Raw genomic sequence first — 54,672 nt, forward strand, 5'->3', positions numbered from 1 at the left:
GCTACGGATCAATCCGCAATTTCTGCTGGCGATCAATCAGCTCAGTCATCTGGCCGACGTGATCTATACCGACGGCGGCATGGGATTGAGCTTCGAACTGCAAGGCAAACCGGTGCGTGATGTGGTGCAAACCACCTTCATCCTCAACGGCGCACGTCATCAGTATTTCAACCAAAAAGAGTTCTGGCAGCGCTTCAGTTGGCCGGGCCGCGGTGATTACCCGGGCGCCAGCCTGAGCTGGACCAGTGTGCATACCGGCGAGCGCCTGTTGGGTGATTACCAGGGCACCTGGGGCCTGATCCGCTTGCTGGAAAAAGCCCGCATCACCGTGCTGGACGACGGCGACAGCCGCTACCGCATGGAGCTCAAGGCCCCCGACGGGCTGAACCTGACCTGGAACCTGCGCACCGAACTGGGCGCGGGTCCGTTGGCGTTGCTCACGCTGCGAGGCTTCACGTTGCCGTCGCAGATCTTCCTCAATGAGGGCATAGCAAGTGCGCCCTATGCGCAGAGCGGGGGCGTTGAATGAGCCTGCATACCTTGATCACGCACTGCCTCGGCGACCGCGACGCTCTGGCTTTGGCACATAGTCAGGCTGGCCGCTGGCAACCGTGGCTGCAACCCATCAGCACAGCCTCGCCTGCAGGCGAAGACCCAGGCTATGACGACGACTTCCAGCGCATGCGCGAAGAGGTCAACAAGCTGTCCGGGGCGGATGCCGAGCGGGTCGTCCACCTGGCAGAAAAGCTGCTGATCCACACCTGCAAAGACTTGCGTGTGGCGACGTATTACCTGTGGGCCCGTTTGCAAAAGGATGGGGAAGCCGGGCTGGCTGATGGCCTCACCTTGCTTGCCGCATTGGTGGAGCGTTACGCCGCCCATGTGCTGCCGGCACGCCCCAATAGTCGCAAGATGGCGCTGGAATGGCTGGCCAGTGGCAAGGTACTGGACAGCCTGTCGCTGTACCCCGAAGTGGTGCGCAGTGAAGCCGAACGCACGGTGGCAGCGCTGGCCTGGCTGGAGCGTGGGCTGCAAGCCTGGCCGCAAGACCAGCGCCCGGCTTTGGGGGCGTTGTATGGCGCGTTGTCCGCGCGGTTGACGCAGTCCGGCGGGGTAGATGCGCTGGTACCGCAACACAGTGCCAGTCATGACTCAAGCACCCACGCCACGGCGCCTTCCGCCACGCCCGTCAAGTCCGGGCGCGATCTGTTGGACAACGGCAGGGCGCTGGCGGGTTATTTGCGCGAGCAGCCTCAAGGCTGGCTGGCGGCGCATCGGCTGATGAAGAGCTTGCGTTGGGACACGGTGCATCAGGCACCGCCTGAGGAAGCCCTCGGGAATACACGGCTTGCGGCGCCCCGTGCTGATTATCGGGCACAGCTCAAACGCCTGTACCTGCAACAAAGCTGGAGCGAACTGCTCGACCAGGTCGAGCGGGTGTACGCCGAAGGCGTGAACCACTTTTGGCTGGATTTGCAGTGGTACCTGTACCAGGCGCTGAACAAACAACCTGCGCCACAAGACAGCTGGGCCGACATCGTCAAGCGTGACTTGGGCATGTTCCTTGAGCGCTTGCCTGGCCTGGAGCTGTTGCACTGGAACGATGGAGCACCGTTCGCTGACGAGACCACCCGTGACTGGATTACCCAGCACGTCAGCGGCAATCGTGCGCAGCAATAGTTGCCTGCACCAAAGGCGGCGCTCACCACCGCAGACGCAGAAATCTTGTCGCTGGAGAGTGAAGCCCTGGCCCAGGCTGACAGCGATGGTGTGGAAACGGCGCTCGCCTGGCTGTCGACCCGACCCGACGTGCAGACCGGCCGCCAGCGCTGGCTGCTGCGCTTGTTGATGGCTCGCGTGGCCGAACAATACGGCAAGAGCGACTTGGCTGTTCATCTCCTGGGGGAGCTGGACGCTACCGCGCAGCACCATGCACTGGCGGTGTGGGAGCCGGAACTGAATTTTGAGGTCAAGGCGCGCCTGTTCAAGCTGCTACGTCTGAAAGCACAGCGCAACGATGCCGACAAACCCACCCTGGCCCGGCGTGCCGAGGCCTTGCTGGCCGCATTGGTAGCGATTGACCCGGTGCGCGCGGCGGTGCTCTGCGACTAACCCTCTTTCATCAGGAATTTATGTGTGAGCATGGACAATTTGACACTGCGCTACTTCGACGCCGAAATGCGTTACTTGCGCGAAGCTGGCAAGGAATTCGCCGAAGCCTTCCCGGATCGGGCAGCCCAGCTCAGCCTGGACAAACCCGGTGCGCAAGACCCGTATGTGGAGCGTCTATTCGAGGGCTTTGCGTTCTTGATGGGGCGCCTGCGAGAGAAGCTCGACGATGATTTGCCCGAGCTGACCGAAGGGCTGGTCAGCCTGCTATGGCCGCATTATTTACGCACCATTCCATCGCTTTCGGTTATCGAACTGGTGCCGGAGCTGGCACAGATGAAACGCAGCGAAGCCATCGGCAAGGGCTTTGAGGTGTTGTCCCAGCCTATCGGTTCGCAACGTACCCGTTGTCGTTACACCACCACTCAGGACGTGACGTTGCAACCGCTGGCCCTGGAGTCGGTGCGACTGGCTTATGAACCGGACGGCCGCTCTGTGCTGCGCCTGCGCTTTGCCTGCGGCGCGTTGACAGACTGGAGCGAGCTCGACCTGAGCCGCCTGCCGCTGTACCTGAATGCCGACGCACCGCTGGCCAGTGCCTTGCACCAGGCGCTGACGCTCAATACCCAGGCGCTGTATGTGCGTCTGTCGGGGCAACTGGAGCGTCATCCATTGGACGGCCATTTTGCGCCCAAGGGATTCGCCGATGAGGATGGCCTGTGGCCCAAGGGTGACAGCGCGTTCAGCGGTTATCAGTTGCTGCTGGAGTACTTCACCTTCCGCGAAAAGTTCATGTTCGTGACCCTCTGTGGCCTGGAGCAACTCAGCCTGAGCGCGCAAACGTCCTGGTTCGAATTGGACGTGGTGCTGCGTGAGGCATGGCCACGGGATTTCAATGTAAGCAATGAACACATTCGCCTGCATGCTGTACCGGTGATCAATCTGTTCGCGCTGGAGTCCGACCCCCTGACCCTGGCGCAGTTGCAAACGGATTATCTGTTGCGGCCCATGCGATTGCAGGACGGCCACACCGAGATTTATTCGGTCGACCAGGTGACCTCGTCAAAGAATGCCGTGCGCCACGACTATGTGCCATTCAGCAGCTTCCGCCACAAGGGCGGCATGCTGCGTGACGATGCCCCTGAGCGGTATTTCCATACCCGCTTGAAGCGCTCACCCAAGGGATTGCATGACACCTGGTTGATCCTGGGCGGTGATGGCTTCGAAAAAGATCAGTTGCACTCCGGCGAAAGCCTGTCATTGCGGTTGACCGGCACCAACGGCCTGTTACCCCGCAAAGCCCTGCAAAGCACCCTGCTCGACACCGTGGTGCAATCCACCAAGACCGGCCTGCGGGTGCGCAACCTGTGCGCCCCAAGCTTGCCGTGCTACCCACCCAATCGTGATCGTTTTCATTGGCGCGTACTCAGCCACTTGGGTTCGAATTTCCTGCCGATGCTCGACAGCGCAGAGGTGCTGCGCGGCACCCTGGCGTTGTACGACTGGGCGGGTGGCGAGCTGAACCGTCGCCGTCTGGAGGCGATTGTCGAGGTTCGCCATCACCTGGTTCAGCGCTTTGAAAAAGGCTTTTTACTGCGTGGGGTGGATATCGAAATCACCCTGGACGCGAATGGTTTTTCAGGGGAGGGCGACATCAGCCTCTTTGGCGAAATGCTCCATCGTTTCTTTGGCCTGTACGCCGATATTCATTTGTTCAACCAGCTTACGCTGATCCTGCAACCTACTGGAAAGTGCCTGCGATGGAACGAGAACCACAGTCAGCGTATTCCCGGCTGAAAGCCGCTGGATTACTCGAAGCGTTGGAAGGGCAGGTCGCCGAAGCCAATCTTTACCGATTCTGCCAGTTGCTGGAACAGGCGTTGCCTGGTCACCCGCCGCTGGGGAGTACCGCGCACCCGGCGGATGACCCGGTGCGCTTTCGGCCCGATCCCGGCATGGGCTTTCCCGCGGGGGAGCTGAAGGCCATCGAAATAGGCGAAGCACATCCTGATCGTCCTGCAACGGTACGTACGCGCTTGCTTGGGCTTTACGGCGTCGATTCGCCGATGCCCACCACCTTCCTGGACGACATCGCCCAGCGTCGCGAAGGACATGCAGCCCTGGCGGCGTTCCTGGATATTTTCAACCACAGGATCTTCACGCAGTTCTACCGCATTTGGCGCAAGTACTCCTACCCGGCGACGTTCGAGGCAGGTGGCCGTGATGCAACTTCACAATGCCTGCTGGGGCTGATCGGTCTGGGGATTCCCGGTACCGACAGGCAGATTACAACGCCGATATCACGTTTCCTGGCGTTGCTCAGTGTGATGCGTCTGCCTACCCGCAATGCCGAGGGCATCACCGCACTCGTCAAACTGCTAGCCCCCAACACTCAGGTGCGAGTAACGCGGCACTGGCCACAAAAAGTGCCCATGGCGCAGCCGGCCAGCCTGTCGATGAGTTGCCCGGTGAGTTTGTCCCAGGGCACGCCGTTAGGCAGCGTCGGGCGCGACGTCAACAGCCAGTTGCACCTCGGGCTGTTCACCGAGGACCTGGCTGAGGCGCGTGGCTGGTTGCCGGGCAACCCATTGCACAACGACTTGCTGGTATTGCTGCGGGTCTATCTGGGCTGGCGTTGCACCGCGAAATTGCAGCTGTCACTGCCGGTACACAGCCTGCCAAAGGCGATCCTGGGCGGTGCGCCGGTACTGCTGGGGATGACCGGCGTACTGGGGCTGGGCAGCGACGCCTGGCAGGTAACGGAGCAGCAAAAAATCACCATTAACCTGGGCCGATACCAGGGCCTGCACAGCAACCCGAAATTCAGAGAGGCGCAGCATGTCACGTACCGTTTTTAATCTAGTGAAGGTGGCCGTGTTCGGCGCACTCCTGAGTGGTTGTGGGTTGACCCAGACCGTGACCGACACCACCACGTCCACAGCCAAGGCGATCTTCTACAAACAAGTAAAGACTTTGCACTTGGACTTCACCGGGCGCCCCGCGACGAACGCAGACGTCATGGACATGCGTGGTTTAACGGTGCCCACGGTGGTACGCGTGTATCAGCTGCGCGACAACAAAGTGATGGAGAAGGCGACCTATGACAGTGTGCTGGGCGACGCTGACAATCTGTTGCGCAGCGACCTGTTGGGCCAGCAGGCACTGGTGATCAAGCCCGGTGAGGGCGCACAGCTTGATGTGCCGTTGGATAAGGATGCTCAGTTCGTCACGGTGGTGGCGTTGTTGCGCACACCCGATACCCAACTGAACACCTGGCGCCTGACCCTGACCCGTGATGATCTGGACCCGGATCGGGCGAGGGTGGTCGAGCTCTACAACAATCGGCTGGCCTTGCAACCGTTGGCCAAGGAGTAGGCCGTGAGCGAATTGAACCCATCGCTCTACGAAATGCTCCTGCAGAATTTCGACGGCGAACTGGACCTGTACCGCGTTCCGGAAGAGGACCAGCACACCTTGTCGGTACTGGACAACCTGCAACGCATCCTCAACAGCCGGGCGGGATCGCTCAGTCACCTGCCGGACTATGGCCTGCCGGACATGGGGCAGACCCTGCAAGGGCTGCCCGCATCGGCGCATGACCTGATCGGGACGCTGGTCAACACCTTGCTCAAGTACGAGCCGCGCCTGGCCGCCGTCAATATCGAACTGCTGCCCCAGACCCGGCCAGGTCATTTGGAATATGCCCTCGATGCGCAACTGAAAAACGGCGAGCGGGTGAGCTTCGGCACGACCCTGGCGGCTGAGGGGAAAGTCCTGGTGCGCCATTTAAGGCAGCAGAACTACCTGTCGAAACCGTAAACCTGTAACGGAAGGGAAGCTGGATGACAGCGTTATTTGAAATGCGTATTCGAGTCGGCGGTGACCCGCGCGGCCTCGGTGAATTTACGGTGCTACGTGACGAGCTGGCCAAACTGAGCCATCCGGCATGCCCGGCCGTCGACTGGGTCAAGGTCGAGCAGTTGTGCTTGACGTTATTTCAGAACAACGGCGCAGACCTGCAAACCGCGGCCTCTTTTGCGTTGGCGCGCAGCCATTGCTACGGCCTGGAAGGCATGGCGCAAGGGGTAACGTTGATTGAGGTGCTGTGCAGTGAATGGACAACGGTGTGGCCGCTGATGCACTCGATGCGCATGGGGATTCTCGCCTGGCTGTTTGCCCAATGGCAGCCATTGTTGCGCAGCCTTGAAGTTACCCAGCAGACGCTGTCCCAATTGGCGCGGCTGGGCGCTGAACTGGATCGGTTAGCCGCGCAGTTGGATCGTCGGGGGCAAGTGTCTCTCGTCAGCTTGCAGGCGCTGCGTCATCAGATAGCCAGCCTGATGCAACGCCTTCAACGTAACGTTGCTTCGGGTGAAATGCTGCCGGCGCTGCCAATGTTGATGAGAACGCCCGAGCCGGCTTTCGTGGTGCCGGTGATAGTCCTGCCAGCCCACCCGATGCCGGAGCTTCCGCCGGCCGCCAACAAAACCCACAAGCGCAGTATTGTCCTTTGGCTGTTTGCACTGCTCGCCTCAATCGCCCTCGGAGTTGGGTTTTGGTGGTGGAGCCAGGCCGCCTCGCCGCCGCAGCCGGTGCCCGATACGGTGCACCTGGATAGCCTGTCGCTGTTCGATGCCGGTAGCTCCGAGCTCAAGCCCGAGTCGACCAAGGTGCTGATCAATGCGCTGGTCAACATCAAGGCGCAGCCGGGCTGGTTGATCGTGATTGTGGGACATGCCGACACCACCGGCGATTCTGAGCAGAACCTTCAACTGTCCTACGCCCGCGCCTCGGCGGTACGCGACTGGATGCAGCGTATGGGCGATCTTGCGGATAACTGTTTTGCCGTCCAGGCCGCAGCAGGCAAGCAGCCGATCGCCAGTAATGACACAGCATCTGGCCGAGCAGCCAACCGTCGGGTGGATATACGTCTGATGCCACAGGCGCAGGCTTGTGCGCCGGCCTCTATTGATCAATAGCTTTGTTGGATAGCGGCAGAGTCAGGTCGCTGCGGGCCAGGCAAAGTGCGCCTCAGGCCAGTACCGCCACCGCCTTGATTTGCGCCCATAACGTCTGGCCGGGATGCAGTTGCAATTGGTCCCGTGAGTAACGCGTAATCCGCGCCAGCAGCGGCGTGCCGGCGGCATCCAGGCTTACCAGCACATGGGCTGCGTTGTCCGCCGGGATTTCCTGGGTCACCGTCACCGGCAGGCGATTGAGGATGCTGCTGTGTTCCTCGGCCTGCAGGCTCAAGCTGACGTCGCGCGCCTGGATCTTGAAACGCAACTGTTTGCCCAGCGCCAATGGTGCATGGGCCACGCGCATCTGCAATTGGCTCGCGGGCAATTGCAGGGTGAGCAACTGGTAATGTTCGTCGTAGGCGCAGACCGTGCCGTTGATCACCACGCCGGCGTCGTCGCCCAGGGCCAGGGGCAGGTCCAGCCGGGCCAGGGTTTCGCCGATGGGGCCGCTGGCCAGGGCCTTGCCGTCACTGAGCAACACGATGTGATCGGCCAGGCGCGCCACTTCGTCCTGGGCATGGCTGACGTACAACACCGGAATCTCCAGTTCGTCGTGCAGGCGTTCGAGGTACGGCAGGATCTCGCTTTTGCGTTTGCTGTCCAGCGCCGCCAACGGTTCGTCCATCAGCAACAGGCTCGGGCTGGTGAGCAGGGCGCGGGCGATGCCGATGCGCTGGCGTTCACCGCCGGAAAGGTGCTGCGGATGACGGTCCAGCAGGTGGCCGATGCCCAATAGTTCGGTGGCGTGGCTCATCTCCACCCGGCGTTGTTGGCGCGCGATACGCTTGAGGCCGAACTCCAGGTTGGCCAGCACCGACAAATGCGGGAACAGGCTGGCCTCTTGAAACACATAGCCCAACGCGCGTTTGTGCGGCGGCACGAACAGCCCTTTGCGGCTGTCTTGCCAGACTTCGTCGTTGATCTGCACGAAGCCCTCTTCGGCGCGTTCCAGCCCGGCGATGCAACGCAGGCAAGTGGTCTTGCCCGAGCCGGAGTGGCCGTACAACGCCGTCACCCCGCGACCGGGCAGTTGCAGGTCGACGTCCAGGGCGAACCCGGAGTACTTCAGTTGCAGGCGCACCTCGATCATCGACATCAGCTCCAGCCCGCTTTGGTTTTACGGCTGGAGTAGAGCGCCAGCAACACCAGGAAAGAAAATACCACCATGGAGCCGGCCAGCCAGTGGGCCTGGGCATATTCCATGGCTTCGACGTGGTCGTAGATCTGCACCGAGACCACCCGGGTCTTGTTCGGAATATTGCCGCCGATCATCAGCACCACGCCAAACTCACCGACCGTGTGCGCAAAACCGAGAATCGACGCCGTGATAAACCCCGGGCGTGCCAGGGGCAGGATCACGCTGAAGAAAGTGTCCCAGGGATTGGCCCGCAACGTGGCGGCCACTTCCAGTGGGCGAGTGCCGATGGCAGAAAAGGCGTTTTGCAGCGGCTGCACCACGAACGGCATGGAATAGATCACCGAGCCAATCACCAGCCCGGCAAAGCTGAAGGTCAGGGTTCCCAGGCCCAGCCATTGGGTGAACTGGCCGAAGTAGCCGTTGGGGCCCATGGTCAGCAGCAAGTAGAAGCCGATCACCGTGGGTGGCAACACCAGAGGCAAGGCCACCACCGCGCCGATGGGGCCGCGCCACCACGAACGGGTGCGCGACAGCCACAGGGCGATCGGAGTGCCGATAATCAACAGGATGACCGTGGTCAGTGACGCCAGCTGCAGGGTCAACCAGATCGCGGAAAAATCGGCACTCGACAGCGGCATTTACAGCTCGTAACCGTAGGACTTGATCACTGCGGCGGCTTTCGGACCTTTGAGGTATTCAACCAGGGCCTTGGCGGCTGCGCTGTCCTTGCCTTTGGTGAGGATCACCGCGTCTTGCTTGATCGGGTCATGCATCGACGACGGCACGATCCAGGCCGAGCCGCTGGTGACCTTGCCGTCCTTGTAGATTTGCGACAGCGCGACAAAACCCAATTCGGCGTTGCCGGTGGACACGAACTGATAGGCCTGGGCGATGTTCTGGCCTTCAACGAGCTTGTCCTTGACCTTTTCGGTCAAGCCTTCCTTCGCCAGCACTTGAGTGGCAGCGAGGCCATACGGCGCGGCTTTCGGGTTGGCGATGGACAGGTGCTTGAATTCATTTTTCTTCAGCACGTCGCCCTTGGCGTCCACGTAGCCTTCCTTCGCCGACCACAGCGCCAGGGTGCCTACCGCGTAGGTGAAACGCGAACCCTTGACGGTGTCGCCTTCGGCTTCAAGTTTCTGCGGGGTGGTGTCGTCGGCGCTGAGGAAGACTTCAAACGGCGCGCCGTTCTTGATCTGGGTATAGAACTGGCCGGTGGCACCGTAGGCCGCGACCAGCTTGTGGCCGGTGTCTTTTTCAAAGTCGGCGGCAATCGCCTGGATCGGGGCGGTGAAGTTGGCAGCCACGGCCACCTGGACTTCATCGGCGTTCGCCGAGGAGAAGGCAAACGCGGCGATCAGGGTGGCGAGGGCCGTGGGGGCCAGGCGTGAGGCGCGAATCATCATCAAGAAGCTCCTTGGGGTTTGCGGCTTGTTATAGGCAGAGGGGGTCTACCGCTATGTATGGGAATATATAGCGGTTGGCCACTGCCGGTACAGTGCAAAGTTGTCCCGGGAGTTCAGGTTCAGCGTCGGCCGAGTTTTTCCAGGGTCTGTGCGGCCAGCTCCAGCGTCAGGTCATAGGTTGAGATGTCTTTGCCCAGGCGCAGCGCCTGGCCCGACCACAAATTACTGAAGCCGGCTTCATCCTTGGCCTTGAGTGGCATCAACGCACCGCCGGACAACGGAAACGCCGGTGCCTTCGGATTGATCGCACCCAACTCACGCATCACCCGGTTGATGATGCCCCGCGCCGGGCGGCCTGTGAACAGGTTGGTCAACGCGGTTTCACTGGCCTGGGCATTGCGCAAGGCGTGGTGGTGCGACTTCGAGACGGTGGCCTCGGGGGTAAACAGGTACGCCGTGCCGATCTGCACTGCCGATGCGCCGAGGGCGAAGGCCGCGACAATGCCCCGCGCATCACCGATACCGCCCGCTGCGATCACCGGCACGCTCACGGCATCCACCACCTGCGGCACCAGGGCCATCGTACCAATCTGGCTATTCAGGTCGTCGCTGAGGAACATCCCGCGATGGCCGCCGGCTTCGGAACCCATGGCGATGACCGCGTCGCAGCTGTGTTGCTCCAGCCAGATAGCTTCTTCTACCGTGGTGGCCGACGACAGCACCTTTGCCCCGGTAGCCTTGACCCGGTCCAGCAGGGATTTTTCCGGCAGGCCGAAATGAAAACTCACGACTTCCGGACGGAATTCTTCCACCACTTCACAGGCGGCGTTATTGAACGGTGCGCGGTTGGAGACGGGCGTCGGGGCGTCAAAGTCAGCGCCCAGTTCACGGTAATAGGTTTCCAGCAGGTTCTTCCACTGAAGGTCGCGGTCGGCATCCGGCGCTGGCGGCTGATGGCAGAAGAAGTTCACGTTCAACGGCCGCGAACTGGCTTGACGAATAACCGTAAGTGCCTCGCGCAACTGCTCGATGCTCAACGCTGCCGCCGGCATCGAACCGAGGGCCCCGGCCTGGTTGACGGCAATCACCATCGCGGTACTCGTGGCATTCGCCATGGGCCCCTGAATGATTGGTAACTCAATGCCCAGCAGGTCAAGAATCCGGGTGTCTGGCCAGGTGCTCATGGTGCGCTTCTCCAACGGTGGGATGCTGTGCCGTCGTTTTAGCAGGGCCAGGTAGCACCAGGCCAGTCTGTATTATTCACTGGACGGGCCCAGTGTTTCATGCCGGGCCATCAGTCGATGGCGTGCCCGAGTACCTCGTGAATCCGCTGGGCGATATGCACGGCATGGGTTTCCAGGGCGAAGTGGCCGGTGTCGAGCAATTCCACCACCGCGTTGGCGTTGTTGCCTTTATAGGCATGGGCGCCTGGCGGGATGAAGAACGGGTCGTGTTGGCCCCAGATCACCAGCGTCGGCACTTGCGTGGCCTCGAAAAACGCCTGGAATGCCGGGTACAGCGTCAGGTTGTTGCGGTAGTCGAGGAACAGGTCCAACTGGATCTCGTCATTGCCGGGGCGCTGCATCAGGAGCACGTCGAGCATGTAGGACTCAGGCGCAACCAGCTCAGGTTGCGGGACGCCATGCAGGTACTGATAGCGCGTACCTTCCAGGCTGATGACGGCATTGCGAATCACCTCGCGATTGGCCTGGCTTGGCTCGGCCCAATACGCGCGGATCGGGTCCCAGGCGTCGCCCAGACCTTCCAGGTAGGCGTTACCGTTCTGCGATACCAGCGCGCTGACCCGTTCCGGGTGTGCCACGGCCAGGCGCAGGCCCACCGGCGCGCCATAGTCGAACACGTAGAGGGCATAGCGGCGCAGTTGCAGGGCGTCGACGAAATGCCCGACGGTGGTCGCCAGGTTGTCAAAACTGTAGTGGTAATTGCGCTCGGCGGGCACCTCGGTGAAGCCGAAGCCCGGAAGGTCCGGGGCAATGACCCGGTAGCGGGTGGCGAGCAGCGGGATCAAATCGCGGTACATGTGGGACGAACTTGGGAAACCGTGCAGCAGCAACAGCACGGGTGCGGACGGGTCGCCGGCTTCGCGGTAGAACACGCGCACGCCATCGGCATCAACGTGCTGGTAGCGAACCACTGGGGCTGAAATCGACATGATCGGGCTCCTTTGAGTAACTATATAAATTGGTTTATTGGGTTACAGATTTCAAAGGCTGCGCTCGAATAAGTAACCTGTCAAATAATATTTATAGGTTACTTTTTGGTGAGTTAAGTAACTACCCAAAGGCGTTGTAAGCGGTTACGATTGCACGGAATTGAAGAGGATTCACCATGACTGCCATTACCCCCTCCCCATTGGAACCTTACGTTCTGGCTGACCACCCTGTGTTGGACATGCTCAACACCCGGGCGAATGTCGACGGCGTGCCTTTTGAGTTCTGGCAAGGTGATGGTGATGTCGAACGTTGGCTGGTGCGTTTGAACTGGGTTGAGGAGGGCGCTGTGCCGGCTTTCGAGGAGGGCGCATTACTGGGCGCGGCGCGGGGGTTGCGCGAAGTGATCCGGTTGTTGCTGGAGCAGCGCAAGGCGGGCCTGCAGGGTGACCCCGCTGCACTGAATACGTTTTTGCGCAAGGCGGTCAGCCACCCGCAACTGGCTTGGCCTGCGCCTGGCGAGTTACGCCTGGAGCGCCAGCGCAAACAGCAAACCGCCGAGCAATTGCTGTCGCCGATTGCCGAAGCGGCCGCGATGTTGTTGGTGGACGGGGATTTCGGCCTGGTCCGTACCTGCGAACACCCCGAGTGTGTGCTGTGGTTCTACGATCGCACCAAGGGCCACAAGCGCCGTTGGTGCAGCATGGCGCTGTGTGGCAATCGGCATAAGGTGGCGGAGTTTCGCAAGCGCAAACTGTTGTAGCGGCGGTCAGGACTGCGCCGGGGTTTCGCGCTCCAGCAATTGCCGTTTGCGCTCAACGCCCCAGCGGTAGCCCGAAAGATTGCCGTCGGCACGCACCACGCGATGGCAGGGAATCGCCACGGCCAGGCAGTTGGCGCCACAGGCCTGGGCCACGGCGCGGTAGGCGGTAGGTGCGCCGATGCGTTGGGCGATCTCGGCGTAGCTTGCGGTGCTGCCCACCGGGATCTCCCGCAAGGCCTGCCACACCCGCTCTTGAAACGCGGTGCCGCGCAGATCCAGGGGCAAGTCCAGGCCCAGGGCCGGCACCTCGATGAAGCCCACCACCTGGGCAATCAGCTGTTCGAAGGCATGATCGGCGCCCAACAGATTGGCACGCGGAAACTGGTCTTGCAGGTCGCGCAGCAGTTTGTCCGGGTCATCCCCCAGCAAGATCGCGCACACACCGCGATTGCTCTGCGCCACCAGAATCGCACCCAATGAGCACTGGCCAACGGCGAAGCGAATATCCGTGTTGGTGCCGCCCGCTTTATAGTCGCCAGGCTTCATGCCGAGCAATTGGTCGGCGGTCTCGTAAAAGCGGCTGTTGGAATTGAAGCCAGCGTCGTACAGCGCGTCGGTCACCGAGTGCAGCTCCTTAAGGCCGTCGCGGACCTTGCGCGAGCGATGGGCGCTGGCGTAGCGCTTGGGCGTGAGCCCGGTGACCGCCTTGAACACCCGATGAAAATGGAACGGGCTCAAGCCGGCGAGGGCGGCCAGGGCTTCAAGGGATGGCAAGGCTTCAGCCTGTTCGATGTGCCGGCAGGCGCCCGCCACCAATTGCGCATGGCGTGCGGCCACTTGGGTCTGGTCCCCGGAGTAGCGTTTGTTGGGCCGGTAGCCCGCGGCTTCGGCTTGTTGCGGCGTGTCGAAGAATTCGACGTTCTGCGGGAGCGGACGCCGGGCGGAGCTGCTGGGGCGGCAGTACACGCCGGTGGTTTTCACGCCATAGACGAAGGTCAAGTCGGCCTTGGCGTCGCGGGCGACGATGGCGGCCCAGCGGGGGTCTTGCTCAGTGGCGTGACGCGCGGTCATGGTGGCGGCTCCTGGTTGAAGAATGCCAGGTTAACCCTGTGCGGCATTCGCATCACTCCGATGCTTGCGGTCAAATTCACCCGGCGGTTCGAAACGTCAGGTTGATCCGCTGCGGCCCCATGACCGGATGCGTGCCTGGCTTGATCGGCATCACGCCGTGAAAACGCAGGCGGTCTACGCCGCCCCATACCACGACATCACCATGGAACAGCGAGACTTTTTGCGTTTTGTCGCTGCGTGCATGGCCGCCAAAGAGAAAGATTGCTGGTAAACCCAAGGACACCGAGACCACCGGCGCGGCATAACGACGCTCGTTCTTGTCCTGGTGCAGGGACATTTTGGCGCCAGGCACATAGCGGTTGATCAGGCAGGCGTCTGGTTCGAAATCATCGAAGCCCGAGTCTGCCGCCGCCATCACGGCCAGTTGGCGCAACGTCGCAGGCAGCGCTGGCCAGGGCTGGTGGTTGTTGGGGTCAACCGGAGAGTAGCGATAGCCGCTGGGGTCGGTAGTCCAACCCAACTCACCGCAACTGCTCAACGCCGCCGACATTTTAAAGCCTCCCGGCGTGACCATTTGCCTGAACGGCGACTGCGCCAACACGCGCCTGAGTTCCGGCAGCAAACGCTCGACCCAAGGCAAGGCGTAGCCCCTGAGAACGTAGGACTGTTCACCGATTTGCTCGCGCCCCGGGGGCTGTTGCAAGGCCTCTTCGGCGAACAGGTCGGCGGTGGGCCCGGGATCGATCTTACTGTGCATCGTGAAAAATCACTCCCAAGGTATGTCGTGTACCACTGTGCAGAACACTGACCCCATGGCGCAAGGTGACCCGATGAAACCCCCTCACGCTGGGCATTGGCCGCTGATTGACCGCAAAAATCACTGCATCACCCTTGTTCAGTGGCACCACCTGGGCTCGGGATTGCATTCTCGGCCGCTGTTCCGTCAGTACCAGCTCGCCGCCACGGAAATCCTCTCCCGGCTGCGATAACAGGATGGCCACTTGTAGGGGAAATACATGCTCCCCGTACAGATCTTGATGCAAGCAGTTGTAGTCACCTGGGCCATAGTGCAGCAATAACGGGGTAGGGCGTTGCTGTCCCGCCGCGTGGCAGCGGGCAATGAAGTCGGCATGGTGCGCTGGATAGGTGATGGGCAGGTTCATCTGTTCGTTCCAGCGATTGGCCTGGGGAGCCAGGTACTGGTACAGCTGTTCACGCAGCTCGCTGACCCGTGAGGGCAGTGGGTAGCGGAAATACTTGTACTCGCCCCGGCCAAAGCCGTGCCTGGCCATCAGCACGTGGGAGCGAAACAATTCGTGTCGAGGATAGTGGCTGCTGAGTTCGGCGCATTCACTGTGATCCAGCAGGCCTGCAATCAACGAATTGCCCTGTTGATCGAGGTCTCGCTCGATCTCGTCCCAGTTCAGCCTGGCCAGACGTTCTTGCAGTGGAGTAGAAGGCATCGACGCGTTCCTGTGGCAGCGGATAAAGGCTGCCAGTCTAGGAAGTCGTCAGCGGCGTGACACTCCGATGCTTGCGCTCGAATTACAGGGCCTTGCTCACATTAATGTCGGTGATTTTATCGCTGGCATCGTGGATTTTTGCCAGGGCTTGCATGGCTTCCTCGATGCTGCCGGCCTGCAATTGGGCGAATTCGAAGCGGCGCTCACCGTTGAGTTTGTACTTGATTACATATTTGGTGGTAGTCACGGGCATTCCTGTCAGCTCAGTTTTGAATTGGTGCGGCGCACGATGCGGATCTTGTGGGACAAGGTCGGCTTTTTGGTCACGCTGATGGCGCGGCGGGTAACGACATCCAGGGTAATGTTCCAGAACCCGGTGCTTGGCGCGGTGATTTTCGCCGGGAACTTGTCAAACGCGCCGCCGTGGTAGGTATGGCGGCCACCGTTCTTGAAGCTGCGAAAGTTCGCGTCGCTCATCAGGCGGATATTGCAGGTTTGCGAGCATTCAATGACGACAATATCTCCTTCATTAAGGTGTTCGCGCTGGTGAATGAATTTCATGCGGTGTCTCCAGAAGGGCTTTTTCTGAAAAATCAGAACGATACGTAGGTTAAGATGGAGTTTATCAGCCCCAGCACGTTTATTATCGGACCGTCGTCGACGACTTCGACAATTTAAAACAGTTATTTACCGAGTTATCAGGGATAAATCCAACGCGGGCGGGAGAAAAATACCTTCCTCGCTGTCGTAGGGTCTTTATCGGAGGTTTTTATATGAAGTGGAGTGTGTTGGTTCTGGCCTTGGCGTTGGGTGGATGTGCTTCGGTGGCGGATATCAAGCAGACCCCACCGACGCTGGCAGTGATCTCCGGGAAAAAACCGCAGGAATATGCGGCGTGCGTGGTCCAGAAACTGTCTAAAACCCGCAGGCCGTCGCAGATCGAGCCTCACAAGGATGGCGTGCAGGTTATCGTACCGCAGAAGTTTTCTGCTGACCCCTCCGCTATCTTCGAAATTGAAGAGCGCTCAAGCGGCAGCAGCATCAAGCTCTATGAGAGCATGTCCAATGTGCCTATTCGCCCAGGTGATGTGAAGGCTGCCGGGGAAGCTTGCATTTCCGGTTGAGCCCATAGCCCGGCCATTTTTGAATCCGATCAATCAACCCGACCTGCTGCTGCAGTGTCGGGTTTTTTGTGGGCGATTTTCAGGTCACTGGCGATCTGCTTCGGCGCCAGGTGTTGTAGCGACCAAATCATTGCCTTACCATTTGTAGGCTTATGCCTGATTAGCCTAAGCATATAACTATAAAAATGGAGCCGTGATGATGTCTCTGGAACGAGTACTGATAGGTAGCGCATTGCTGCTGGCGCTGGGTAATGCCCACGCGCTGGAGGGGAAAAACGTATTTACGCAAGGCGGCTCGCAGCCGGGAGCTGCGCCGTGTGTGGCTTGCCACGGGGCGGACGGCCTGGGGCTGGCAGCGGCGGGTTTTCCGCGCCTGGCCGGGTTGCCGGCAGGGTATTTGCGCAAGCAGCTGGAGGATTTTAAAAGTGGCCTTCGTAATAACCCCGTGATGCAACCGCTGGCCAGCGCCCTTACGCAAGAGGAAATCAGCGCAGTGACCCAGCAGTTGGCGGCAATGCCTGCCCCGGCGATTGCCCCTGTGCACCGCAGCGTTATGCCAACCGAGGCGGCGCAAAAAATCGCCCTGCAAGGCGCGTGGGAGCGTCAGATTCCAGCCTGCGTCAGTTGCCATGGGCCCGCTGGCGTTGGGGTCGGCGACGTATTTCCGTCCTTGGCCGGGCAGTCCGCAGCCTATCTGGCGGCGCAGTTGAATGCCTGGCGCAGTGGCACGCGCCATAACGATCCGAACGATTTGATGGGCCACATCGCCAAATCGCTGACGGCTGAAGAAGTGCAAGCGGTGGCCACCTATTTTGCCTCGTTGAGCGGCCAGGAGGCCAAGCCATGAAGCGCCTATTGTTGGGAGCCCTGATCAGTTTGCCCGCCCATTCCGCCACCATCGCCATGGACGATCAGTCACAGTTGCAGCCTACCGCCGGCCCTGGGGCTGGCGTGCAGTTCCAGCCGCCGAAAGAGAGCGAGCTGCCCGACAATGCCTACGGCAAGTTGGTGAAGCAAGGCTATGCGTTGTTTGTCGACACCAAGCGCCTCGCGCCGCAATTTGTCGGCAACGGTCTCAATTGCAGCAATTGCCACCTGGACCAGGGCCGGTTGGCCAATTCCGCTCCGCTGTGGGGCGCTTACCCGATGTACCCGGCCTATCGAAAAAAGAACGACAAGGTCAACACCTTCGCCGAGCGGTTGCAGGGCTGTTTCCAGTTCAGCATGAACGGCGGTGCGCCACCTGCCGCAGACAGCCCGGAGATTACCGCGCTGTCGGTGTATGCCTATTGGCTGGCGAGCAAGGCGCCATTGGGCGTCGAATTGCCCGGGCGGGGTTATCCGCAGGTGCCGGCACCCGCCAAGGGCTACGACCTGGCACGGGGCGCCGAGGTCTACAAAGGCCAGTGCGCGGTGTGCCACGGCTCGGAAGGCCAGGGCCAGAAAGTCGGGGACAGTTACGTGATGCCGCCGCTTTGGGGTAAAGACTCCTACAACTGGGGCGCGGGCATGCATCGGATCAACACGGCAGCGTCCTTCATCAAGCACAACATGCCACTGGGCAAGGGAGGCAGCTTGAGCGACCAGCAGGCGTGGGATGTCGCCGCCTACGTCAACCGTCACGAGCGCCCACAGGATCCGCGCCTGGTGGAAGGCTCCGTGGAGAAAACCCGGGTAAAATTCCACGCCAATGATGGCGTCAATCTGTACGGGCAGATGGTCGATGGTGTGCTGATCGGCCAAGGCATCCGTTAAACTGGCGCTAACCCATAAAAAATGCCGCTGGATCAGCGGCATTGTCTTTTCGGAAATTCAGTCATGAAGCGTGAGCAAGTCAGAGAACAGCACACAGGGGGGCATATTTCTGCGACCCATGTGATTCAAAATCCCGCGGATACGGGCGAGTGGATCGTATTCTTCAAGAAGAGCGGCGGTCGCAGCTATTTCCTGGTAGACGACCAGGACGAAGTCGAATCCTTCTCGCGCCTGGACGACTTGATCGAGACCATTCGCGGCCTGGGGATCAAGTTCGCCGAGATTCACATGTAATTTATTTGCAGACCACGGTCACGCTGCGGGTTTTGTAGTTGCCGACGTCCTTGCCCAGGGTCTTGTCGGCCTCTTTCAAGGCGGGCGTACCTTCGGTGCCGACAATTCGGTAACCGGTGCCCGCGCAGGACGCATCGGCTTTCTCATAGCAACTGGCCCAGGAGTTGGCCTCGCCGGAACAGTCGATGGCCAGCCCCTGTTCGCCATTTTTCAGGACGGTGTCGGAGGTGGTGGTGCAGCCAGCCGTAAGCGCCAGTACCGCAATCAGTGCCAGAATCTTGTTCATGTGGGAGTCATCATTAGGGTGTTGAAGGGAAGCGCTGACACTGTCGTGGGGCGTTTCAGGCGAGATTATAGCGAACCGCCATCAAGGTACAGACAAACACAAAAAAGCCCCGTAAAACGAGGCTTGATTGGCGTTGCGGCGGGTATTACTTGGTCTTGGGACGTTTGCTCGACGCGTGGCCCGCTTCATCCACAAACACTTCGGCCACGGCGCACGCTTGAGCCTCGGTCGCGAATGCGCCGGCAACGCTGTCGCCGTGGAAGTTGATCAAGTGCCAGCCGTCCGCTCGCTTGGTGATCAGGTAGCCGTTCACGCCTTTTGGTTCTGACATCTATCAATCTCGTTGTCTGGTTCAAGGGCGCAATGATAGCGCCAAACGGCGTGGGGCGGCGCAAGTTGTTGCAGGTCAGTGCCGATCAACATAAAGCGTGCTAAAAAGGTTGCAGCCCCTTTAATAACGGGCACAAGCCGACGATTTTTAACAGCGTCGAAGGCACTTGATTGAATGTGGGCGGAACTTACGCCAACATTTTTTCTCTATGTTGACATCGCAACGCCAGCAGGACCCATTGTAAGGTGACTGCGGCCTGATTAGACTGCGCCGAATTTCGTACGCACAGCCCTTTGTAAGGACTCATATGATCAAGAAATGCTTGTTCCCAGCAGCCGGTTACGGCACTCGCTTCCTGCCAGCGACCAAGGCCATGCCCAAAGAGATGCTGCCGGTGGTGAACAAGCCACTGATTCAGTACGGCGTTGAAGAGGCACTGGATGCCGGTCTGAACGAAATCTCGATCGTGACCGGCCGTGGCAAACGCGCCCTGGAAGACCACTTCGACATCAGCTACGAGCTGGAAAACCAGATCAAGGGCACCGACAAGGAAAAATACCTGGTCGGCATCCGTAAACTGCTCGACGAGTGTTCGTTCTCCTACACCCGCCAAACCCAGATGAAAGGCCTGGGCCACGCGATCCTGACCGGTCGCCCGCTGATCGGTGACGAACCGTTCGCCGTGGTACTCGCCGATGACCTGTGTGTAAACCTGGAAGGCGACGGCGTCCTGACCCAGATGGTCAAGCTGTATCAGAAGTACCGTTGCACCATCGTCGCGGTTCAAGAGGTCGACCCTCAGGAAACCAACAAGTACGGCGTGATTGCCGGCGACGACATCGGTGATGGCCTGATCCGCGTACGCGACATGGTTGAAAAACCGGCGCCGGAAGATGCTCCGTCGAACCTGGCGATCATCGGCCGTTACATCCTGACCCCGGACATCTTCAAGCTGATCGAAGAAACCGAGCCAGGCAAGGGTGGCGAGATCCAGATCACCGACGCCCTGTTGAAGCAAGCCAAAGACGGCTGCGTGATTGCCTACAAGTTCAAGGGCCGTCGTTTTGACTGCGGTGGCGCTGAAGGCTACATCGAGGCCACCAACTTCTGCTATGAGCACTTCTACAAGACTGGCAAGGCTTACTGATTCACGGTTGCCTGCTTGATCTGTGAAAGCCACCTTCGGGTGGCTTTTTCGTTTTTCGGCCCCCCGTAAGCAGGTATGCTGTTGTCCTGCCGAGGAGAGTGAAATGGCCTACGATTTTGACCTTTATGTAATTGGTGCCGGTTCCGGCGGTGTGCGCGCTGCACGATTCGCCGCAGGTTTTGGCGCAAAGGTGGCGGTGGCTGAAAGCCGTTACCTGGGCGGTACATGTGTGAATGTGGGCTGCGTGCCGAAGAAACTGTTGGTATACGGCGCGCATTTCGCTGAAGACTTCGAGCAAGCCAGCGGTTTTGGCTGGTCCCTGGGCGAAGCGAACTTCGACTGGGCGACCCTGATTGCCAACAAGGATCGCGAGATCAACCGCCTCAATGGCATTTACCGCAGCCTGCTGGTCAATAGCGGTGTGACCCTGCACGAAGGGCACGCGCGACTGGTGGACCCGCACCAGGTGGAAATCAACGGTGAGCGCTTCACCGCCAAACACATTCTGGTTGCCACTGGTGGCTGGCCGCAGATCCCGGAAATCCCGGGGCGCGAGCACGCCATTGGTTCCAATGAGGCGTTCTTCCTCAAAGAGCTGCCCAAGCGTGTATTGGTAGTGGGCGGCGGTTATATCGCCGTCGAATTTGCCGGGATTTTCCATGGCCTGGGCGCGAAGACCTCGCTGCTGTATCGCGGCGATCTGTTCCTGCGCGGTTTTGACGGCTCGGTGCGTACGCATTTGAAGGAAGAGCTGACCAAGCGCGGGCTAGACCTGCAATTCAACGCCGACATCGAGCGTATCGACAAGCAGGCCGACGGCAGCCTCAAGGCCACCTTGAAAGACGGCCGCGTGCTGGAAGCCGATTGCGTGTTCTACGCCACTGGCCGCCGCCCGATGCTGGATAACCTGGGGCTGGAAAATACCGGCGTCAAGTTGGACACGCGTGGCTTTATTGAGGTGGATGATCTGTATCAGACCGCCGAACCGTCGATCCTGGCGCTGGGTGACGTGATCGGTCGCGTGCAACTCACGCCGGTCGCGCTGGCCGAAGGCATGGCCGTGGCGCGTCGCTTGTTCAAGCCCGAGCAATATCGCCCGGTGGACTACGCGATGATCCCGACGGCGGTGTTCAGCCTGCCGAATATCGGCACCGTGGGCCTCAGCGAAGAGCAAGCCCGCGCCGACGGCCACAAGGTGCAGGTTTTCGAGAGCCGCTTCCGGCCGATGAAACTGACCCTGACCGAGTGCCAGGAAAAGACCTTGATGAAACTGGTGGTCGACGCCGAGACCGACAAGGTCCTGGGTTGCCATATGGTCGGCCCCGACGCGGGCGAGATCGTGCAGGGCCTGGCGATCGCGCTCAAGGCGGGCGCGACCAAGCAGCATTTCGACGAGACTATCGGCGTGCACCCTACGGCGGCCGAAGAGTTCGTCACCATGCGCACGCCTGTGGCGCAGTAATCAGCCCTCGGAAGTTGCCTCTGGCGCCGTCGCAACGACGGCGGCCAGACGCAGCGCCTCGATGCTGGCCTGGGCTCTGGCCAGGTTCAGTTCCAGGGTTTTGTTGACCTGCTGGTGCTCGGCCAGTGCTTCCTGGCGCGCCTGATTCTCCAGCTGTGCAACCCGCAGGCGTTCCTGCAACAGGGTGCGCTCGCTGTCGATCACACTCACTTGTTCGCTTAACTGGCGCTGCTGTTCGCGGTCGTGGCGAGCCTGTTCTTGCAGTGCGCTCAGTTCCTTCACGGTCACCCGGTGCTCAATCAGCAAGCGCTCGTTATCGCGATGCAGTTGGGTGATCTCGTCCTGGCGCACCATCGCGCTCTGCTGGGCCTGGCGCAGCTCTGCCTGTACCTGCTGCAACTGGCCCTCATGGCGGCGCTGCTCCTGCTCGCGCTGGTCCTTGATCGCATTGCGGTAATGCTCAAGGGCGTCCCGGGCGTGCAGGTGTTTCTCTTCCAGTGAGCGAATCTGCTCGTCTTTGTCGTTGATGCGCAACTCGTAATCGCTGCACGCCTGGCTCAACCCGGCGTTGCGGGTTTGCTCGGTTTGCAGGCTGGAACGGGTGCTTTGCAGGGCCGCACTTTCATCGGCGAGGGCGGCGGCCTGGATGTCGAACTGTTGCTTGAGTTGGCCGTGGGCCGCTTCCAGCTCTTCAACCTGGGCGAGCAGGGCGGCTTTGTGTTGCTGGAACTGCGCCAGGGCCAGGTCGATAGGCTCCTGAGCCTTCTCCTTCAAGCGCTGGGACAGGCGTGCCACCAGCTCACCCAGCTCGTCGTCGATCGGCGCTTCGGTGATGGTCTGGCGGGTTTCGCTTTCGTCCAGCTCCTTCAAATAGCGATGAATCGTGGTTTTAGAGCCGGTATTGCCCATCTCGATGCGTACTGCATCGATGCTCGGGTTCTCGCCGCGGGCGAGGATCGCCAGGCGTGCCGTTTGAACTACTGCTTTATTGATGCCGCCGCGAGCCATGGAGTCTCCGTCGATTTAGTACTGTGGTACGTAGTATGTATATACGTACTATATCACGATTATATTTAGGCAGAAATTGATGATTCAACAGATGGGATATTGGCGTATTATCCCGTGTGACCAGGCTTTTGAAGTGGATAACGCCCCATGGCAGTACAGGTATGAGTGAACTGGACCGTTATCTGAATGCGGCCACCCGCGACAACACGCGCCGTAGCTACCGTGCGGCTATCGAGCATTTCGAGGTGAGCTGGGGTGGGTTCCTGCCGGCGACCAGCGACAGCGTGGCGCGCTACCTGGTGGCGCATGCAGGCGTGCTGTCGGTCAACACGCTGAAGCTGCGCTTGTCGGCATTGGCCCAGTGGCATACCAGCCAGGGCTTTCCCGACCCGACCAAGGCGCCGGTGGTGCGCAAAGTCTTGAAGGGGATTCGTGCCGTACACCCGGCCCAGGAAAAACAGGCCGAGCCTTTGCAGTTGCAGCATCTGGAGCAGGTGATTCAGTTTCTCGAGCAGGAAGGCAGCGACGCCCGCAGTGCAGAAGACCCTTCGCGCTGGCTGCGCGCCAAACGTGACGCGGCATTGATCCTGCTGGGTTTCTGGCGTGGCTTTCGCAGCGACGAGCTGTGCCGGCTGAATATCGAGCACGTGCAGGCGGTGCCCGGCTCGGGCATCACCCTGTACCTGCCGCGCAGCAAAAGTGATCGGGAAAACCTCGGTCGCACCTACCAGACACCGGCGCTCCTGCGCCTGTGCCCAGTGCAGGCCTACAGCGAATGGCTCAGTGCCTCGGCGCTGGTGCGTGGCCCGGTGTTTCGCGGCATCGATCGCTGGGGCAACCTGGGCGAGGAGGGCTTGCACCCCAACAGCGTGATCCCGCTCTTGCGCCAGGCCCTCGAGCGCGCCGGCATTGCGGCCGATCAATACACCAGCCATTCCCTGCGCCGGGGCTTTGCCACCTGGGCCCATCGCAGCGGCTGGGACTTGAAGTCGTTGATGACTTACGTCGGCTGGAAAGACATGAAATCTGCCATGCGCTATGTTGAAGCGACGCCCTTTCTCGGCATGACCCGCGCATCCCTTGAGTGATTAAAGGTTTCTTCTATTAATACAGTCTCTTGATAGCGAAAACCAATCGTGAGCATCAGGTTTGCCAATGAGCCAACGACCGAGAAGGTGGGTAGGATTCACCCCATCAACTTACTAAGCCCTTCTACAAACCTGACGGAGAGTCAACGATGCCTATCATCAACAGCCAAGTAAAACCGTTCAAAGCTACCGCCTACAAAAACGGCAACTTCGTAGACGTGACTGATGCTGACCTGAAAGGCAAATGGTCGGTCGTCTTCTTCTACCCAGCCGACTTCACCTTCGTCTGCCCAACCGAACTGGAAGACCTGGCTGACAACTACGCCGAATTCCAGAAACTGGGCGTCGAAATCTACAGCGTTTCCACCGACACCCATTTTGCCCACGCTGCCTGGCACAACACTTCGCCAGCCATCGGCAAAATCCAGTACACCATGATCGGCGACCCGACCCTGACCATCTCCCGCAACTTCGACGTACTGATCGAAGAAGCAGGCCTGGCAGACCGTGGCACCTTCGTGATCAACCCGGAAGGCCAGATCAAAATCGTTGAACTGAACGATGGCGGCGTTGGCCGTGACGCTTCCGAGCTGCTGCGCAAAATCAAGGCCGCTCAGTACGTTGCTGCTCACCCGGGCGAAGTGTGCCCAGCCAAGTGGAAAGAAGGCGAGGCCACCCTGGCTCCGTCCCTGGACCTGGTCGGCAAGATCTAAGTCTGTGAAGCATCAAGGGCGGATTGCCGCACCTTAAGTAAGCTGCACCGCCCTCAAAAACGCCCGGGCGAGATTCGCTCGGGCGTTTTTTTTTGAAGAATTGAAATAGGAAATCGCCCGTATGTTGGACGCCAATCTTAAAGCTCAGTTGAAGTCATACCTGGAACGGGTCACCCAGCCGATCGAGATCGTCGCCTCCCTCGACGACGGTGCGAAATCCCAGGAAATGCTTGCCTTGTTGCAGGATGTAGCCAGCCTTTCAACGCTGATTACCCTGAAAAGCGATGGCGATGATGCGCGCAAGCCATCGTTCTCCATCAACCGCCCGGGTGCCGATATCAGCCTGCGTTTCGCCGGCATCCCGATGGGCCATGAATTCACTTCGTTGGTGTTGGCACTGCTGCAAGTTGGCGGCCACCCCTCGAAGGCCAGTGTCGAAGTGATTGAACAGATCCGGGCCCTTAAAGGCGAGTTCAGCTTCGAGACTTACTTCTCGCTGTCATGCCAGAACTGCCCGGACGTGGTCCAGGCGCTGAACCTGATGGCAGTGTTGAACCCGAACGTCCACCACGTCGCCATCGACGGTGCGTTGTTCCAGGCCGAAGTCGATGATCGTCAGGTCATGGCTGTGCCTAGCGTTTACCTGAACGGTGTGAACTTCGGCCAGGGCCGCATGGGCCTGGAAGAAATCCTCGCCAAGCTCGACACCAGCGGCATCGAGAAGCAAGCCGAGAAAATCAGCGCCAAAGACGCCTTTGACGTGCTGGTGGTCGGCGGTGGCCCAGCCGGTGCAGCCGCAGCAATCTACGCGGCGCGTAAGGGTATTCGTACCGGTGTGGCCGCTGAACGTTTTGGTGGCCAGGTACTCGACACCATGGCCATCGAGAACTTCATCTCGGTGCAGGAAACCGAAGGGCCAAAACTGGCCCGCGCCCTGGAAGAGCACGTCAAGCAGTACGACGTGGACATCATGAACCTGCAACGTGCCACCGCGCTGATCCCGGCCAAGAATGCCGGTGAGCTGCACGAAATCCGTTTTGAAAGCGGTGCGACCCTCAAGTCCAAAACCGTGATTTTGGCCACCGGTGCCCGCTGGCGTGAAATGGGTGTGCCGGGCGAGCAGGAATACAAGGCCAAGGGCGTGTGCTTCTGCCCGCACTGCGACGGTCCGCTGTTCAAGGGCAAGCGTGTGGCCGTGATCGGCGGCGGTAACTCCGGCGTTGAAGCGGCCATCGACCTGGCCGGTATTGTCAGCCACGTGACCTTGCTGGAATTTGACAGCAAACTGCGCGCCGACGCTGTGTTGCAGCGCAAGTTGTACAGCCTGCCCAACGTTGATGTGATCACCAGCGCGCTGACCAGCGAAGTCAAAGGTGATGGCCAGAAAGTCACCGGCCTTGCGTACAAGGACCGTGACAGTGGTGAGTTCAAGACCGTCGACCTTGAAGGTATCTTTGTTCAGATCGGTTTGCTGCCTAACACCGACTGGCTCAAAGGCACGATCGAGTTGTCGCCTCGTGGCGAGATCATTGTCGATGCGCGTGGTGAGACTTCATTGCCTGGCATCTTTGCTGCCGGCGACGTAACCACTGTGCCGTACAAGCAGATCGTGATTGCAGTGGGCGAGGGTGCCAAGGCCTCCCTGAGCGCTTTCGATCACCTGATCCGCAGTTAAGCTACCGGCATAGCATTTGGCCCTGAAATGAAAAACCCCATGAGCGATCATGGGGTTTTTTTCGTTACAGCGGTGTTGGCTGGATGATCTCGACCCAGTACGCATCCGGGTCTTTCACAAAGGCCAGGCTTTTCATGCGCCCGTCACTCAGGCGCTTCTGGAAGTCGCAGCCCAGCGCTTCAAAGCGCGCACAGGCAGCGACGATGTCTGGCACCGAGATGCAGATATGACCAAAGCCACGCGGGTCGGTATTGCCGTTGTGGTAGGCGAAATCCGCGTCGTTTTCGGTGCCGTGGTTGTGGGTCAGTTCCAGGATGCCCGGAATCGACTTCATCCACTGGGTGCGTGCAGCGGCGTCGGCCGGGATCTGGGCCTTGTCGACCAAAGCCAGGAAGTACAGGCTGAATTCGGCTTCCGGGAAGTCGCGTTTCTCAACCAGGGAAAAACCCAATACGCGGGTGTAGAAATCCAGCGACTTGGTGATGTCCTTGACCCGCAGCATGGTGTGGTTGAACACGAAGTTCGCGGTGGCGGTGTCAGGTTGGGCAGTGACGCCGGGGAATGTGTTCAGTTCGTGCAGGCTCATGGGCCCTCCAGAGAAAAATGGGGCAAACGTGGCTCAAGTTCGAGCGATCCCTTGGCTTGCGGCTGGCATCCTTGCAGCCGGTCCATGATACGCAGCCGTGCCTGCTGCGCCAAATGAAAAAGGTCACGCAGCCCTTGCGAGCAGTGGGTGCAGGGGCTCAAACTTTGTTGCTTGAACCTTGAGTGTTTTTCGCAATGATCGGATTTCGCGCACCGCTGTTAAGTACCCTGGGCCTGTTGTTGGGCAGCACCGCCGTATTGGCGGCTGACCCGGAAATTCATTGGCCCAGCGGCTGGCAGGTAGAGGAGGTGGTGCCTGACGATCAGGCCCCGGCGCAGCCCTCGGCAGTGTCCCGGCAGCGCGCGATAAAAAATGATGAAAACGGGGCGACCTTGATGGTCATGGAGTTGACAGGCACTCCGATCGAAGCGGGGCATGCGGTCAATCTGCAAGGTGTGCTGCTGGAAATGCGCAAATCCATCCAGAAAGATTTTGCCCAAAGTGGTTATCAAAGTGTGTGCACCAAGATGCACCCCACAACATTGAGCCGGCTTGAGGCATTGGAAACTACCTGTGTCATCACCGAGAACGGTCGGCACGTGCTCTCACAAACGCTGGTAGGGGCGCTCGACTCCGACAAGGCCTATGTTTTTTCATACGCCGGGCAGGCCGAGGCTTACGAATCAAGCAAGGACGAAGTCAGTTCGGTACGCGACAGCCTTAAACTTTGAGCGCTGTAGGCATCGCTGAAAATCAGCCGAATTGAACAAAGTGAAATGTTTTTTAAAGTTTGTTTTTGAAAAATCTGGCGGCCGGTGTTGTTTCAATATTGACGCCTGTAAACAAAAAAGCCCTGCATGTGCAGGGCTTCTCTTAGTGCGTTTGTACTAGCTGCAACGCATTAGCCGCGAAGCCAGGAATCTACAGTGGCCGCGCCGTATTGTTCTTTCCATGCCTTCAGGCCGCGGTGGTTGCCGCCCTTGGTTTCGATCAGTTCACCGGTGTGCGGGTTGTGGTAAACCTTGACCACACGTGCGCGGCGCTGTTTTGGTGCAGTGGCGACAGATGCGCCGGACTTGCCAGCGTTGGGATCGAGGATGGAGATGATGTCGCGCAGGCTTTTGCCGTAGGTTTTCATCAGCCCTTGCAGCTTTTCTTCGAATTCGATTTCTTTCTTCAAGCCAGCATCGTTCTTTAGGGATTCCAGCTGGGCAAGCTGCTCTTGAAGGGCTTTTTCTGCTGCGCGAAATTCGGCGAGTCTGGACAAAATCTATACTCCAATAGTGTATTTGGCTGATATCTACTGCAAACAAAGCGATAAGCCAAGAGCCTTAAGGCAACTCAACAAAAGTGGCCTTCCTGCCAATTCAGCACAGGCAGGAAAAATTGTAGTAGTTAATCAGTCATGAGTAAATCATGTCTTTTGTGTAATTAACAATATTTCCGTTGAAGTGCATGGCTATTCAATGACCGTTCAGGAATCTAATGAACTCATCGCAAGGTACAGGCTTGCCAAACAGGTAGCCTTGTAGGAAATCAACACCATGAGATGCAAGATATTCGCATTGTTCTTGTGTTTCGACGCCTTCAGCGACGATGCCCAGGTCCAGCTTGACGGACAATTCAATGATGCTGTCGAGTATATGCCGCGAAAGCGCATCAACACCGATCATCGCGACAAAGCTCTGATCTATCTTCAAGTAATCGACATTGAAGTTGCGTAAATAACCCAGGCTGGAATGGCCGGTGCCAAAGTCGTCAATCGCGATCATTACTCCCATTTCGTGCAGTGCCTGGAACAACTGGCGGGTGATATCCGTGGGCTCGATCAACTCGCGCTCGGTCAACTCCAGTACCAGAATCACCTTGCCCGGCGCGAAGGCGGCGAGGAACTCCCGGCAGTCCTCCACCAGTTCCAGGTCGTGACAATGGCGGGCGGTGATGTTGATACCGATATGAAAACTGTCGGCGAACTGACCAGCATGGGGGGCCAGTTGCAGGGCAGTCTGGCGCATCAAGGCGCGGGTCATTGGCACAATCAGGCCCGAATGCTCGGCCAGCGGGATGAACAGGTCGGGGCGCACCAGGCCTTCTTTCGGATGATTCCAGCGCATCAGCACTTCACAGCCCGCCCATTGGCGAATGTTTCCGCCGCGCACCACGGGCTGGTAATAGGGCACAAATTCATTGGCGCCCAATGCACGTTGCAGCTCGAGGGTCGGTGCCGATGAGCGCTTTTGCAGCCAGTGGGCGAGGATGCCCGCCAACACCCCGAAAAACCCCACGAGGACGAACAGTGCAGGATAGCGCGCCTGCATGTAGCGCCAGGTTTCGCCCTCGGGCATCCCGGCCTCCACGCTGTAGGTATATCGCTGGGAGTCCAGGTGGTGGTGCGCGACTGCAAACGTTGGCAGCGCCGTGCTGTGCACCTTGCCAGTCGCCGACAGCCAGTTGGAACCCACCTGCAACACCAGGTCGGCATAACGGCTGATCAGCCGCAGGGCGTTAGTCAGGTGGTAGCCATCGATTGAGGCAAAGGCACCCCGGTCGCCTTCGGTGAGGCGATACACCAACAATGCCGTGTCGGGTGTGACCGGGTTGCCTTTCATCAGCCAGAGGCGACCGTCGACGTAGTCATCGGGGTTGACCGGCGACTGGTAATTGCTGCCGAACAACGAACTGCAATAGATGTTTCTCTGCCAGGACAAGGTTGTGGCGCGCACGAAAGGGCGGCGCGTGACCTGTTCCCGCAGCGCCAGTTGTGTCGGATTATCACATTCATGCCCGGCCAGCGGCAGCAGTTCCTGGGCAGCGAGGCCGGCATTGTCGAGCATCAGGTCAAATTGCCGTACTGCCTCCTGAGCCGTCTGCGCGGTGCTGTGCTCCAGGGTGCGCCCGGCTTGCCAGTACAGGATAAGCACGCCGAGCAAAATCGGCAGCACGCCACTCAGTAGGGTGATCAGGTGGCGAGTGGCGGCTTTTCGTGGGCCTTTGACGGTTAGTGGCATTTATGCGGCCTGTAGCGGGAGGGGGCGATAAGACGCTTAAATGCGGCCGGGACAACCACGTTGGCCTTCCAATAAAGCGTATTGGTATCGGCCATGATAGATGGCGGCACGCGACCGTGCATGCTCAATCAGCTGACGCAACGTCGATACGCCGCTCTTCCAGCCACTGCATCACCTGGCGATCGGGCCTTCGTCGATGTGCACCTCGATGCCCGGATGCAACCGGCGATACTCCCGCAGGATCGCGGGCAACAGGCGAATCGATGAGGCGGGGCCGAACGAACCGATGCGCAACGTGCCTCGTTTCACGTCGCGGGCATCGTCGGCTTCCGTTGCAATGTACTGGCCAGCCCGATGGGTGATACTGCTGGGCATTTACCTGTGCAACAAAGTCCTTGCGCGCGCCTGGGCAATGGGGATTTGATAAGAGTACGGACAAACCAGGTTACGCTGTGTAGAATCGATTTACGCATACAAGAATAAGGACTTGCGCTAACGCAAGCCTCGCCCGTAAGAGACTGATGCAACCATGAAGCTACTCGGGTCCCCCCTCATCTTTGGTGACTTCCTCGCCCGCAGCGTGCGGGGTATCTCCTGCGCGCCACCTTGCGCCCTCATCCTTGCCTGCAAATGACTCTGTGTTAATTACAAGAATGATGAGGCGCCGAAAATGGCAGATTTATACGAAAACCCAATGGGCCTGATGGGCTTTGAATTCATCGAACTCGCATCGCCAATTCCGGGCACCCTGGAGCCGATCTTCGAGATCATGGGCTTCACCAAAGTGGCGACCCACCGCTCCAAGAACGTGCACCTGTACCGTCAGGGTGAGATCAACCTGATCCTCAACAACGAACCCAACAGCATTGCCTCCTACTTTGCGGCCGAGCATGGGCCCTCGGTGTGCGGCATGGCGTTTCGCGTCAAGGACTCGCAACAGGCCTACAACCGGGCCCTGGAACTGGGCGCCCAGCCTATCCATATCGAAACTGGCCCGATGGAACTGAACCTGCCGGCGATCAAAGGCATTGGCGGCGCGCCGCTGTACCTGATCGACCGTTTCGGCGAAGGCAGCTCGATCTATGACATCGACTTCGTGTACCTCGAAGGCGTTGAGCGCAACCCGGTGGGTGCCGGCCTGAAAGTCATCGACCACCTGACCCACAACGTATACCGCGGGCGCATGGCCTACTGGGCTAACTTCTACGAGAAGTTGTTCAACTTCCGAGAAGCGCGTTATTTCGATATCAAGGGCGAATACACCGGCCTGACCTCCAAGGCCATGAGCGCCCCGGATGGCATGATCCGCATCCCGCTGAACGAAGAGTCGTCCAAGGGCGCCGGGCAGATCGAAGAGTTCCTGATGCAGTTCAACGGCGAGGGCATCCAGCACGTGGCGTTCCTCACCGATGACCTGGTCAAGACCTGGGATGCGTTGAAGAAGATCGGCATGCGCTTCATGACCGCGCCACCCGACACCTATTACGAAATGCTCGAAGGCCGCCTGCCGAACCACGGCGAGCCGGTGGACCAGCTCCAGGCGCGGGGCATCCTGCTGGATGGTTCGTCGGTGGCGGGGGACAAGCGTCTGCTGCTGCAGATCTTCTCGGAAACCCTGATGGGCCCGGTATTCTTCGAGTTCATCCAGCGTAAAGGCGACGACGGTTTTGGCGAAGGTAACTTCAAGGCACTGTTCGAATCCATCGAGCGCGACCAGGTGCGTCGCGGCGTGCTCACGGCTGACTGATCGGTGATGTAAAAAAGCCCGGTCGTGGCTATCCGCGACCGGGCTTTTTTTGCCTGCAATCAGGCCTTGCGCTGGCGAACCAGATGCTTGAAACCTTCGTATACCAGCACCAATACCGCCAACCAGATCGGTATATAGGTCAGCCATTCCCCGGCCTTGATACTCTCTCCCAGCAACAGCGCGACCCCAAGCAACAGCACCGGCTCCACATAACTGAGCAGGCCGAACAGGCTGAAGGCCAACAAGCGGCTGGCGACGATGTAGCACACCAGCGCCGAGGCACTGATCAGCCCCAGCATCGGGATCAGTGCGTACAACCCCTTGTGGGCGTCAAGCACCGCAAAACCCTGTTCGCCGCTTTGCACAAACCACAACGCCACGGGCAACATCAGCGCCATGTCCAGCCACAGCCCGCCCAGATGGTCGGTCTTCAGGCGTTTGCGCACTATGAAGTAGACCGGGTAACCGATGATCACCACCAGCGTGGCCCAGGAAAATCCGCCGACCTGATACAACTCGTTCAGCACGCCGCAGGCTGCAAAGAACACCGCGACCTTTTGCAGGCGCGACAATTGTTCGCCATACACCAGGCGGCCGGTCAGCACCATGGTCAATGGCAGCAGGAAATACCCCAGCGAAACATCCAGGCTGCGCCCGTTAAGCGGCGCCCACATGAATAGCCACAACTGCACCCCCAGCAAGGCTGACGACACCACCAGCCCGCCGGTCAACGCGGGCCTGGCGGCTACCAGGCGAACCAGCTCCCACACCCGTCGCCACTCACCGCTGACGATCATGAACACGGTCATGCACGGCACCGTCAGCAACATCCGCCAGCCGAAAATCTCCAGCCCGCTTAATGGCGCGAGCAGCGACGTAAAGTAATACATCACGGCAAACAACACCGAGGCCAAGACCGATAACACCACACCTTTAGACACACTGCCCTCGCGAAAACCGATTCATACAAAGAAGGAAGATTTAAGCGAGGGAATATAGTGCTTTTAAGGTGAGATGTTTGCACTGTTTTGTGGCGAGGGGGCTTGCCCCCTCGCCAGAGGCAGGAGTATGCCGCTCGGCTATCGTGCGATCCGCCCTGAGACAAAGTGGCTCACGTCATTGAACCCAGGTGTCGAGGCATGCCCCGGCGTAACCAGTGAGTCAATAAACGCCTCATCTTCCAGTGTGATCTTCACCTCCAGTGCGCCAGTGTAGGCATCCCACTGCGCCTCGGTGCGCGGCCCGACAATCGCCGAACTGACCGCCGAGTTGTTAAGTACCCAGGCAATCGCGAACTCGACAATTCCCACGCCACGGCCCTGGGTGTACTGCTGGATCTGCTGGGCGATGCGCAAGGATTCAACCCGCCATTCGGTTTCCAGGATGCGCTTGTCCTGGCGCCCGGCACGGCTGCCGGCTTCAGGCGTAACGTCTGGCGCATATTTGCCACTGAGTACGCCACGGGCCAGCGGGCTGTACGGCACCACACCCAGGCCATACGCGGCGGCAGCGGTAATCTGCTCCACCTCGGCCTGGCGGTTGACGATGTTGTACAGCGGCTGGCTGATGATCGGCTTGTCCACTCCCAGGCGTTCTGCCACGCGGATCACTTCGGCGATACGCCAGCCGCGGTAGTTGGAGAGCCCCCAATGGCGAATCTTGCCCTCGCGGATCAAGTCGCCAATCGCTGAAACAGTCACCTCCAGCGGCGTGTTGTGGTCTTCACGGTGCAGGTAATAGATGTCCAGGTAATCGGTGTCCAGGCGCGTCAGGCTGGCTTCCAGCGCATTGAAAATCCGCTTGCGGCTCAAGCCGCTGCGGTTTGGCAGGCCGTCTGCCGGGCCGATGCCGACTTTGGAGGCCAGCACCCAATCCTGGCGCTGGCGGGCGATGGCTTCGCCGACGATTTCCTCGGAGCGCCCGCCGGTGTAGACGTCGGCGGTGTCGATAAAATTGATGCCTTGATCCCAGGCCTTGTCGATGATGCGCAGCGAGTCCTCGGTGCTGGTCTGCTCGCCAAACATCATGCTGCCCAGGGTCAATGCGCTGACCTTCAACCCGGACTGGCCCAGTGTGCGGTAAATCATCGTGAACACCTCAAAAGGGGGAGACAGGCCTTATCCAATACCAGAGAGCAAGGCTCTGGAACAAGCCCCCCGACGGTTATTGCGCTAATAGTTCGGCGCAGCGCAGTTGCAGGAACCGGTGCAGTACCTTGACCCGCTCTGACACCTGCAGCCGGTGCGGGCACATCAAATTGAACGGGGTCGGCTCGCCTTGCCAATCGGTGAGTAAAGGCAGCAGGCGCCCGGCCTTGATATCGCGGGCCACATCCAGGCGTGCCTTATAGGCGATGCCATGGCCGGCCAGCGCCCAACGCCGGACGATCTCGCCGTCGTCGCTCAGGTAGTCACCCGTCACCTCGACTTCCTGGAGCGCCGCGCCCTGGCGAAAGTACCATGTGCTGTTTGCGCGGCCCTGGCGCATGTAGCGCAGCGTGCTGTGTTGCGCCAGGTCCTGCGGCGTGCCCGGCGTGCCGTGGCGCGCCAGGTAGCCGGGGCTGGCGCACGCCACTCGCTGGTGGTCGGGCACCACCGGCAGCGCCACCAGGCTTGAATCTCGTGGCACGCCGAAACGCAGGGCAATGTCGACGGTTTCGCGGAACAGGTCGGCGTTGCTGTCGTTGAGCAGCAACTGAAGCCGCACGTTTGGGTGTTCAAGCTTGAACTCATCCAGCCAGCCCAGCAGCACGTTGCGCCCGAAGTCCGAGGGCGCAGCCAGTTGCAGCAAACCACTGAGGCTCTGGCCTTGCTGTTTGATCGACTGCTCGCCTTCGGCCAATGCCTCCAGCGCCATACGCACGCTGTCGAGGTAGCGCCGACCTTCCTCGGTCAGGCGCATGCTGCGGGTGGAGCGCGCCAGCAGGCGGATACCCAGGCGGGTTTCCAGGCGCTTGAGGGCAATGCTTGCTGCTGCCGGGGTCAGGCTCAAGCTGCGGGCGGCCGCCGACAAGCTGCCGGTGTCGGCAGTACGTACGAATACCTCAAGGTCGAGGATTGAACTCATTTGTAAAAATCCTTTAAAGAACTTGTCGTTTTACCGGGATTTTTCAACGATTGCCAAGCTGGGAAGATGAAAGCTCATTTTCTAAGCCAGGTATTTCTGCATGACTTCTCCTCTCAATGGCAAAACCATCATCGTCATCGGCGGCAGCAGCGGCATCGGTGCGGCCGTGGCCAAACAGGCTGTGGCACGCGGGGCCCATGTGGTGCTGGCGGGGCGGCGCTTGTCTTCCGGGGTGCAGAACGGTGTACGCAGCGAGCAAGTAGACGTGACCGATTCCAACTCGCTTCAGCGCCTGTTCGCTGCGGTGGGGCGGTTTGATCACCTGGTCTATACCGCCGGCCCGGCAGTACAGGCCAAGGCATTGATCGAGACCGACCTGAGCCTGGCGCAAGACAACTTCAACGTGAAACTTTGGGGTTCGCTGCGGGCGATCCAGGCGGCGCTGCCCTTTCTTGACGAGCGCGGCAGCATCACCCTGACCTCCGGGCAACTGGGACGCAAAACCGTGGCAGGGCAGTTCATCAAGACCGGCATCAACGCGGCGACTGAAGCGCTGGGCAAACAGTTGGCCAAGGAGCTGGCACCACGGCGAGTGAACGTGGTGAGCCCGGGCGTCATTGACACCGAGGCGTATGCCGGGTTGTCCGACGAGCAGCGACTGGCGATGTTTGCCAAGGCGGGCGGGGCGTTACCAGTGGGCCGAGTGGGCCAGGCCGAAGAAGTGGCAGCCGGGTACGTGCTGGCAATGGAAAACGGGTTTATCACCGGTAGCGTAATTGATGTTGATGGCGGTGGTTTGCTCTAGGCGCAGTTTGCCGGGCAAACAAAACAGGCCCCGCTTTCAGGTGGGACCTGTTTGTTTGCGCCAGGCTTGATGACCCGCTCGGCCTTAATAACGCGGTACCGGCGCCGGTTGCGGCGGGTAGTAATAGCCCGCAGGTGGCGCCTGGTAATAGACCGGGGGCGGTTGCTGGATGTACACCGGCTGCGGTTGGACATAAACCGGTTGTTGCACATAAACCGCAGGCGGCGAATTGGCGACAACCGAGCCAACCACCAGCCCACCGACCACTGCACCCAATAGCGCCGGACCACCCCAGCCCCAGCCACCGCGGTATCCGTGCCCGTAGCCGTAGCCGTAACCGTGGCCCCATCCATAGCCATATCCGCCACGGGCTTCTGCCTGTCCCGCAATGGCGAGCGTGGCAATGAGCAAGATGGCTACTTTCATTGTTGAAAGTCGACTGATCATGATGAGTCCTCTGCCGATGCACCGAACCGGTGTTAATAATACGCCGGGCATACGTTTCAGACAGCTGTTTTTGACGCGATTACGAGGCGCCAAGGTAAAGACTGGGTAAAGGTTGTAGCCAGTTTGTTACTTGGCATTGGCTCCGGTGTTAACACATGAGTCGTGCGGTTTTTTGACTATAAAAAACCCTCCGTCTATGGCTGGTTGCAGCGCGCCATGCATAACGTGTATGCCTTGAAAATCCCCTTGGCGTTCAAGCTGATCGAATACAGCTGCCGAGGAAGTCATCTGCGTACCCTCTTACCGGATTGATGTTTGTCCCCTCGTGAGGGGACAAACGATGCAACTACACCTTTAACGTGCGCGTCATTCGCAACGCCAACACGCTGCCGGCAACAATCACCGCCGCGAGCAAGTACAGCGCCAGGTCCGTAGACCCGGTGGCATCCTTCACAAACCCGACGATATACGGGCTGAGGAAGCCCGCCATCTGGCCCATGGAATTGATCAACGCCAAGCCGCCCGCCGCCGCACCCGCACTGAGCATGGCGGTGGGCACCGGCCAGAACATCGGCAGGCCGGTGAGGGCGCCCATGGTGGCGATGGTCAGGCCGAGGATTGCGATGGCTGGGGTGGTCGCAAAGTTCACCGCAATCACCAGCCCGATTGCGCCCATCAACATTGGCCCAACCAAGTGCCAGCGACGTTCTTTACGCAAGTCGGCCGAGCGGCCCACCAGCAGCATGAACACTGCCGCCAGCAGGTACGGGATTGCGCTCAACCAGCCGATCACCAGGTTATCGCTGAAACCCATGTTCTTGATGATCGACGGCAGCCAGAAGTTGATGGCGTAGACGCCGCTCTGGATGCAGAAGTAGATCAGGCCGAACGCCCAGATGGCCGGGTTCTTGAACACATCCAGCAGCGAGTCGCTGGTGGTTTTCGGCTTGTTGGCGAGGTCGGTCGCCTGGTCGGCTTCAAGCACCGCGCGCTCATGCGGGGTGAGCCACTTGGCGTTGGCAAAGCTGTCGCTGAGCAGGAAGTAGGCGAGGGCGCCGAGGATCACGGTCGGAATGCCCTGCAACAGGAACATCCACTGCCAGCCTGCAAGCCCGCCTTGGCCGGCAGCAAAGTGGTTGAGGATCCAGCCGGAGAACGGGCTGCCCAGCAACCCGGACACCGGGATTGCCGACATGAACAGCGCCATGATCCGCCCGCGGCGGAAGGTCGGGAACCACTGCGAGAGGTACAGCACCACACCCGGGAAGAACCCGGCTTCAGCGGCGCCGGTCAGCAAGCGCAAGCCGTAGAAGTGCGTTGGCGTGGTGACGAACAGCAAGCAAGTAGACAGGGTGCCCCACACGATCATCATCAGCGCAATCCAGCGCCGTGGACCAAACTTGGTCAGCGCCAGGTTGCTCGGCACGCCACACAGCACGTAGCCGATAAAGAAGATCCCGGCACCGAGGCCGTACACGGTCTCGCTGAATTTCAGGGCGTCGAGCATTTGCAGCTTGGCAAAGCCGACGTTCACGCGGTCGAGGTAGTTGAACAGGTAGCAGATGAAAATGAAGGGGATCAGGCGCAGGGTGATGCGCTTGTATACGGCGTTTTTATCGTCATCGGTGGCCTGGGTAACAGCGGCGCTCTGTGACATGGCAGTCTCTCTTTATTATGATTTTTCGCGATGCGAGGGTAACGTTGATCGCCCAATGAGTCTCGGCCACCTCTAGGGCTGCTGTCTTTGTGCTCGCGCACAGTGAAGCATGGTTTGCGCTGTGCCTATGAACAATCCACTTTCCAGGAATTTAGCCCCATGTTCGAGCTGGATCATGACTTGGCGCAGGATATCGTCAATCGCACCATGGCGATCCTGCCCTACAACGTCAACGTCATGGACAGCCAGGGCCTGATCCTGGGCAGCGGCGAACCCGAGCGCATCAACACCCGCCATGAAGGCGCGCAACTGGTGCTGGCAAACGGACGGGTGGTGGAAATCGACGGCCAGACCGCCAAGCACCTCAAGGGCGTGCAACCGGGGATCAATTTGCCGCTGCTGCATGATCAGCGCCTGATCGGAGTATTGGGCATCACCGGCGAGCCGCAATTGCTGCGCACGTATGCGCAACTGGTGCGCATGACCGCCGAAATGCTGGTCAGCCAGCGTCACCAGCAAGCCGAGCAGCAGTGGCGCCGCCAACGCTGCGATGACCTGCTGGCGCTGCTGCTGGCCGAAACCGGCGAGTCGCCGCGCCTGGTGGACGAAGCGCAGCAACTGGGGCTCAAACCGCAGATGGCTCGCACGCCTTACCTGTTTGAACTGGGCAGCGGCCAGTCGGCCGAAGCCTTGAGTGCATGGTTGACTTCACGCTACCCCGACAGCTGGTGCGTCAGCTCGGCGCAGTTTTCCCTGCTGTGGTGCCGGCCAGCGGCCGTACAAGTCGACAACCCGCGCCTGCTGGAAAAACTCGAAGGCCTGGGCTGGAACATCCTGCGGGTTGCTGTCGGCGGGCAGGCAGACGGGCTGGCCGGGCTGCGTCGTTGCTATCGGCGTGTGGGCGATTTGCTCGCCTATGGCCGTGATGTGCTGCCCCAGTCACGGCTGCTGACCCTCAATCGCTTCCGGCTGCCAGTGATGCTCTGGCGCCACCGCAACGACGATGCCCTCGACGAATTGCTCAACCCGTTGCGCAAGGTGCTGGCCAAAGACAGCAACGGCCAGTTGCAGGCGACCCTGCGTAGCTGGTGCGAACACGATGGCCAGAGCCAGGCCTGCGCCGACGCCCTGGGCATCCACCGTAACAGCCTGCGCTACCGCATGGAGCGCATCGCCGAGCTGAGTGGGGTTGACCCGCTGACACTCGACGGCATGCTTGCCTTGTACCTCGGCGTGCAGCTATTGCCGCAAACTTTGTCGGAATGAACAACAAACCCCTGCCACTCTTGTGCAATGGACCGGCGTTATTGCCGGTGCCAACTGGCAGCATGGGCGTTATAAAAACCGGAGAAAGCCCAATGAAAATCATCATCGCCCCTGACTCGTTCAAGGACAGCCTGAGTGCTGAAGGCGTGGCGAATGCCATTGCCGAGGGGCTGGCCACCGTGTGGCCCGAGGCCGAGCTGATCAAGTGCCCGATGGCCGACGGTGGTGAGGGCACGGTGGAGTCGGTGCTCGCCGCCTGCCAGGGCGAGTTGCGCACCACCTGTGTGCAAGGGCCGTTGGGCGCCAGTATCGACGCGCATTGGGGCTGGTTGGCCGAGAGCCACACCGCACTCATCGAAATGGCCGAAGCCAGTGGCCTGCAATTGGTGCCGCCGGGTAAACGGGATGCCTGTTCCAGCAGCACCTTCGGCACCGGCCAACTGATTCGCGCGGCCCTGGATGCCGGCGCCCGGCGCATTATTCTGGCGATTGGCGGCAGCGCCACCAACGACGGCGGGGCCGGGGCGATGCTGGCCCTCGGTGTGCAATTGTTTGATGCCGAAGGCGCCGCATTGCCCTTGGGCGGACTGGCACTGGGCAAGCTGTCGCGCATCAGTCTGGAACAACTGGACCCACGCCTGGCCGAGGTGCGCTTCGAAATCGCTGCCGACGTGAATAACCCGCTGTGTGGCCCCCACGGTGCCTCCGCGATTTTCGGCCCGCAAAAAGGTGCCAATCCCCAACAAGTCGAGCAGTTGGACGCTGCCCTCGGCCATTTCGCCGATCACTGCACCAAGGTCTTGCCCAAAGATGTGCGTGACGAACCCGGCAGCGGCGCCGCCGGTGGCTTGGGGTTCGCCGCCAAGGCGTTCCTTGGCGCGCAATTTCGCGCTGGGGTTGAAGTGGTTGCCGAACTGGTGGGTCTCGAACAGGCCGTGCGCGGCGCCGACCTGGTCATTACCGGCGAAGGCCGCTTCGACGCCCAGACCCTGCGGGGCAAAACCCCGTTTGGCGTCGCGCGCATTGCCAAACAGCACGACGTGCCGGTGATCGTGATCGCCGGCACGTTGGGAGAAGGTTATGAGCAAATGTACGCTCACGGTGTGGATGCCGCGTTCGCCTTGCCTTCGGGACCAATGACCCTGGAACAGGCCTGCAGCGAGGCGCCGCAGCTGTTGCGCGAGCGGGCGGCAGATATTGCCCGAGTGTGGAAGCGGGTGGCTGCGCGCTCCCGATAATTGCAGTGCGGGGCTCGCCATGCTGAGGTTTTGCCGCCTACACTGGCCCGCCATGTGTTTTTCAAAGGATGAAACACAATGCACACACCTGAACCGAAAATCGTAATCACGCGCTTCACCGAGGCCCATCTTGAGGGCGTCGCTGCGTTGTACAACGATCCGGCTGTATGCCGTCAGGTGCTGCAAATGCCTTTCCAGTCGGTGGAGGCCTGGCGCAAGCGGCTGGTGCAGGACAACGAGCGGCGGCTACAACTGGTGGCGTTGCATGCCGGCGAGGTCATCGGCCAGCTCGGTCTGGAACAGTATTTGCGCGTGCGCCAAAGCCATGTCGGTTCATTCGGCATGGGTGTCGCCACGGCCTGGCAGGGTAAGGGCGTGGGCTCCCGTTTGCTGGGCGCGGCGCTGGAGGTGGCGGATAACTGGATGAACCTGCACCGGGTGGAGCTGACGGTGTACGCCGACAACGAAGCCGCCCACCGCCTGTACCATAAGTTCGGCTTCGAAACCGAAGGCCGGCTGCGCGATTACGCCGTGCGTGACGGTGCATTTGTCGACACCCTGACCATGGCGCGCATCCGCAAGGCGGCCTAGTCGGCCTGCAACGCAAACGCCACCGCAGCCTGCGCATGCAGCTCGGTGGTGTCCAGCAGTGGCAGGTCGCTGTGCTCGGGCTTGATCAACAGGCTGATTTCCGTGCAACCGAGGATGACGGCCTGGGCGCCGCGCGCGGCCAGGGACTCGATCACTTGCTGGTAGACTTGGCGCGATGCGTCGCTGATCACCCCGACACACAACTCTTCATAGATGATCCGGTGCACCGCCTGGCGCTCGTCTGCGTCCGGCACCAGCACAGTCAGCCCCTGGGCGGCCAGGCGTGACTTGAGAAATGCCTGCTCCATGGTGAACGCGGTGCCCAACAGGCCCACGGTCAGCGTGCCGGCCTCTACCGCCGCAGCCCCGGCGGCGTCTGCAATATGCAGAAACGGTATGGACACCGCTGCTTCAATGCGCGGTGCCACCAGGTGCATGGTGTTGGTGCACAGCACAATGCATTCGGCGCCACCGGCTTGCAGGCGCCGGGCAGCGTCTTCCAGGATCAGCGCAGCGTCGTCCCAGCGGCCGGCATGCTGGGCCTGCTCCACCGGGCCGAAGTCGACGCTGTACATCAACAGTTGCGCCGAGCGCAGCGGCCCGAGTTGGTCGCGCACGCGTTGGTTGATGATGCGGTAATACTCGGCGCTGGACTCCCAGCTCATGCCGCCGATAAGGCCGATGGTGCGCATGCGTTGCTCCTGAAATGGACGGGCGAGGGCATCACATTACCCGCGCGCCATGCTTTAGTCATACGCCTGTGTGCGGCATCTGCCATGATCAAGGCTCGCAATATGGGTCACCCAAGGAACACGGCAATGGACGATGTACAACAACTGGGCGAGATGCTTCGTCATTACGCCGACAGCGAAGTCCACAAGAAGCAGCAGTTCGACGTGCAGTCGGCCCACTGGGCACAGAAGATCGGCGAGCTGTTCGGCCAGATCGAGCAGTGGCTGGAATCGGTGAAGACCGTCGGCTTGCTGGAAGTGCAGCGTGAGGCATACGTGGCTTTTGGCCCCAGCGTGCCGGTGGAGACCTCCACGTTCAAGGCCGAAAAACTGACTATCCATATCGCCGGCAAGCCGGTGGAGTTCGTGCCGGACGTGATGGGCGCCGGCGGCCTGATTTCGCTGTCGGTGATGGGCTTGACCGCCGCCCGTTATGGCAGCATTTCGCTGGTGCTGCTGCCGGGGAAAAACGACTGGTTGTGGAAGAAAACCAACGGCCTGAAAGACCCGGACACCTTCGGCTTCGATGCCAACTTCCTGGCCTTGCAGTTGCAGAGCCTGATACCCCGCGAGCGCGGCTGAGATTTCACGGCGGGCGTTTGAGGGAGCGGGTAAGCCCGCTCCCACAGCAGGCGGTCTACACCGCAAGCTGTGCCACGTTCACAACCTCACTTCAGCGCCGGGTCCCCGGGGTTGAGCTTTTTCCACGACTGCATCACTACCTGCGCCTTGGGTTCCTGCCCGTTCTCCAGGTAATACTGGATCAACGACAGCCGTGCGTTACGGTTATAGGGCTGCAGCTTGAGCAGCCGCTCCAGTTGCTCGCAAGCCTGGTCTATATGCCCGCTGTCGTGCAGGGCGACCGCCAGTACGAAGCTGTACTGCGGGTTAGCAGGCTCCAATCGCGCAGCTTCGCGCAAATACGCCATGGCTTTGGGTGTATCCCCAGCGCGAATCAACATCAGGCCCTGGGTGTGCTGCAGCAGCGGCGCCTGCGGGTATTGGCGCAAGTTGTCTGCCACCAATGTCCGTGCCTCCTGAGCGCGACCGTTGGCCTCCAGCCATTGCGCCAGGGTCACCAGCGCCGGGAAGAAGTCCGGGTCTCGCAGCAACGCAGTGCGCAACTGCGCCTCAACCTTGTCGCTGCGGCCACTGGCCTGATACAGCATCGCCAGGTTGAGATTGGCCTCGGCGCGTTCCAGCAGACTCAACTGAACATTCTCGTACTCAGTGATCGCCTTGTCCCAGTCCGGCCCGAGCCCTTGCCCCGACGCGCTCAATAAATCCCGCGCGGCAATAATGCGCACCGCCCGCACCGGGTCTCGGAGCAACGGTCCGTACAACGCCACCCGTTCTGCTGGCGGCACAAACGCACTCACCGCCCGTACCGCACTCTCTCGCACGTTCGGCGCCGGATTACCCAAGTCTTTGGTTGCCAGTTTCAACGCCTGCTCACTGGGGTAATTCGCCAGTTCGGCCAGTAAGGTCGCCCGCTGGATTGCCGGCAGGTTGTTGCGCGCCAACTGGTCATACAGCGCTTGCGCTGCGCCCGGCTGCCCACCGCGAATCAACACCATGCTCTCGTCATAACGCGGTGCATGCTCGGCTTCACTGCTGTTCCAGAGTTTGAACTGCTCGCTGACCTGGTCGCCGGGCCTTGGAATGCTGAAGCTATGGTCGTGCCTGAAATCATTGCCCATGTAGAACTTGCCGGGCATATGGCAATCGACGCAGAACGAACCTGGCTCACCGGCAATGTGGCGGGTGTGTTCCGGAGAGTCGTAGTGCTTGGCTTGCAACCCGCGACCGTCTACCGTGGCCACCGAAGTTTTACCCGCGGTGTTGTGGCATTGCAGGCAAACCCCGTTGCCCGGCGCCTTGAGCTCGGCGCTGTGCGGGTTATGGCAGTCGCTGCAGCGCACGCCCTTGTCAGCCATTTTGCTTTGGGCGAACGAGCCGTGTTCGAACACCTCGTCCTGGATCTTGCCGTCCAGCGTATACAGCTCACGGGTCAGCAGGCTGGGCAGGTAATCGTCCATCAGGCGCTTGCCGACGGTGTAGCCGTCTCCCAGCGGGGCGCGGCGAGCATGGCAACGGGCGCAGGTTTCGATCTCGACGGTGGCGTCCTTGTCTTTCAAGTCCACGGCAAAACCCGCGTGCAGCAGGTCACCTTTTTTCGCAGCCCACGCTACATGGTTCGACGCCGGGCCATGGCAGGCCTGGCAGCCCACGCCCAGGCTGTTCCACTGACTGTCGAAGGTGTTTTTTGCCGCATCGAAATTGCGCTTATAGCCGGTGGTGTGGCACTCCACGCACATGAAGTTGGCGTTTTGGCTGGGCTTGCTCCAATGCAGCGGGTTCTTGAAGTTCACACCCTGGCCGGGGTAGAGGTGAAACCAGCGGTTTTTTTGCGTATCCCAGGCCACGCCCAGAGCCTGCAAGCGCCCATCACCGACCTCGATCAGGTATTGCTGCAACGGTGCGATGCCGAATGTATAGGCAACCTTGAAGTCTGCGGCCTTGCCGTCGGCGCCGGGTGTATTGACCCAAAACTCGTCGCCCCGTCGCGAGAATCGGGTGGTTTCGCCTTCGCTGCTGAAAGACGCACCGTTGAAGTCGGCGGGTACTGTTTCAGGCGTGGCTGCCTGCATTGCCAGTTGATGGTGCGAGCCTTGCCAGTCCTTGACCTGGGCCTGGTGGCAGCCCTGGCATTGCTGCTCATCGACCATTTGCGCAGGCGGCAGCACCGCCACCGGCGTGGCCACGGGCGCAGGCGCCGCCGCCGGCAGCTTGGGCGTGCTGGCCTGGAGGAAAAACCAGATGCCGGCCATGGCCAACAGCAACAGGGCGATCACTACGAGGTACAGGTAACGGCTGGATGAGTCACGGGGAGGCACGGTTTTATTATCAGGCTTGGGCATTACGACTTCCGATGTCCGATGCATTGACGCTCTAATGGCGCGCTTAAGCTCCGTGCAGCTTTGACGTTGGGCGCTTGCCTGTCAAATAGAAAAGTCGCTGTGAAATACCCCACAACCTGCAACGCCTGCCGGGTTATTTTCCCAGAGTTGGCTATAACTACAGCTCAGTGTTCCTACGATGACAGCCAGGGAGTTCCAAGATGAAGCTAGGACTAATGATCGGCTCGGTGTGCATTGCCTCGATCGGGGTGGTGGGATGTTCGAGCAAGGTTACGCAGCCAGACGAATACTCTGGGTTTCTCTCCGATTATAGCCACCTGCAGGAAGCCAAGTCACCGTCGGGGGCGCAAGTGATGCGCTGGGTGGACCCTAACCTTAACCTGAGCCGCTACACCGCGGTGTACATCGAGCCCACTCAGTTCTACCCCAAGCCGCAAGCCACCACCAGGATTCCTGACAGCACCTTGCAGGGCATCAATACCTACTACAACCAGGCGCTCAAGCGCGAACTGGAAAAATCCCTGCCACTGGCCAACGGGCCTGGCCCGGGGGTGGTTGTGTTGCGGGCGGCCATCACGGCGGTCAGCAGCAAGACCGAAAGCCTCAAGCCGTATGAATACATTCCCATCGCCCTGGTGGCCGCAGCGGTCAGCACCGGCGCCGGGATTCGTGACCAGGAAACCACCCTGGGCACCGAGGCCCAATTCCTCGATGGCGACACCGGCAAGGTGATCGCCCAGGTCGTGCGCAAAGGCACCGGCAAGCCGTTGTCGAACGACTCCCAGGTGATGAAGGCCGACGATGTGAAAGCTGTGATCGACGGCTGGGCCTCGGACATGCACCAGTCGTATCTCAAACTCAAACGCTGAGAGGTTGCGCCCGGGGTTCGTGCCCCGGGCCAACTGAGCGCTCAACTACTGGCCAATAAACCAGCGGTAGTAAGGGTTGACGCTGTCTTGTTGCAACACCGCCTGAATATCCCGCCCCCAGGCGGTGCGGTCCCCGTCGTAGGCATGCAGGCTGGCGCGATAGAACTGCATCAGGCGCTGTTGCTCGCTGTCCAGGGTGCGGGAAAACGCCGGGTCGGCATTCAGCAATGGCGCCGGTACGCGCAAATCCAGCAACGCTGGGAGCACCCGAGCGATCTCCTTGCTGCGCACCCACGGTGCGTATTCGATGCGTGGCTGGTCGTCGGTGACCGGTAAGGCATTCCCGACGAATCGCTCCAGGCCCTGGCGGTCGGTGACCCAGGTCGCGAGCAGGGTGGCGGCCGAATCGATACCCACATCCCCCAACGCGCTGCTGACAGTCGGCTGCTCAAAGCGCTGGCGAATGCGTGTGGCGTCCAACTTGATGGGCTCCAGGGACCCCACCAGCAGCATCTCGTGGAATTCGCTGGTCCACAGCGTTGCGTAGCGGAATACGTCGAGGAAGCTGCGCACCAGTGACTGCGAGTCCTCGATGTTTTGCGTCGGCAGCGGCAGCCATTGGGCCAGCAGGCCGTTTTTCTCCAGGCGCCGCGCTGCCAACTGGTAGAAGTCGCGCGAATACAGGTTGACCACCCCGGCAGCCGAAGGCGGCGGCGGTTCGAGGGTGATCAGGTCGTACGCCTGTGGGTTGCGCAGCAGCTCCTGGCGACCGTCCCGCAGGCGCACTTCGACGCCTGGGTCACTGGCGGCATTGAAGTTGCCCTTGAACAACGGCGCGGCCTGGATCACCGACGGCAGTAACTCGGCGACCACCCGGTGCTCAAGCCCGGGATAGCGCAGCAATGCCCCGGCGGTAATCCCGGTGCCGAAGCCGATCACCAGCGCCGAACGGGGCTCGCCGTTATGAATCAGCAGTGGCAGCAGCGCCTGGATCCGCATATAGCGCAGGGACGGCATGGCGTCGCCGGTGTTGGACACACCCTGGATGTACAGGCGCTGAAAACTGCGGGCGCCTTGGCCTTGAGTGACCACGGCGACGGTGGCGCCGCGGCCTTCCTGGTAAAACGCCAGGCTCGCATTGCGCGCACCCGGCAACAGCTTGGCCAGGCGATCCACCGGGGTCAGCAACGCCACCGCCAGTGACAACAGGCCAAGGGCGACCACGGCCTGGCGCCGGCCTTTCTTCACCCCGTGGCCACGGCGCACGGCCATATAGCCCACCACGCCGGCAATCACCGCCAGCAACCCCAGGGTACGCACCAGCCCGAGCCAGGGGATTAGCACAAACCCACACAGCATCACCCCGACAATCCCGCCCAGGGTATTGAACGCTACCACTGCGCCGACATCCCGCCCCACATGCTCGCTGCCTACGCTCAAGCGCAGGGCCAGCGGAAACGCTGCGCCGAGCAACAGGGTCGGCACAAACACAATGCACAGGGCCGCCACCGCAAAGCGTGCGCTCATGCCTGGCAGTTCGGCGCCGCCCAGGCTCAACACCAGGGCTTCGGCCTGGGTTTGCAGCAGCACCAGCCAGCGGCCGAGCAAGGCAATTTCCAGCAACGCGACCAACCCGGCCCCGGCGATCAGCAGGCCGAACACACCCCATGGGTCACGGATACGCTCTACCCGGCGTGCCATGAACTGGCTGCCGATAAACAGCCCGGCCAGGTACGTGGCGAGTACCACGGCAAAGGCATAGGTGCGGGTGCTCATGAACTGCACGATCGATTGCGACCACACCACTTCGTAACCCAGGGCCACGCCACCGGCGATGGCGTACAACACCAGGGCCAGGCGCGCCGGTTGGGCGCCGCGGGTGTGAGTTACTGGGGCAGGGGAGTGATGCCGCACGTACAACAATGCACCGACGGCGGCCAGCAGGTTGAGCATCGCTGCCACCAGGGCGCTGCCGCGCACGCCGAATGTGGCGATCAGCACAAACGCGCAGAGCAAGGTGCCGGCAATCGCGCCGGCGGTGTTGGTCGCATACAGGCGGCCACCGGCCTGGCTGAGGGACTTGGGGTCGATGTCCAGCGAACGCACCAGCACCGGCAAGGTGCCGCCCATCAGCAGCGCCGGGATGCCCACCAACACAAACGGCAGCACCCAGGCCAACAGGCCGATCTGGTGTTCCAGCCAGGCAAACGGGCTGGCGGCCATGCTCAGGGCGACAGTGGCGCCCACGCCAAGCACGGCGACAAGAATTTCGAGGATTGCATACAGCAACAAGGGTCGCGACAGGCGATCTGCCCAGCGTCCGAAGAGCAACCCACCCAACGCCAGCCCGGCAAAAAACGCGCTGATACCGGTGGTAATGGCGTACACCTCCACCCCCACGACCAGTGACAGTTGCTTGATCCACAGCACCTGGTACACCAGCGCGGCCATGCCGGAGATGAACAGCAGCAGGGCGGGGATCAGGGTGGTTGAGGTGTGAGCCAGTGCGGCAGGTTTGCTGGCGGTGCGTGACGACATTGCAGATAGCCTTATGCAAATACCGATCAAAGTGTGGCGAGGGAGCTTGCTCCCGCTGGGGTGCGAAGCGCCCCCAAAGCCAGACACCGCGATTTACCTGAAAAACCGCGCTGTCTGGATGGGGGCTGCTGCGCAGCCCAGCGGGAGCAAGCTCCCTCGCCACGGGTTGGGCGCCGCCCATAAGCGCGGCGCCGACGGCTATTGCGCCGGGTTGGCCTTCATTTTTTCAGCAATTTTCTTGTCCACGGCTTCGCGGATCTGGTCGATGCTGAAGCTGGCCGGTTTCTGGCTCGGCGGGTACTCGATAAACGTCTCGAGGAACTTCGCCGACTTGGTCACTGCCACCGCACCCAGGTAGATGTTTTTGGTGCTCCAGTCGTAGTACTGGTCAGACACCACATCCGCCCGTTCATACGGGTCCATCCTCAGGTTGAAGATCTTCGGTACACGCAACTGCACGAATGGCTCGCTCCAGACCCGGAAACCGCCCGGCTGGCGCTGTTCGGCGAACACGACTTTCCAGTTGTCGAAACGTACCGCCACCAACACGCCGTCATCGTTGAAGTAGAAGAACTCGTGACGCGCGCCCTTGGGTTGTTGGCCCGTCAGGTACGGCAGTTGGTTGTAGCCGTCCAGGTGCACCTTGAAGTTGCTGCCGCCGGCCGTCGGGGCCCAGCCCTTGAGCAGCTTGTCTTTCACGTCTGCGTCACCCGCGGCAGCCAACAGAGTAGGGAACCAGTCCATGCCCGAGACCATTTCGTTGGAGACTTCGCCAGGCTTGATCTTGCCCGGCCAGCGGATGATCGCCGGCACTCGATAGGCGCCTTCCCAGTTGGAGTCTTTCTCGTTGCGAAACGGCGTGGTTGCCGCGTCTGGCCACGAGAACTGGTTCGGGCCGTTGTCGGTTGTATAGACCACGATAGTGTTATCGGTGATTTTCAGGTCGTCGAGGGTTTGCAGGAGTTTGCCCACATCGCCGTCGTGTTCCAGCATGCCGTCGGCGTACTCGTTACCGGGCATGCCGCTCTGGCCCTTCATCGAGTCACGTACGTGGGTGAACACGTGCATGCGCGTGGTGTTCATCCACACGAAGAACGGCTTGTTGGCTTCGGCCTGCTTCTTGATAAACGCCTGGGCGGCTGCGGTGGTTTCGTCGTCGATGGTTTCCATGCGCTTGGCGGTCAGGGCGCCGGTGTCTTCGATCTTGCCGTCGGCAAAGCTGTGGATCACACCGCGCGGGGTATTGGCCTTGACGAAATCGGCGTCATCCTTGGGCCAGTATGGGCGCTCAGGTTCCTCCTCGGCATTGAGGTGGTACAGGTTGCCGAAGAACTCATCGAAACCATGGTTGGTCGGCAGGTATTCATCCTTGTCGCCCAGGTGGTTTTTGCCAAACTGCCCGGTGGAATAGCCCAGCCCTTTAAGCGCCTGGGCGATGGTGATGTCGCGTTTTTGCAGGCCCACCGGTGCACCGGGAATCCCCACCTTGGACAAGCCAGTGCGCAACGGCGTCTGGCCCGTGATAAAGGATGAGCGCCCGGCGGTGCAGCTGTTCTCCGCGTAGTAGTCGGTGAACAGCATGCCTTCCTTGGCGATGCGGTCAATGTTCGGGGTTTTGTAACCCACCACGCCCATGGAGTAGGCGCTGATGTTGGTTTGCCCAATGTCATCGCCGAATATCACCAGGATATTCGGCTTGTCGGCGGCCCAGGCTGATGCCGAGACCCCCATCACCGATACTGCCACCAGGGCGAGTTTCGGCAGCCACTTGCGTATGCGAGTCATCTGACTTGCTCCTTTCTCGGCTTGAGTCGCATTGCCTGCGACCAACGTTTATTACAGTCCATCGCGACGTCTTTTCTTATTGCACCTGCTTTTGCACAGCGGGCTCGAAGGGGTAGATACGGTTCCACTCGGTCGCCATGTCCACCACGGTCCAGCCTTTTGTCTTGGCTTCATCCAGCGCCTTGTCCAGGCGTCCGATTTGAGAGCTGCGGTCATAGGCCCACTCGCGCCTGGCGTCGGTGTGGTGCACCAGGCCCATGAAGCGTTTGCCAGTCCCTGCTGCCGTCCACTGGAGCATTTGCAGGTCACCGTCGGAGTTGCCGAAGGCCAGGATCGGCCGGCGGCCAATGATCGCCTCGATGCTTTCCGGCTTGCCCGGGCCGTCGTCGTTGTGGGCGAGCTTGGCGGTGCGCAGTACCTGCGGGGCGCCGTTCTTGATCTGGAATGCGGTGACGAAGCTGGAGCCGATCACCTGTTCCGGTGGCACGCCGTAGACCACCTCGGCGAAGGCACGCATGAAGGCGGTATCCCCACCGGAGACGATGTAGGTCTTGAATTGCTGGCTGCGCAGGTAGTCGAGCATCTCCAGCATCGGCTGGTAGATCATCTCGGTGTAGGGCTTGCCGGTTTTCGGGTGGCGAGCCTGGGTGAGCCAGGTTTTGGCATTGTCGACAAAGGCGTCGGTGCTGATGCCGGTGTGGGTCGCGCCGATGATTTTCAACAGGCCGTCCATGCCGCTTTGGGCCAGGGCCTGGTGATCGTTCTCGAGCACGGCCTTGAACGGTTGGGTGGTTTTCCATTCGGGGTGCTGCGGCGCCAGGCGTTTGATTGCGTCGAAGGCAAACAGCACCTCGAAATAAGCCGGCTGTTCGCTCCACAGCGTGCCGTCGTTATCGAATACGGCGATGCGCTCGGCGGGTTTTACGTAGTCCGTGGAGCCTTCGGCAGTCACGGCCTGGACGAATTCGATGATGTGTTTTTTGCTCGGTCCATCGTTCCACGAGGGCAGCGGATCAGCCGCCATTGCCGGCAGGCTGAACAGCAGCAGAAGAGGCAAGACAGAACGGAGGGACGTCATGGGAAATCCTTTTCGCGACGGGGGTTCAGTGGTAGCAAGCGTAGTCGACGAAACAGCCAGCGCAATGCCGCGCAACCACGTCGCCACAGTGGTGGAATTCGTGACCATATGCCATGCACGAGGTAGGCAACCAGCACCAGCAATACCAAGGCGGTACCCCACGCCAGCCCGTGCCGCGACCACTGCCAGCGGCTGTGCTGGCCGAGTTGCTTGAGGTCCTGGGCGATGGAAAACGTCGGGGTGTAGGCGCTCGCCGCTGTTGCCTCGACGGTGATCTCGGGTACCCGGGTGATTTGCAGGTGATGGTTGCGGCTGTCCCACCATTTCACACTGATGGCGGGCAGTTGGTAATGGCCGGCCTGCTCGACACGGTAAACCTGGCGGTCGATGCGTTGGCCGCCGGTGGTGGTGCCGCGTCCATCATCCAGGTTGCTGATGACGGGCGACTGCGGGTAGCGGCGCAAACCTTTCACATTGGCCTGGTCGGGCGGTGGCAAAGACAGGCCGGGGGTGTTGTCGGCTTGCAGGGTGAGCGTGCGGGTGAAGGTGTCGCCGACCTTGGGCGGTGTGGTGGTGACGGTCTGGGTCAGGCGCAGCCCGTCGGCCACCAATACGGTTTCCCCGGGTTCGAAGCCAGGTGGCTGGGTAGCCTGGAATGCCAGCGGCGCCGTTTGCGCACTCAACGCCGCAGTGGCCTGGCCGGGCTGGGCCTGTACAGTCAGTGGCGGAATATTGAAGGTCTGGGCCACGGAAGGGGTGATGCGGTAGCGGTAGCGCATGCCGTAGAAGGTCTTGCCCTCGATCACCTGGTTAACGTGCTCGGACTCACTGCCCGGTGCCTGCACCCGTGCGCCGGCCAGTTGCAGCGGCGGCAGGCTGGCGGCGGCGGTGAACCAGCTGTCGGTCAACACATCGACCTGCAATTGCACCTGCTCGCCCACCACGACGTTATTGCCAGGCAACAGTTGTGCCTGCACCCTCAGTTGCGGTTCAGCTGCCCACAACGGACCTGCGATCAGCAGCAACAGCCAGCAGAGCCGGTTCATGGCTGGGCTCCCTGATCCTGAAGGCTGAACTTGCGCCGCAAGAAGTTCGCCGGGGAAGTCGTCAGGTTCTGCAACCACAAGGCATCGTTGCTCGCCTGTTCCGTCTGGATCGCCTTGCTCTTGCCCTTGCCGGCCGCCTTGTCGAACTTGACCGCGTCGGGCTTGACCTCGGGGGCGTTATCGGAGGCGTTTTCGGTGTCTTTTTTCAGCGCCAACGCCAGAGCCAGGTTGGCGCTGGCTTCTGGAAACTGTGGCTGTTGCTGCAACGCCTGTTGATAGGCCGCAATGGCGTCGTCGAACTTGAAGCGGCGCACGTGGATATTGCCCCGGTAAAACGCAGCCTGTGCGGTGTCGAGTTGGGCAAAGGTCGCCAGGGCCAGGTCGTAATCGGCGGCGTTGTAGGCGGCAATGCCTTTCCAGTACGGGTCGACGAACAGCGCGGCAGCGGCGGGGTAGTGATGGTGTTCGTAAGCCCAGCGGCCTTGTTGGTCGCGGGTGAAGAACGCGTCGGTCAAGGCATTGGCTTGCGCGGGGGCCGGTTGCAGGAGCACCCCCAGCACCAGCACCGCCATCCAGTTCAGGCTCCAGCCCCGGCGTACACTGAAAAACGCCAACAGCAGCAGCGGCCAGCACAGCCAGTAACCGGCATCTTTCCATTGCAGGTTGCGCTGTTGTTCGTCGGCGTTCTGGAAGTGCTGTTGCGCGTGCAATTCGACCCAGTCCAGGTCGTCATCGTTGAGGGTCAGGCTGCCCAGTGGCGCGTCGGTGGCGGACGCCAGTTGCTTCAGCGCGTCGGCATCGAAGTTCACACCGACCGCCAGCACCAATACTTGCAACGGGCTGTCGGCCAAGTGTTGTTTGAGTGGCGGCAATTGCGCGAGGTCGGCGCCGTCGGTGACCAGCAACAGCGTGCCTGGGGCCTTCTCGGCCGCCAGCAAACGCTTGGCCTGGTCGATCACCCCGGCGACATCGCGGCCGGGTTTGCTGATCAGGTCGGTGGCCAGGGCCTGGATAAAACTGTCCAGCAGCGCCGGGTCATCCGTCGGTGGCAATACCAGGTGCGCGCTGCCCGCGTACACCATCAACGCGGTACGAGCACCCTGGCGGCGCTGCACCAGGTCCTGCAACTTGTGCTTGGCGGCTTGTAGGCGGGTCGGCGGCACGTCGGCGGTGTCCATCGACGGCGACAGGTCGAGGGCAATGATCAGCGGTGCGCGGTTTTCCAGGAAGTCGGGCCGGTCCTGTTCCCACGTAGGCCCGGCGCTGGCCAGGGCGCCGAGAATCAGCAAGGCACTGACCAAGTGCACCGGTCGCAGGCGATGAGGATCCGTCGGCATCAGCAGCAAATGCGGCAACAGGTGCGGTGCGATATTGCCCCGCAAGCGTCGCTGCAGGTCCTTGCTGCGGCGCCACAGCAGTGGCAGCAACAGGCCCAGCAACCCCAGCAATAGCCAGGCCGGGCGCAGGAAGTGGAAGTCACTGGGGTTGAACTCCATCGCGGACCTCCCGATGGCGCCGTCTCAGGTGGGGCCACAACGCGGCGATCAGGTGGTACAACGCGAGCAGGCCGATGGCCGCCGCCAGGGGCATCCAGAACAGGTCACGCTTGGGCTGGTGGCTCAGGGTCTTCACCTGGTGCGGGGTTATCTGGTCGAGGGTGGCGTAGACCTGGTCCAGGGTGTCGCGGTTTTCGGCACGGAAATAGCGCCCGCCGGTAACGTCGGCAATCTGTTGCAGCGCGCTCAGGTTGACCTTGGACTCACCCGTGGCGTCAGGGTCGCCAATCCCGATGGTATGAATGACCACGCCCTTGGCCGCCGCCATCTTTGCTGCATGGTCCGGCGGGATCGCACTGCTAGTGTCGTTGCCGTCGGTGAGCAGGATCAGCACTTTCTCTTGCTCATGGGCCTGGTCCAGCAGTTTCAGGCTCAGGCCGATAGCATCGCCAAGCGCGGTGTCAGGCCCGGCCATGCCGATGCCGCTGTCATCCAGCAGCAGCGACAGGCTGGCGTGATCGAGGGTCAAGGGGGCTTGGGGATAGGCGCCGCTGCCGAACAGGATCAGGCCGATGCGATCATCCTTGCGGCGCTGGATAAAACCGTGCACCACCTGTTTGACCGCTGCCAGGCGGTTGATCTTCTGGCCGTTGGCGTCGGTAAAGTCCTGGGTTTCCATGGACTGCGAGATGTCGATGGCCAGCATCAAGTCGCGCACCGGTTGTTGGCGTTCGATGGGTTTTTCGATCCAGACCGGGCGGGCAATGGCCAGCACCAGCAACGCCCACACCAGCAGGTTGAGCAGCAATTGCGGGCGGTTGCTGCGGATGCCGCTGGCCGCCGGCGTCTGGCCCACGGCCCGACTGAGGCTGGCAAAAAACGGTACGCGCACCGCGCTGCGGGCTTCGCGGTATTGCGGCAGGTAACGGTAGGCCAGCCATGGCAGCGGCAATAGAAGCAACAGCCAGGGGTAGTCAAGCTGCCACATGGTGATGCTCCACCCAGGCTTTGCACTGGGCCAACAGCTGTTTACGCTGCGCGCTGGAAATATCAACGGATCCATACGCCAGGCTTGCCAGTTGGCGGCTGAAATCCTCCGGCAACGGCGTGCGGCCATGACGCAGCAGGAACGCCTGCCAGTCGGCGCCGCTCAAGGTTGGCACGCGTTGGTGTTCTTCAGGCGCAAGCGGCATCGACAGGGCGACGCGCTTGAGCAGTTCCGGCAACTCTTGCAGGTCCTCAATTACCTTGAGACGCGCCAATGCTTCGCGGCGATAGGCATTGCGCCGCCAGTGCAGCCAGGCACGGATGCCGAGCACAACGAGGCCAATCGCGAGTAAGCCGAGCAGCGCCCACCAGCCCCAGGCCTGCGGCCAATAGCTGACCGGCGCTGGCAAACCCATCTCCTTGAGTTGTTCGATGCTCGGCACATTGGCGTTCATCGCCGCGCTCCATTGCGCCGGCCCAGTTCATCACGCAACTGGTCAATGGCCGGCAACGCGGTGCTGATCATTAACAGCGGCACCTGGCTGCGGCGCAGCAGGCTGGCGACGTCCTTGAGGCGGCCACCCAGGAACTCGCCCAAGGGTTGGCGCACTTGGCGTTTGTGCACGGCCAGTTCGACCTGCAACTGGCCTTGGGTGACCATCAGGTGCCCGGTATCAGGCACGTTCAGCGCCAGCGGGTCGTAGACTTGCAAGGCGATCACATCGTTGTGGGCCGACAGTTGCCGCATCAATTGCAGGGTGCGCTCGCCAGCACCGGCGAAGTCA

55 protein-coding genes and 2 pseudogenes (1 of these 57 only partly in view) are annotated in these 54,672 nt (G+C 60.7%); 25 read left to right on the forward strand and 32 right to left on the reverse strand.

The genetic code is table 11. The features are described from left to right. The 7 genes and pseudogenes from ACZRN6_RS27575 to ACZRN6_RS27605 form a co-directional block, all read left to right on the forward strand. Positions 1-529, forward strand: a 529-nt coding sequence (locus ACZRN6_RS27575; RefSeq protein ID WP_464009295.1) for a type VI secretion IcmF C-terminal domain-containing protein, incomplete at its 5' end; no start/stop codon positions are given. Continuing rightward, positions 526-2,112 (forward strand): annotated as a pseudogene (gene tssA, locus ACZRN6_RS27580) (type VI secretion system protein TssA). The gene ACZRN6_RS27575 and the pseudogene tssA, both read left to right, overlap by 4 nt. Before the next feature lie 24 nt (positions 2,113-2,136). Then, positions 2,137-3,906 carry a type VI secretion system baseplate subunit TssF gene (gene tssF / locus ACZRN6_RS27585; RefSeq protein ID WP_464009296.1) on the forward strand — a complete coding sequence of 590 codons (1,770 nt, stop codon included), beginning with the start codon at positions 2,137-2,139 and terminating at the stop codon, positions 3,904-3,906. After that, on the forward strand, positions 3,870-4,967 hold the full coding sequence (tssG, locus tag ACZRN6_RS27590; protein ID WP_464009297.1) for a type VI secretion system baseplate subunit TssG: 1,098 nt from the start codon (positions 3,870-3,872) through the stop codon (positions 4,965-4,967). Before tssF ends, tssG begins: the two co-directional genes overlap by 37 nt. Next, the gene (tssJ, locus tag ACZRN6_RS27595) at positions 4,948-5,484 is read left to right on the forward strand and encodes a type VI secretion system lipoprotein TssJ (protein ID WP_322145326.1); all 537 of its coding nucleotides are present in this window, start codon (positions 4,948-4,950) and stop codon (positions 5,482-5,484) included. Before tssG ends, tssJ begins: the two co-directional genes overlap by 20 nt. Before the next feature lie 3 nt (positions 5,485-5,487). After that, positions 5,488-5,928, forward strand: a complete 441-nt coding sequence (tssE, locus tag ACZRN6_RS27600; RefSeq protein WP_322145325.1) for a type VI secretion system baseplate subunit TssE — start codon at positions 5,488-5,490, stop codon at positions 5,926-5,928. Between the two features lie 23 nt (positions 5,929-5,951). After that, positions 5,952-7,088, forward strand: a complete 1,137-nt coding sequence (locus ACZRN6_RS27605) for an OmpA family protein (protein WP_464009298.1) — start codon at positions 5,952-5,954, stop codon at positions 7,086-7,088. A 52-nt stretch (positions 7,089-7,140) separates the two neighbouring features. On the opposite strand, the gene modC is transcribed toward ACZRN6_RS27605, so the two are convergent. The 5 genes from modC to ACZRN6_RS27630 form a co-directional block, all read right to left on the reverse strand. Then, positions 7,141-8,226, reverse strand: coding sequence for a molybdenum ABC transporter ATP-binding protein (gene modC / locus ACZRN6_RS27610; RefSeq protein WP_322145323.1), 1,086 nt, complete (start codon positions 8,224-8,226; stop codon positions 7,141-7,143). Then, the gene (gene modB / locus ACZRN6_RS27615; protein WP_322145322.1) at positions 8,226-8,906 is read right to left on the reverse strand and encodes a molybdate ABC transporter permease subunit; all 681 of its coding nucleotides are present in this window, start codon (positions 8,904-8,906) and stop codon (positions 8,226-8,228) included. Before modB ends, modC begins: the two co-directional genes overlap by 1 nt. After that, a complete protein-coding gene (modA, locus tag ACZRN6_RS27620; protein ID WP_464009299.1) occupies positions 8,907-9,674 on the reverse strand; it encodes a molybdate ABC transporter substrate-binding protein in 768 nt (255 codons plus the stop codon). It lies immediately after the preceding gene. A gap of 119 nt (positions 9,675-9,793) precedes the next feature. Then, positions 9,794-10,858 carry an NAD(P)H-dependent flavin oxidoreductase gene (locus tag ACZRN6_RS27625; protein WP_464009300.1) on the reverse strand — a complete coding sequence of 355 codons (1,065 nt, stop codon included), beginning with the start codon at positions 10,856-10,858 and terminating at the stop codon, positions 9,794-9,796. 110 nt (positions 10,859-10,968) lie between these two features. Continuing rightward, positions 10,969-11,847: an alpha/beta fold hydrolase gene (locus ACZRN6_RS27630; RefSeq protein ID WP_464009301.1), complete on the reverse strand. Its 879-nt coding sequence runs from the start codon at positions 11,845-11,847 to the stop codon at positions 10,969-10,971. A gap of 176 nt (positions 11,848-12,023) precedes the next feature. On the opposite strand from ACZRN6_RS27630, the gene ACZRN6_RS27635 reads away from it, so the two are divergent. Continuing rightward, a complete protein-coding gene (locus ACZRN6_RS27635; protein ID WP_322145319.1) occupies positions 12,024-12,608 on the forward strand; it encodes a CGNR zinc finger domain-containing protein in 585 nt (194 codons plus the stop codon). Positions 12,609-12,614: 6 nt separating this feature from the next. Here the strand turns inward: ACZRN6_RS27635 and ada are convergent, their stop codons facing one another. The 5 genes from ada to ACZRN6_RS27660 all read right to left on the reverse strand — a co-directional run bounded on the left by ada (position 12,615) and on the right by ACZRN6_RS27660 (position 15,703). After that, positions 12,615-13,679 carry a bifunctional DNA-binding transcriptional regulator/O6-methylguanine-DNA methyltransferase Ada gene (ada, locus tag ACZRN6_RS27640; protein ID WP_322145318.1) on the reverse strand — a complete coding sequence of 355 codons (1,065 nt, stop codon included), beginning with the start codon at positions 13,677-13,679 and terminating at the stop codon, positions 12,615-12,617. A gap of 76 nt (positions 13,680-13,755) precedes the next feature. Then, entirely contained in the window at positions 13,756-14,436 is a 681-nt protein-coding gene (gene alkB, locus ACZRN6_RS27645) for a DNA oxidative demethylase AlkB (RefSeq protein WP_464009302.1), read from the reverse strand. Beyond that, the gene (locus ACZRN6_RS27650; protein ID WP_322145316.1) at positions 14,426-15,142 is read right to left on the reverse strand and encodes a 2OG-Fe(II) oxygenase; all 717 of its coding nucleotides are present in this window, start codon (positions 15,140-15,142) and stop codon (positions 14,426-14,428) included. The genes alkB and ACZRN6_RS27650 overlap by 11 nt, the downstream gene beginning before the upstream one ends. A gap of 82 nt (positions 15,143-15,224) precedes the next feature. Beyond that, the gene (locus ACZRN6_RS27655; RefSeq protein ID WP_322148783.1) at positions 15,225-15,389 is read right to left on the reverse strand and encodes a hypothetical protein; all 165 of its coding nucleotides are present in this window, start codon (positions 15,387-15,389) and stop codon (positions 15,225-15,227) included. A gap of 11 nt (positions 15,390-15,400) precedes the next feature. Continuing rightward, positions 15,401-15,703, reverse strand: a complete 303-nt coding sequence (locus ACZRN6_RS27660) for a DUF1883 domain-containing protein (protein WP_003212586.1) — start codon at positions 15,701-15,703, stop codon at positions 15,401-15,403. 212 nt (positions 15,704-15,915) lie between these two features. Between ACZRN6_RS27660 and ACZRN6_RS27665 the strand changes: the two genes are divergently transcribed. From ACZRN6_RS27665 to ACZRN6_RS27680, 4 genes are all read left to right on the forward strand, one after another. Beyond that, positions 15,916-16,266 (forward strand): hypothetical protein, encoded by a 351-nt coding sequence (locus ACZRN6_RS27665; RefSeq protein WP_003212585.1) that lies wholly within the window; start codon positions 15,916-15,918, stop codon positions 16,264-16,266. A gap of 196 nt (positions 16,267-16,462) precedes the next feature. Further along, entirely contained in the window at positions 16,463-17,113 is a 651-nt protein-coding gene (locus ACZRN6_RS27670) for a c-type cytochrome (RefSeq protein ID WP_464009303.1), read from the forward strand. Further along, a complete protein-coding gene (locus tag ACZRN6_RS27675; RefSeq protein ID WP_464009304.1) occupies positions 17,110-18,021 on the forward strand; it encodes a c-type cytochrome in 912 nt (303 codons plus the stop codon). The genes ACZRN6_RS27670 and ACZRN6_RS27675 overlap by 4 nt, the downstream gene beginning before the upstream one ends. A 63-nt stretch (positions 18,022-18,084) precedes the next feature. Further along, positions 18,085-18,315: a hypothetical protein gene (locus tag ACZRN6_RS27680; protein ID WP_226478259.1), complete on the forward strand. Its 231-nt coding sequence runs from the start codon at positions 18,085-18,087 to the stop codon at positions 18,313-18,315. A 1-nt stretch (position 18,316) separates the two neighbouring features. Here ACZRN6_RS27680 and ACZRN6_RS27685 read toward each other — a convergent pair whose 3' ends face one another. Next, the gene (locus tag ACZRN6_RS27685) at positions 18,317-18,601 is read right to left on the reverse strand and encodes a hypothetical protein (RefSeq protein WP_322145313.1); all 285 of its coding nucleotides are present in this window, start codon (positions 18,599-18,601) and stop codon (positions 18,317-18,319) included. 145 nt (positions 18,602-18,746) lie between these two features. Continuing rightward, entirely contained in the window at positions 18,747-18,932 is a 186-nt protein-coding gene (locus ACZRN6_RS27690; RefSeq protein WP_003212580.1) for a hypothetical protein, read from the reverse strand. A gap of 307 nt (positions 18,933-19,239) precedes the next feature. Here ACZRN6_RS27690 and galU point away from each other — a divergent pair, with 307 nt between their 5' ends. Continuing rightward, positions 19,240-20,079 carry a UTP--glucose-1-phosphate uridylyltransferase GalU gene (gene galU / locus ACZRN6_RS27695; RefSeq protein ID WP_003212579.1) on the forward strand — a complete coding sequence of 280 codons (840 nt, stop codon included), beginning with the start codon at positions 19,240-19,242 and terminating at the stop codon, positions 20,077-20,079. 103 nt (positions 20,080-20,182) lie between these two features. Continuing rightward, positions 20,183-21,541, forward strand: a complete 1,359-nt coding sequence (gene gorA / locus ACZRN6_RS27700) for a glutathione-disulfide reductase (RefSeq protein WP_464009305.1) — start codon at positions 20,183-20,185, stop codon at positions 21,539-21,541. On the opposite strand, the gene ACZRN6_RS27705 is transcribed toward gorA, so the two are convergent. Then, entirely contained in the window at positions 21,542-22,549 is a 1,008-nt protein-coding gene (locus ACZRN6_RS27705) for a DNA-binding protein (protein ID WP_464009306.1), read from the reverse strand. A gap of 161 nt (positions 22,550-22,710) precedes the next feature. Here ACZRN6_RS27705 and ACZRN6_RS27710 point away from each other — a divergent pair, with 161 nt between their 5' ends. The 3 genes from ACZRN6_RS27710 (at position 22,711) to ahpF (ending at position 26,025) form a co-directional block, all read left to right on the forward strand. Then, positions 22,711-23,637 (forward strand): site-specific integrase, encoded by a 927-nt coding sequence (locus ACZRN6_RS27710; protein ID WP_464009307.1) that lies wholly within the window; start codon positions 22,711-22,713, stop codon positions 23,635-23,637. 149 nt (positions 23,638-23,786) lie between these two features. Beyond that, the gene (gene ahpC / locus ACZRN6_RS27715) at positions 23,787-24,350 is read left to right on the forward strand and encodes an alkyl hydroperoxide reductase subunit C (RefSeq protein WP_003173835.1); all 564 of its coding nucleotides are present in this window, start codon (positions 23,787-23,789) and stop codon (positions 24,348-24,350) included. Positions 24,351-24,471: 121 nt separating this feature from the next. Beyond that, positions 24,472-26,025, forward strand: a complete 1,554-nt coding sequence (gene ahpF / locus ACZRN6_RS27720) for an alkyl hydroperoxide reductase subunit F (protein WP_322145309.1) — start codon at positions 24,472-24,474, stop codon at positions 26,023-26,025. Between the two features lie 64 nt (positions 26,026-26,089). On the opposite strand, the gene gloA is transcribed toward ahpF, so the two are convergent. Further along, entirely contained in the window at positions 26,090-26,611 is a 522-nt protein-coding gene (gene gloA, locus ACZRN6_RS27725; protein ID WP_322145308.1) for a lactoylglutathione lyase, read from the reverse strand. A gap of 194 nt (positions 26,612-26,805) precedes the next feature. On the opposite strand from gloA, the gene ACZRN6_RS27730 reads away from it, so the two are divergent. Further along, positions 26,806-27,342: a DUF4946 domain-containing protein gene (locus tag ACZRN6_RS27730; RefSeq protein ID WP_322145307.1), complete on the forward strand. Its 537-nt coding sequence runs from the start codon at positions 26,806-26,808 to the stop codon at positions 27,340-27,342. A 170-nt stretch (positions 27,343-27,512) separates the two neighbouring features. Here the strand turns inward: ACZRN6_RS27730 and ACZRN6_RS27735 are convergent, their stop codons facing one another. From ACZRN6_RS27735 to ACZRN6_RS27745, 3 genes and pseudogenes are all read right to left on the reverse strand, one after another. Next, positions 27,513-27,878, reverse strand: a complete 366-nt coding sequence (locus ACZRN6_RS27735) for a histone-like nucleoid-structuring protein, MvaT/MvaU family (RefSeq protein ID WP_076016182.1) — start codon at positions 27,876-27,878, stop codon at positions 27,513-27,515. A gap of 196 nt (positions 27,879-28,074) precedes the next feature. Beyond that, on the reverse strand, positions 28,075-29,619 hold the full coding sequence (locus ACZRN6_RS27740; RefSeq protein WP_464009308.1) for an EAL domain-containing protein: 1,545 nt from the start codon (positions 29,617-29,619) through the stop codon (positions 28,075-28,077). A gap of 139 nt (positions 29,620-29,758) precedes the next feature. Next, positions 29,759-29,975: pseudogene (locus ACZRN6_RS27745) on the reverse strand (LysR family transcriptional regulator substrate-binding protein); the annotation flags it as partial. Between the two features lie 314 nt (positions 29,976-30,289). Between ACZRN6_RS27745 and hppD the strand changes: the two are divergent. Further along, positions 30,290-31,366: a 4-hydroxyphenylpyruvate dioxygenase gene (hppD, locus tag ACZRN6_RS27750; RefSeq protein WP_322145305.1), complete on the forward strand. Its 1,077-nt coding sequence runs from the start codon at positions 30,290-30,292 to the stop codon at positions 31,364-31,366. 59 nt (positions 31,367-31,425) lie between these two features. Here the strand turns inward: hppD and rarD are convergent, their stop codons facing one another. The 3 genes from rarD to ACZRN6_RS27765 form a co-directional block, all read right to left on the reverse strand. Next, on the reverse strand, positions 31,426-32,307 hold the full coding sequence (gene rarD, locus ACZRN6_RS27755) for an EamA family transporter RarD (protein WP_322145304.1): 882 nt from the start codon (positions 32,305-32,307) through the stop codon (positions 31,426-31,428). 138 nt (positions 32,308-32,445) lie between these two features. Beyond that, the gene (locus ACZRN6_RS27760) at positions 32,446-33,453 is read right to left on the reverse strand and encodes an aldo/keto reductase (RefSeq protein ID WP_322145303.1); all 1,008 of its coding nucleotides are present in this window, start codon (positions 33,451-33,453) and stop codon (positions 32,446-32,448) included. 76 nt (positions 33,454-33,529) lie between these two features. After that, positions 33,530-34,432 carry a LysR family transcriptional regulator gene (locus ACZRN6_RS27765; protein ID WP_464009309.1) on the reverse strand — a complete coding sequence of 301 codons (903 nt, stop codon included), beginning with the start codon at positions 34,430-34,432 and terminating at the stop codon, positions 33,530-33,532. Between the two features lie 100 nt (positions 34,433-34,532). Here ACZRN6_RS27765 and ACZRN6_RS27770 point away from each other — a divergent pair, with 100 nt between their 5' ends. Beyond that, complete coding sequence (locus ACZRN6_RS27770) at positions 34,533-35,237, forward strand: SDR family oxidoreductase (protein WP_464009310.1); 705 nt, start codon at positions 34,533-34,535, stop codon at positions 35,235-35,237. A gap of 84 nt (positions 35,238-35,321) precedes the next feature. Here ACZRN6_RS27770 and ACZRN6_RS27775 read toward each other — a convergent pair whose 3' ends face one another. Then, positions 35,322-35,663, reverse strand: coding sequence for a hypothetical protein (locus ACZRN6_RS27775; RefSeq protein ID WP_322145300.1), 342 nt, complete (start codon positions 35,661-35,663; stop codon positions 35,322-35,324). A gap of 367 nt (positions 35,664-36,030) precedes the next feature. Beyond that, on the reverse strand, positions 36,031-37,341 hold the full coding sequence (locus ACZRN6_RS27780) for an MFS transporter (RefSeq protein ID WP_322145299.1): 1,311 nt from the start codon (positions 37,339-37,341) through the stop codon (positions 36,031-36,033). A 159-nt stretch (positions 37,342-37,500) separates the two neighbouring features. On the opposite strand from ACZRN6_RS27780, the gene ACZRN6_RS27785 reads away from it, so the two are divergent. From ACZRN6_RS27785 to ACZRN6_RS27795, 3 genes are all read left to right on the forward strand, one after another. Further along, positions 37,501-38,607 carry a sugar diacid recognition domain-containing protein gene (locus ACZRN6_RS27785; protein ID WP_322145298.1) on the forward strand — a complete coding sequence of 369 codons (1,107 nt, stop codon included), beginning with the start codon at positions 37,501-37,503 and terminating at the stop codon, positions 38,605-38,607. Positions 38,608-38,699: 92 nt separating this feature from the next. Further along, positions 38,700-39,845, forward strand: coding sequence for a glycerate kinase (locus tag ACZRN6_RS27790; RefSeq protein WP_464009311.1), 1,146 nt, complete (start codon positions 38,700-38,702; stop codon positions 39,843-39,845). A 78-nt stretch (positions 39,846-39,923) separates the two neighbouring features. Next, on the forward strand, positions 39,924-40,436 hold the full coding sequence (locus ACZRN6_RS27795; RefSeq protein ID WP_322145296.1) for a GNAT family N-acetyltransferase: 513 nt from the start codon (positions 39,924-39,926) through the stop codon (positions 40,434-40,436). Here the strand turns inward: ACZRN6_RS27795 and ACZRN6_RS27800 are convergent. Further along, positions 40,433-41,128, reverse strand: coding sequence for an aspartate/glutamate racemase family protein (locus ACZRN6_RS27800; RefSeq protein ID WP_322145295.1), 696 nt, complete (start codon positions 41,126-41,128; stop codon positions 40,433-40,435). The two genes, ACZRN6_RS27795 and ACZRN6_RS27800, sit on opposite strands and share 4 nt — an antisense overlap. Before the next feature lie 126 nt (positions 41,129-41,254). On the opposite strand from ACZRN6_RS27800, the gene ACZRN6_RS27805 reads away from it, so the two are divergent. Continuing rightward, the gene (locus ACZRN6_RS27805; RefSeq protein WP_464009312.1) at positions 41,255-41,749 is read left to right on the forward strand and encodes a hypothetical protein; all 495 of its coding nucleotides are present in this window, start codon (positions 41,255-41,257) and stop codon (positions 41,747-41,749) included. 86 nt (positions 41,750-41,835) lie between these two features. Here ACZRN6_RS27805 and ACZRN6_RS27810 read toward each other — a convergent pair whose 3' ends face one another. Next, a complete protein-coding gene (locus tag ACZRN6_RS27810; RefSeq protein ID WP_464009313.1) occupies positions 41,836-44,088 on the reverse strand; it encodes a tetratricopeptide repeat protein in 2,253 nt (750 codons plus the stop codon). 200 nt (positions 44,089-44,288) lie between these two features. On the opposite strand from ACZRN6_RS27810, the gene ACZRN6_RS27815 reads away from it, so the two are divergent. Continuing rightward, on the forward strand, positions 44,289-44,957 hold the full coding sequence (locus tag ACZRN6_RS27815) for a DUF3313 domain-containing protein (RefSeq protein WP_322145292.1): 669 nt from the start codon (positions 44,289-44,291) through the stop codon (positions 44,955-44,957). Positions 44,958-45,002: 45 nt separating this feature from the next. On the opposite strand, the gene ACZRN6_RS27820 is transcribed toward ACZRN6_RS27815, so the two are convergent. The 8 genes from ACZRN6_RS27820 to ACZRN6_RS27855 all read right to left on the reverse strand — a co-directional run. Beyond that, entirely contained in the window at positions 45,003-47,495 is a 2,493-nt protein-coding gene (locus tag ACZRN6_RS27820; RefSeq protein WP_464009314.1) for a fused MFS/spermidine synthase, read from the reverse strand. Positions 47,496-47,693: 198 nt separating this feature from the next. Further along, complete coding sequence (locus ACZRN6_RS27825; protein WP_322145290.1) at positions 47,694-49,280, reverse strand: arylsulfatase; 1,587 nt, start codon at positions 49,278-49,280, stop codon at positions 47,694-47,696. 76 nt (positions 49,281-49,356) lie between these two features. Further along, positions 49,357-50,358: an HAD family hydrolase gene (locus tag ACZRN6_RS27830; protein ID WP_464009315.1), complete on the reverse strand. Its 1,002-nt coding sequence runs from the start codon at positions 50,356-50,358 to the stop codon at positions 49,357-49,359. Next, positions 50,355-51,404: a BatD family protein gene (locus ACZRN6_RS27835; protein ID WP_464009316.1), complete on the reverse strand. Its 1,050-nt coding sequence runs from the start codon at positions 51,402-51,404 to the stop codon at positions 50,355-50,357. The genes ACZRN6_RS27830 and ACZRN6_RS27835 overlap by 4 nt, the downstream gene beginning before the upstream one ends. Beyond that, a complete protein-coding gene (locus ACZRN6_RS27840; protein ID WP_322145287.1) occupies positions 51,401-52,900 on the reverse strand; it encodes a vWA domain-containing protein in 1,500 nt (499 codons plus the stop codon). Before ACZRN6_RS27840 ends, ACZRN6_RS27835 begins: the two co-directional genes overlap by 4 nt. Further along, positions 52,881-53,888 carry a vWA domain-containing protein gene (locus tag ACZRN6_RS27845; protein WP_464009317.1) on the reverse strand — a complete coding sequence of 336 codons (1,008 nt, stop codon included), beginning with the start codon at positions 53,886-53,888 and terminating at the stop codon, positions 52,881-52,883. Before ACZRN6_RS27845 ends, ACZRN6_RS27840 begins: the two co-directional genes overlap by 20 nt. Next, complete coding sequence (locus tag ACZRN6_RS27850; protein ID WP_464009318.1) at positions 53,875-54,342, reverse strand: DUF4381 domain-containing protein; 468 nt, start codon at positions 54,340-54,342, stop codon at positions 53,875-53,877. The genes ACZRN6_RS27845 and ACZRN6_RS27850 overlap by 14 nt, the downstream gene beginning before the upstream one ends. Further along, on the reverse strand, positions 54,339-54,672 hold the final stretch of the coding sequence (locus ACZRN6_RS27855; RefSeq protein ID WP_464009319.1) for a DUF58 domain-containing protein. The gene runs 602 nt beyond the window's last position; only the last 334 of its 936 coding nucleotides appear in the window; its start codon lies beyond the right edge, outside the window; its stop codon occupies positions 54,339-54,341. Before ACZRN6_RS27855 ends, ACZRN6_RS27850 begins: the two co-directional genes overlap by 4 nt.

This window comes from Pseudomonas sp. A125, from assembly GCF_055409485.1.

Excerpts from the sequence above, each read along its gene's own strand:
- tssG (WP_464009297.1), top strand. The coding sequence starts at position 3,870 with ATGGAACGAGAACCACAGTCAGCGTATTCCCGGCTGAAAGCCGCTGGA.
- tssJ (WP_322145326.1), top strand. The coding sequence starts at position 4,948 with ATGTCACGTACCGTTTTTAATCTAGTGAAGGTGGCCGTGTTCGGCGCA.
- ACZRN6_RS27605 (WP_464009298.1), top strand. The coding sequence starts at position 5,952 with ATGACAGCGTTATTTGAAATGCGTATTCGAGTCGGCGGTGACCCGCGC.
- modC (WP_322145323.1), bottom strand. The coding sequence starts at position 8,226 with ATGTCGATGATCGAGGTGCGCCTGCAACTGAAGTACTCCGGGTTCGCC.
- modB (WP_322145322.1), bottom strand. The coding sequence starts at position 8,906 with ATGCCGCTGTCGAGTGCCGATTTTTCCGCGATCTGGTTGACCCTGCAG.
- modA (WP_464009299.1), bottom strand. The coding sequence starts at position 9,674 with ATGATGATTCGCGCCTCACGCCTGGCCCCCACGGCCCTCGCCACCCTG.
- ACZRN6_RS27625 (WP_464009300.1), bottom strand. The coding sequence starts at position 10,858 with ATGAGCACCTGGCCAGACACCCGGATTCTTGACCTGCTGGGCATTGAG.
- ACZRN6_RS27630 (WP_464009301.1), bottom strand. The coding sequence starts at position 11,847 with ATGTCGATTTCAGCCCCAGTGGTTCGCTACCAGCACGTTGATGCCGAT.
- ACZRN6_RS27635 (WP_322145319.1), top strand. The coding sequence starts at position 12,024 with ATGACTGCCATTACCCCCTCCCCATTGGAACCTTACGTTCTGGCTGAC.
- ada (WP_322145318.1), bottom strand. The coding sequence starts at position 13,679 with ATGACCGCGCGTCACGCCACTGAGCAAGACCCCCGCTGGGCCGCCATC.
- alkB (WP_464009302.1), bottom strand. The coding sequence starts at position 14,436 with ATGCACAGTAAGATCGATCCCGGGCCCACCGCCGACCTGTTCGCCGAA.
- ACZRN6_RS27650 (WP_322145316.1), bottom strand. The coding sequence starts at position 15,142 with ATGCCTTCTACTCCACTGCAAGAACGTCTGGCCAGGCTGAACTGGGAC.
- ACZRN6_RS27660 (WP_003212586.1), bottom strand. The coding sequence starts at position 15,703 with ATGAAATTCATTCACCAGCGCGAACACCTTAATGAAGGAGATATTGTC.
- ACZRN6_RS27665 (WP_003212585.1), top strand. The coding sequence starts at position 15,916 with ATGAAGTGGAGTGTGTTGGTTCTGGCCTTGGCGTTGGGTGGATGTGCT.
- ACZRN6_RS27670 (WP_464009303.1), top strand. The coding sequence starts at position 16,463 with ATGATGTCTCTGGAACGAGTACTGATAGGTAGCGCATTGCTGCTGGCG.
- ACZRN6_RS27675 (WP_464009304.1), top strand. The coding sequence starts at position 17,110 with ATGAAGCGCCTATTGTTGGGAGCCCTGATCAGTTTGCCCGCCCATTCC.
- ACZRN6_RS27680 (WP_226478259.1), top strand. The coding sequence starts at position 18,085 with ATGAAGCGTGAGCAAGTCAGAGAACAGCACACAGGGGGGCATATTTCT.
- ACZRN6_RS27685 (WP_322145313.1), bottom strand. The coding sequence starts at position 18,601 with ATGAACAAGATTCTGGCACTGATTGCGGTACTGGCGCTTACGGCTGGC.
- ACZRN6_RS27690 (WP_003212580.1), bottom strand. The coding sequence starts at position 18,932 with ATGTCAGAACCAAAAGGCGTGAACGGCTACCTGATCACCAAGCGAGCG.
- galU (WP_003212579.1), top strand. The coding sequence starts at position 19,240 with ATGATCAAGAAATGCTTGTTCCCAGCAGCCGGTTACGGCACTCGCTTC.
- gorA (WP_464009305.1), top strand. The coding sequence starts at position 20,183 with ATGGCCTACGATTTTGACCTTTATGTAATTGGTGCCGGTTCCGGCGGT.
- ACZRN6_RS27705 (WP_464009306.1), bottom strand. The coding sequence starts at position 22,549 with ATGGCTCGCGGCGGCATCAATAAAGCAGTAGTTCAAACGGCACGCCTG.
- ACZRN6_RS27710 (WP_464009307.1), top strand. The coding sequence starts at position 22,711 with ATGAGTGAACTGGACCGTTATCTGAATGCGGCCACCCGCGACAACACG.
- ahpC (WP_003173835.1), top strand. The coding sequence starts at position 23,787 with ATGCCTATCATCAACAGCCAAGTAAAACCGTTCAAAGCTACCGCCTAC.
- ahpF (WP_322145309.1), top strand. The coding sequence starts at position 24,472 with ATGTTGGACGCCAATCTTAAAGCTCAGTTGAAGTCATACCTGGAACGG.
- gloA (WP_322145308.1), bottom strand. The coding sequence starts at position 26,611 with ATGAGCCTGCACGAACTGAACACATTCCCCGGCGTCACTGCCCAACCT.
- ACZRN6_RS27730 (WP_322145307.1), top strand. The coding sequence starts at position 26,806 with ATGATCGGATTTCGCGCACCGCTGTTAAGTACCCTGGGCCTGTTGTTG.
- ACZRN6_RS27740 (WP_464009308.1), bottom strand. The coding sequence starts at position 29,619 with ATGCCACTAACCGTCAAAGGCCCACGAAAAGCCGCCACTCGCCACCTG.
- hppD (WP_322145305.1), top strand. The coding sequence starts at position 30,290 with ATGGCAGATTTATACGAAAACCCAATGGGCCTGATGGGCTTTGAATTC.
- ACZRN6_RS27760 (WP_322145303.1), bottom strand. The coding sequence starts at position 33,453 with ATGATTTACCGCACACTGGGCCAGTCCGGGTTGAAGGTCAGCGCATTG.
- ACZRN6_RS27765 (WP_464009309.1), bottom strand. The coding sequence starts at position 34,432 with ATGAGTTCAATCCTCGACCTTGAGGTATTCGTACGTACTGCCGACACC.
- ACZRN6_RS27770 (WP_464009310.1), top strand. The coding sequence starts at position 34,533 with ATGACTTCTCCTCTCAATGGCAAAACCATCATCGTCATCGGCGGCAGC.
- ACZRN6_RS27775 (WP_322145300.1), bottom strand. The coding sequence starts at position 35,663 with ATGAAAGTAGCCATCTTGCTCATTGCCACGCTCGCCATTGCGGGACAG.
- ACZRN6_RS27780 (WP_322145299.1), bottom strand. The coding sequence starts at position 37,341 with ATGTCACAGAGCGCCGCTGTTACCCAGGCCACCGATGACGATAAAAAC.
- ACZRN6_RS27785 (WP_322145298.1), top strand. The coding sequence starts at position 37,501 with ATGTTCGAGCTGGATCATGACTTGGCGCAGGATATCGTCAATCGCACC.
- ACZRN6_RS27790 (WP_464009311.1), top strand. The coding sequence starts at position 38,700 with ATGAAAATCATCATCGCCCCTGACTCGTTCAAGGACAGCCTGAGTGCT.
- ACZRN6_RS27795 (WP_322145296.1), top strand. The coding sequence starts at position 39,924 with ATGCACACACCTGAACCGAAAATCGTAATCACGCGCTTCACCGAGGCC.
- ACZRN6_RS27800 (WP_322145295.1), bottom strand. The coding sequence starts at position 41,128 with ATGCGCACCATCGGCCTTATCGGCGGCATGAGCTGGGAGTCCAGCGCC.
- ACZRN6_RS27805 (WP_464009312.1), top strand. The coding sequence starts at position 41,255 with ATGGACGATGTACAACAACTGGGCGAGATGCTTCGTCATTACGCCGAC.
- ACZRN6_RS27810 (WP_464009313.1), bottom strand. The coding sequence starts at position 44,088 with ATGCCCAAGCCTGATAATAAAACCGTGCCTCCCCGTGACTCATCCAGC.
- ACZRN6_RS27815 (WP_322145292.1), top strand. The coding sequence starts at position 44,289 with ATGAAGCTAGGACTAATGATCGGCTCGGTGTGCATTGCCTCGATCGGG.
- ACZRN6_RS27820 (WP_464009314.1), bottom strand. The coding sequence starts at position 47,495 with ATGTCGTCACGCACCGCCAGCAAACCTGCCGCACTGGCTCACACCTCA.
- ACZRN6_RS27825 (WP_322145290.1), bottom strand. The coding sequence starts at position 49,280 with ATGACTCGCATACGCAAGTGGCTGCCGAAACTCGCCCTGGTGGCAGTA.
- ACZRN6_RS27830 (WP_464009315.1), bottom strand. The coding sequence starts at position 50,358 with ATGACGTCCCTCCGTTCTGTCTTGCCTCTTCTGCTGCTGTTCAGCCTG.
- ACZRN6_RS27835 (WP_464009316.1), bottom strand. The coding sequence starts at position 51,404 with ATGAACCGGCTCTGCTGGCTGTTGCTGCTGATCGCAGGTCCGTTGTGG.
- ACZRN6_RS27840 (WP_322145287.1), bottom strand. The coding sequence starts at position 52,900 with ATGGAGTTCAACCCCAGTGACTTCCACTTCCTGCGCCCGGCCTGGCTA.
- ACZRN6_RS27845 (WP_464009317.1), bottom strand. The coding sequence starts at position 53,888 with ATGTGGCAGCTTGACTACCCCTGGCTGTTGCTTCTATTGCCGCTGCCA.
- ACZRN6_RS27850 (WP_464009318.1), bottom strand. The coding sequence starts at position 54,342 with ATGAACGCCAATGTGCCGAGCATCGAACAACTCAAGGAGATGGGTTTG.